This is a genomic window from Microvirga massiliensis (assembly GCF_001006805.1).
Lineage (GTDB): Bacteria > Pseudomonadota > Alphaproteobacteria > Rhizobiales > Beijerinckiaceae > Microvirga > Microvirga massiliensis.
This window is the reverse complement of record NZ_LN811352.1, coordinates 3,258-57,878: the sequence shown is the minus strand read 5'-3', so window position 1 is coordinate 57,878 and position 54,621 is coordinate 3,258. Positions and strand designations below refer to the sequence as shown.

At 63.8% G+C, this 54,621-nt stretch carries 57 protein-coding genes, 2 tRNA genes and 3 pseudogenes (1 of these 62 cut by a window edge); 24 read left to right on the top strand and 38 right to left on the bottom strand.

What is annotated here, in order from left to right:
* Positions 1-328, bottom strand: the 5' end (the start) of a protein-coding gene (locus BN1233_RS09220; protein WP_046863847.1) for an amino acid ABC transporter substrate-binding protein. 692 nt of this gene lie to the left of the window's left edge; only the first 328 of its 1,020 coding nucleotides appear in the window; it begins with the start codon at positions 326-328; its stop codon lies off the left edge, out of view.
* Between the two features lie 305 nt (positions 329-633).
* Here BN1233_RS09220 and metC point away from each other — a divergent pair, with 305 nt between their 5' ends.
* Positions 634-1,830 carry a cystathionine beta-lyase gene (gene metC / locus BN1233_RS09215; RefSeq protein ID WP_046863304.1) on the top strand — a complete coding sequence of 399 codons (1,197 nt, stop codon included), beginning with the start codon at positions 634-636 and terminating at the stop codon, positions 1,828-1,830.
* A gap of 21 nt (positions 1,831-1,851) precedes the next feature.
* On the opposite strand, the gene BN1233_RS09210 is transcribed toward metC, so the two are convergent.
* From BN1233_RS09210 to BN1233_RS09195, 4 genes are read right to left on the bottom strand one after another with little or no spacing between them, the layout of a single operon-like run.
* Entirely contained in the window at positions 1,852-2,442 is a 591-nt protein-coding gene (locus BN1233_RS09210; RefSeq protein ID WP_048707615.1) for a pyridoxamine 5'-phosphate oxidase family protein, read from the bottom strand.
* A gap of 3 nt (positions 2,443-2,445) precedes the next feature.
* Positions 2,446-2,769 (bottom strand): lipid-A-disaccharide synthase N-terminal domain-containing protein, encoded by a 324-nt coding sequence (locus tag BN1233_RS09205; RefSeq protein ID WP_197094525.1) that lies wholly within the window; start codon positions 2,767-2,769, stop codon positions 2,446-2,448.
* Positions 2,769-3,509, bottom strand: a complete 741-nt coding sequence (locus BN1233_RS09200; RefSeq protein WP_046863302.1) for a glycosyltransferase family 2 protein — start codon at positions 3,507-3,509, stop codon at positions 2,769-2,771. Before BN1233_RS09200 ends, BN1233_RS09205 begins: the two co-directional genes overlap by 1 nt.
* A 43-nt stretch (positions 3,510-3,552) precedes the next feature.
* Positions 3,553-5,268 (bottom strand): ArnT family glycosyltransferase, encoded by a 1,716-nt coding sequence (locus BN1233_RS09195; protein ID WP_046863301.1) that lies wholly within the window; start codon positions 5,266-5,268, stop codon positions 3,553-3,555.
* Between the two features lie 889 nt (positions 5,269-6,157).
* On the opposite strand from BN1233_RS09195, the gene BN1233_RS09185 reads away from it, so the two are divergent.
* Both BN1233_RS09185 and BN1233_RS09180 read left to right on the top strand, forming a co-directional pair.
* Entirely contained in the window at positions 6,158-8,506 is a 2,349-nt protein-coding gene (locus BN1233_RS09185; RefSeq protein WP_046863299.1) for a sensor histidine kinase, read from the top strand.
* Positions 8,503-10,089 carry an ABC transporter substrate-binding protein gene (locus BN1233_RS09180; RefSeq protein WP_046863298.1) on the top strand — a complete coding sequence of 529 codons (1,587 nt, stop codon included), beginning with the start codon at positions 8,503-8,505 and terminating at the stop codon, positions 10,087-10,089. The genes BN1233_RS09185 and BN1233_RS09180 overlap by 4 nt, the downstream gene beginning before the upstream one ends.
* A gap of 446 nt (positions 10,090-10,535) precedes the next feature.
* On the opposite strand, the gene BN1233_RS09170 is transcribed toward BN1233_RS09180, so the two are convergent.
* The 3 genes from BN1233_RS09170 to BN1233_RS09160 all read right to left on the bottom strand — a co-directional run bounded on the left by BN1233_RS09170 (position 10,536) and on the right by BN1233_RS09160 (position 13,488).
* Complete coding sequence (locus BN1233_RS09170) at positions 10,536-11,252, bottom strand: response regulator (RefSeq protein WP_046863296.1); 717 nt, start codon at positions 11,250-11,252, stop codon at positions 10,536-10,538.
* Entirely contained in the window at positions 11,252-12,985 is a 1,734-nt protein-coding gene (locus BN1233_RS09165; RefSeq protein WP_046863295.1) for a sensor histidine kinase, read from the bottom strand. Before BN1233_RS09165 ends, BN1233_RS09170 begins: the two co-directional genes overlap by 1 nt.
* A gap of 101 nt (positions 12,986-13,086) precedes the next feature.
* Positions 13,087-13,488 carry a hypothetical protein gene (locus BN1233_RS09160; protein WP_046863294.1) on the bottom strand — a complete coding sequence of 134 codons (402 nt, stop codon included), beginning with the start codon at positions 13,486-13,488 and terminating at the stop codon, positions 13,087-13,089.
* A 531-nt stretch (positions 13,489-14,019) separates the two neighbouring features.
* Here BN1233_RS09160 and BN1233_RS09155 point away from each other — a divergent pair.
* Positions 14,020-15,078 carry an NAD-dependent epimerase/dehydratase family protein gene (locus tag BN1233_RS09155; protein ID WP_046863293.1) on the top strand — a complete coding sequence of 353 codons (1,059 nt, stop codon included), beginning with the start codon at positions 14,020-14,022 and terminating at the stop codon, positions 15,076-15,078.
* Between the two features lie 82 nt (positions 15,079-15,160).
* A complete protein-coding gene (locus BN1233_RS09150) occupies positions 15,161-15,490 on the top strand; it encodes a hypothetical protein (RefSeq protein WP_046863292.1) in 330 nt (109 codons plus the stop codon).
* Between the two features lie 146 nt (positions 15,491-15,636).
* Here the strand turns inward: BN1233_RS09150 and BN1233_RS09145 are convergent, their stop codons facing one another.
* The 4 genes from BN1233_RS09145 to BN1233_RS09140 form a co-directional block, all read right to left on the bottom strand.
* Positions 15,637-16,614 (bottom strand): tyrosine-type recombinase/integrase, encoded by a 978-nt coding sequence (locus BN1233_RS09145; RefSeq protein ID WP_425311702.1) that lies wholly within the window; start codon positions 16,612-16,614, stop codon positions 15,637-15,639.
* Positions 16,615-16,667: 53 nt separating this feature from the next.
* Positions 16,668-17,000, bottom strand: a complete 333-nt coding sequence (locus BN1233_RS51000; protein ID WP_425311710.1) for a helix-turn-helix domain-containing protein — start codon at positions 16,998-17,000, stop codon at positions 16,668-16,670.
* A 94-nt stretch (positions 17,001-17,094) separates the two neighbouring features.
* Complete coding sequence (locus BN1233_RS46735) at positions 17,095-17,262, bottom strand: hypothetical protein (protein WP_154678258.1); 168 nt, start codon at positions 17,260-17,262, stop codon at positions 17,095-17,097.
* Between the two features lie 1,268 nt (positions 17,263-18,530).
* Positions 18,531-19,100: a recombinase family protein gene (locus tag BN1233_RS09140; RefSeq protein WP_046863290.1), complete on the bottom strand. Its 570-nt coding sequence runs from the start codon at positions 19,098-19,100 to the stop codon at positions 18,531-18,533.
* A 250-nt stretch (positions 19,101-19,350) separates the two neighbouring features.
* Between BN1233_RS09140 and BN1233_RS09135 the strand changes: the two genes are divergently transcribed.
* A complete protein-coding gene (locus BN1233_RS09135) occupies positions 19,351-19,620 on the top strand; it encodes a DUF6894 family protein (RefSeq protein ID WP_046863289.1) in 270 nt (89 codons plus the stop codon).
* A gap of 122 nt (positions 19,621-19,742) precedes the next feature.
* On the opposite strand, the gene BN1233_RS09130 is transcribed toward BN1233_RS09135, so the two are convergent.
* From BN1233_RS09130 to BN1233_RS50995, 3 genes are all read right to left on the bottom strand, one after another.
* A complete protein-coding gene (locus BN1233_RS09130) occupies positions 19,743-19,997 on the bottom strand; it encodes a hypothetical protein (RefSeq protein WP_046863288.1) in 255 nt (84 codons plus the stop codon).
* 17 nt (positions 19,998-20,014) lie between these two features.
* Positions 20,015-20,203: a hypothetical protein gene (locus BN1233_RS09125; protein ID WP_046863287.1), complete on the bottom strand. Its 189-nt coding sequence runs from the start codon at positions 20,201-20,203 to the stop codon at positions 20,015-20,017.
* A gap of 243 nt (positions 20,204-20,446) precedes the next feature.
* Complete coding sequence (locus BN1233_RS50995; protein ID WP_425311709.1) at positions 20,447-20,914, bottom strand: hypothetical protein; 468 nt, start codon at positions 20,912-20,914, stop codon at positions 20,447-20,449.
* Here BN1233_RS50995 and BN1233_RS50495 point away from each other — a divergent pair.
* Positions 20,903-21,034 carry a hypothetical protein gene (locus tag BN1233_RS50495; RefSeq protein ID WP_280139386.1) on the top strand — a complete coding sequence of 44 codons (132 nt, stop codon included), beginning with the start codon at positions 20,903-20,905 and terminating at the stop codon, positions 21,032-21,034. The genes BN1233_RS50995 and BN1233_RS50495 overlap by 12 nt on opposite strands.
* Positions 21,035-21,589: 555 nt before the next feature.
* On the top strand, positions 21,590-21,934 hold the full coding sequence (locus BN1233_RS09110; RefSeq protein WP_046863285.1) for a hypothetical protein: 345 nt from the start codon (positions 21,590-21,592) through the stop codon (positions 21,932-21,934).
* Positions 21,935-22,009: 75 nt separating this feature from the next.
* On the opposite strand, the gene BN1233_RS09105 is transcribed toward BN1233_RS09110, so the two are convergent.
* Complete coding sequence (locus BN1233_RS09105) at positions 22,010-22,207, bottom strand: hypothetical protein (protein ID WP_046863284.1); 198 nt, start codon at positions 22,205-22,207, stop codon at positions 22,010-22,012.
* Positions 22,204-22,500, bottom strand: a complete 297-nt coding sequence (locus tag BN1233_RS09100) for a hypothetical protein (protein WP_046863283.1) — start codon at positions 22,498-22,500, stop codon at positions 22,204-22,206. Before BN1233_RS09100 ends, BN1233_RS09105 begins: the two co-directional genes overlap by 4 nt.
* Before the next feature lie 78 nt (positions 22,501-22,578).
* Between BN1233_RS09100 and BN1233_RS09095 the strand changes: the two genes are divergently transcribed.
* Positions 22,579-22,812, top strand: a complete 234-nt coding sequence (locus tag BN1233_RS09095) for a helix-turn-helix transcriptional regulator (protein WP_046863282.1) — start codon at positions 22,579-22,581, stop codon at positions 22,810-22,812.
* Positions 22,809-23,018 carry a hypothetical protein gene (locus BN1233_RS09090; protein ID WP_046863281.1) on the top strand — a complete coding sequence of 70 codons (210 nt, stop codon included), beginning with the start codon at positions 22,809-22,811 and terminating at the stop codon, positions 23,016-23,018. Before BN1233_RS09095 ends, BN1233_RS09090 begins: the two co-directional genes overlap by 4 nt.
* A 28-nt stretch (positions 23,019-23,046) precedes the next feature.
* On the opposite strand, the gene BN1233_RS09085 is transcribed toward BN1233_RS09090, so the two are convergent.
* The 12 genes from BN1233_RS09085 to BN1233_RS09025 all read right to left on the bottom strand — a co-directional run bounded on the left by BN1233_RS09085 (position 23,047) and on the right by BN1233_RS09025 (position 31,407).
* A complete protein-coding gene (locus tag BN1233_RS09085; protein ID WP_046863280.1) occupies positions 23,047-23,271 on the bottom strand; it encodes a hypothetical protein in 225 nt (74 codons plus the stop codon).
* 123 nt (positions 23,272-23,394) lie between these two features.
* Complete coding sequence (locus BN1233_RS09080; protein ID WP_046863279.1) at positions 23,395-24,087, bottom strand: hypothetical protein; 693 nt, start codon at positions 24,085-24,087, stop codon at positions 23,395-23,397.
* A gap of 69 nt (positions 24,088-24,156) precedes the next feature.
* Complete coding sequence (locus BN1233_RS09075) at positions 24,157-26,472, bottom strand: phage tail tape measure protein (RefSeq protein WP_046863278.1); 2,316 nt, start codon at positions 26,470-26,472, stop codon at positions 24,157-24,159.
* Entirely contained in the window at positions 26,469-26,807 is a 339-nt protein-coding gene (locus BN1233_RS09070; protein ID WP_046863277.1) for a hypothetical protein, read from the bottom strand. Before BN1233_RS09070 ends, BN1233_RS09075 begins: the two co-directional genes overlap by 4 nt.
* A gap of 68 nt (positions 26,808-26,875) precedes the next feature.
* Entirely contained in the window at positions 26,876-27,295 is a 420-nt protein-coding gene (locus BN1233_RS09065; RefSeq protein WP_147707100.1) for a hypothetical protein, read from the bottom strand.
* Between the two features lie 1,028 nt (positions 27,296-28,323).
* Positions 28,324-28,527: a helix-turn-helix transcriptional regulator gene (locus tag BN1233_RS09055; protein ID WP_046863274.1), complete on the bottom strand. Its 204-nt coding sequence runs from the start codon at positions 28,525-28,527 to the stop codon at positions 28,324-28,326.
* A 355-nt stretch (positions 28,528-28,882) separates the two neighbouring features.
* Positions 28,883-28,959 (bottom strand) — tRNA-Arg (locus BN1233_RS09050).
* Positions 28,960-28,974: 15 nt separating this feature from the next.
* On the bottom strand, positions 28,975-29,280 hold the full coding sequence (locus BN1233_RS09045; protein ID WP_046863273.1) for an ETC complex I subunit: 306 nt from the start codon (positions 29,278-29,280) through the stop codon (positions 28,975-28,977).
* A gap of 31 nt (positions 29,281-29,311) precedes the next feature.
* Positions 29,312-29,388: transfer RNA gene (locus BN1233_RS09040), tRNA-Pro, on the bottom strand.
* A gap of 70 nt (positions 29,389-29,458) precedes the next feature.
* Complete coding sequence (locus tag BN1233_RS09035; RefSeq protein ID WP_425311708.1) at positions 29,459-29,887, bottom strand: DUF192 domain-containing protein; 429 nt, start codon at positions 29,885-29,887, stop codon at positions 29,459-29,461.
* A 32-nt stretch (positions 29,888-29,919) separates the two neighbouring features.
* Positions 29,920-30,525, bottom strand: coding sequence for a cold-shock protein (locus tag BN1233_RS09030; protein WP_046863272.1), 606 nt, complete (start codon positions 30,523-30,525; stop codon positions 29,920-29,922).
* A 90-nt stretch (positions 30,526-30,615) separates the two neighbouring features.
* Positions 30,616-31,407, bottom strand: coding sequence for an SIR2 family NAD-dependent protein deacylase (locus BN1233_RS09025; RefSeq protein ID WP_046863843.1), 792 nt, complete (start codon positions 31,405-31,407; stop codon positions 30,616-30,618).
* Between the two features lie 77 nt (positions 31,408-31,484).
* Between BN1233_RS09025 and BN1233_RS09020 the strand changes: the two genes are divergently transcribed.
* Positions 31,485-32,474: an acetyltransferase domain-containing protein gene (locus BN1233_RS09020; protein WP_046863271.1), complete on the top strand. Its 990-nt coding sequence runs from the start codon at positions 31,485-31,487 to the stop codon at positions 32,472-32,474.
* 48 nt (positions 32,475-32,522) lie between these two features.
* Here the strand turns inward: BN1233_RS09020 and speB are convergent, their stop codons facing one another.
* The 3 genes from speB to BN1233_RS09005 form a co-directional block, all read right to left on the bottom strand.
* Entirely contained in the window at positions 32,523-33,482 is a 960-nt protein-coding gene (speB, locus tag BN1233_RS09015; RefSeq protein WP_147707183.1) for an agmatinase, read from the bottom strand.
* Between the two features lie 90 nt (positions 33,483-33,572).
* Positions 33,573-34,772 carry an ornithine--oxo-acid transaminase gene (rocD, locus tag BN1233_RS09010; RefSeq protein WP_046863269.1) on the bottom strand — a complete coding sequence of 400 codons (1,200 nt, stop codon included), beginning with the start codon at positions 34,770-34,772 and terminating at the stop codon, positions 33,573-33,575.
* A 156-nt stretch (positions 34,773-34,928) separates the two neighbouring features.
* Positions 34,929-35,468 carry an Lrp/AsnC family transcriptional regulator gene (locus BN1233_RS09005; RefSeq protein ID WP_046863268.1) on the bottom strand — a complete coding sequence of 180 codons (540 nt, stop codon included), beginning with the start codon at positions 35,466-35,468 and terminating at the stop codon, positions 34,929-34,931.
* A gap of 99 nt (positions 35,469-35,567) precedes the next feature.
* Here BN1233_RS09005 and BN1233_RS09000 point away from each other — a divergent pair, with 99 nt between their 5' ends.
* The 3 genes from BN1233_RS09000 to aat all read left to right on the top strand — a co-directional run bounded on the left by BN1233_RS09000 (position 35,568) and on the right by aat (position 38,027).
* Positions 35,568-36,608, top strand: a complete 1,041-nt coding sequence (locus tag BN1233_RS09000) for a cysteine synthase A (RefSeq protein WP_046863267.1) — start codon at positions 35,568-35,570, stop codon at positions 36,606-36,608.
* Positions 36,609-36,693: 85 nt separating this feature from the next.
* The gene (locus BN1233_RS08995) at positions 36,694-37,344 is read left to right on the top strand and encodes a 2-dehydro-3-deoxy-6-phosphogalactonate aldolase (protein ID WP_046863266.1); all 651 of its coding nucleotides are present in this window, start codon (positions 36,694-36,696) and stop codon (positions 37,342-37,344) included.
* A 17-nt stretch (positions 37,345-37,361) separates the two neighbouring features.
* Positions 37,362-38,027 carry a leucyl/phenylalanyl-tRNA--protein transferase gene (gene aat / locus BN1233_RS08990; RefSeq protein WP_046863265.1) on the top strand — a complete coding sequence of 222 codons (666 nt, stop codon included), beginning with the start codon at positions 37,362-37,364 and terminating at the stop codon, positions 38,025-38,027.
* A gap of 40 nt (positions 38,028-38,067) precedes the next feature.
* Here the strand turns inward: aat and BN1233_RS08985 are convergent, their stop codons facing one another.
* Positions 38,068-38,628 carry a DUF2155 domain-containing protein gene (locus BN1233_RS08985; protein WP_082145324.1) on the bottom strand — a complete coding sequence of 187 codons (561 nt, stop codon included), beginning with the start codon at positions 38,626-38,628 and terminating at the stop codon, positions 38,068-38,070.
* Positions 38,629-38,716: 88 nt separating this feature from the next.
* Positions 38,717-39,127, bottom strand: a complete 411-nt coding sequence (locus BN1233_RS08980) for an NADH:ubiquinone oxidoreductase subunit NDUFA12 (RefSeq protein ID WP_046863264.1) — start codon at positions 39,125-39,127, stop codon at positions 38,717-38,719.
* A gap of 689 nt (positions 39,128-39,816) precedes the next feature.
* Here BN1233_RS08980 and BN1233_RS08975 point away from each other — a divergent pair.
* Entirely contained in the window at positions 39,817-43,512 is a 3,696-nt protein-coding gene (locus BN1233_RS08975; RefSeq protein ID WP_046863263.1) for a vitamin B12-dependent ribonucleotide reductase, read from the top strand.
* A 291-nt stretch (positions 43,513-43,803) separates the two neighbouring features.
* Here the strand turns inward: BN1233_RS08975 and BN1233_RS46730 are convergent, their stop codons facing one another.
* From BN1233_RS46730 to BN1233_RS08965, 3 genes are all read right to left on the bottom strand, one after another.
* Positions 43,804-43,953: a type IV toxin-antitoxin system AbiEi family antitoxin domain-containing protein gene (locus BN1233_RS46730; protein WP_147707098.1), complete on the bottom strand. Its 150-nt coding sequence runs from the start codon at positions 43,951-43,953 to the stop codon at positions 43,804-43,806.
* A gap of 123 nt (positions 43,954-44,076) precedes the next feature.
* Positions 44,077-44,673: a TMEM175 family protein gene (locus BN1233_RS08970; protein ID WP_046863262.1), complete on the bottom strand. Its 597-nt coding sequence runs from the start codon at positions 44,671-44,673 to the stop codon at positions 44,077-44,079.
* Positions 44,674-45,017: 344 nt separating this feature from the next.
* A complete protein-coding gene (locus tag BN1233_RS08965) occupies positions 45,018-45,911 on the bottom strand; it encodes a LysR family transcriptional regulator (protein WP_046863261.1) in 894 nt (297 codons plus the stop codon).
* Between the two features lie 145 nt (positions 45,912-46,056).
* Between BN1233_RS08965 and BN1233_RS08960 the strand changes: the two genes are divergently transcribed.
* Together BN1233_RS08960 and BN1233_RS08955 are read left to right on the top strand one after the other, a co-directional pair.
* Positions 46,057-47,148 carry an alpha/beta hydrolase gene (locus tag BN1233_RS08960; RefSeq protein ID WP_046863260.1) on the top strand — a complete coding sequence of 364 codons (1,092 nt, stop codon included), beginning with the start codon at positions 46,057-46,059 and terminating at the stop codon, positions 47,146-47,148.
* A gap of 242 nt (positions 47,149-47,390) precedes the next feature.
* Positions 47,391-48,956 (top strand): cation:proton antiporter, encoded by a 1,566-nt coding sequence (locus BN1233_RS08955; protein ID WP_046863259.1) that lies wholly within the window; start codon positions 47,391-47,393, stop codon positions 48,954-48,956.
* A gap of 19 nt (positions 48,957-48,975) precedes the next feature.
* On the opposite strand, the pseudogene BN1233_RS44540 reads toward BN1233_RS08955, so the two are convergent.
* Positions 48,976-49,155 (bottom strand): annotated as a pseudogene (locus tag BN1233_RS44540) (helix-turn-helix domain-containing protein); the annotation flags it as partial.
* Positions 49,156-49,352: 197 nt separating this feature from the next.
* Between BN1233_RS44540 and BN1233_RS46725 the strand changes: the two are divergent.
* From BN1233_RS46725 to BN1233_RS08925, 7 genes and pseudogenes are all read left to right on the top strand, one after another.
* Positions 49,353-49,466, top strand: a pseudogene (locus BN1233_RS46725) (aldo/keto reductase); the annotation flags it as partial.
* Between the two features lie 56 nt (positions 49,467-49,522).
* Positions 49,523-50,356: an SDR family oxidoreductase gene (locus BN1233_RS08950; protein ID WP_046863258.1), complete on the top strand. Its 834-nt coding sequence runs from the start codon at positions 49,523-49,525 to the stop codon at positions 50,354-50,356.
* 82 nt (positions 50,357-50,438) lie between these two features.
* Positions 50,439-51,908, top strand: coding sequence for an aldo/keto reductase (locus BN1233_RS08945; RefSeq protein WP_063776614.1), 1,470 nt, complete (start codon positions 50,439-50,441; stop codon positions 51,906-51,908).
* 29 nt (positions 51,909-51,937) lie between these two features.
* A pseudogene (locus BN1233_RS49560) lies at positions 51,938-52,534 on the top strand (NAD(P)H-binding protein).
* A 98-nt stretch (positions 52,535-52,632) separates the two neighbouring features.
* A complete protein-coding gene (locus BN1233_RS08935; RefSeq protein ID WP_046863257.1) occupies positions 52,633-53,460 on the top strand; it encodes an SDR family oxidoreductase in 828 nt (275 codons plus the stop codon).
* Between the two features lie 166 nt (positions 53,461-53,626).
* Positions 53,627-54,025 (top strand): (R)-mandelonitrile lyase, encoded by a 399-nt coding sequence (locus BN1233_RS08930; protein WP_046863256.1) that lies wholly within the window; start codon positions 53,627-53,629, stop codon positions 54,023-54,025.
* 32 nt (positions 54,026-54,057) lie between these two features.
* A partial coding sequence (locus BN1233_RS08925; RefSeq protein WP_046863255.1) for an aldo/keto reductase occupies positions 54,058-54,621 on the top strand: 564 nt, incomplete at its 3' end.

Here is a 54,621-nt window from a genome sequence, read left to right as displayed (position 1 = left end):
GTGACATTGTTGCGGTCGAGTTGCGAGCCAGGACATCCACCTCGCCGGACTGAAGGGCGGTGAACCGGTCCTTCGCGGAGAGGGGAATGAAACGGACCTTCGTTGGATCGTCGAAGATCGCGGCTGCGATGGCCCGGCAGAACTCGACATCGAGTCCGGTCCAGTTGCCCTGGGCATCCGGTACGCCGAAGCCGGCTAGACCGGGATTAGAGCCACACTGGAGGAAGCCCCTCTGCTTCACGCCTTCAAGCGTCGCCTGGGCCGAGGCGCTCGTCGCCACGAGGGCCGTTGCGAGGCCGAAGGCAATCGATGCGAAAGCCTTTTTCATGTTCTTCTGGTCTCCCACTCTTTCCGTTCTTCCGGCAGAGGCCCGGGGTTAGATCCAGTACTCCTGCCAAGCCTGTCCCTACCCTTCCGGCACGGGCGGCAAGAACCCATCACATGCGATGATCGACGACTGGTCAAGTCGTGATCAATGGCCTGACACGACAATCCGGGAGCCGCGCTGCCTGGCTGTTATTCCGTCTCCGTCCGCCGGCGCACTCTATGAATCCTCACGCAAGCCTATCCGTCCGCCGGGGTTGACGGCGCCCGCAGCCGCAATCCAGAACCGGTCGCGAAAGGCTTCTGGAAATGACAAAAACTCCCTCGGACCGATCGAAACTCGGCGCTCGTACCCGCTTGGTCCATGCCGGCCGCGATCCCAACGAGCAGCACGGCTTCGTGAACACCCCGATCTACCGGGGCTCGACGGTGCTCTATGGGACGTATGACGACCTCGTTAACCGGCGCAACCGATACACTTACGGGACGAAGGGCACGCCAACCACGGAGGCCCTGGAACTGGCCTGGACGGAGATCTCGGGCGCGGCCGGCAGTGTTCTCGCTCCGTCCGGGCTTGCCGCGGTGACCCTGGCGCTCACCACCTGCCTGAAGGCTGGAGACCACCTGTTGATGACCGATTCAGTCTACGGACCGACGCGCATCTTCTGCGATACGGTGCTGCAGCGCTTCGGAGTCGAAACGACGTATTACGATCCGACCGTCGGAGCCGATATCGAGGCGCTGGTGCGGTCGAATACGACTGCGATCTTTACCGAAGCGCCCGGCTCGCAGTCATTCGAGGTGCAGGATGTTCCGGCGATTGCCAACGTTGCTCATCGGCACGGTGCGGCAGTCCTGATGGACAATACTTGGGCAACACCCCTCTTCTTCTCTCCTCATGACCATGGGGTCGATCTCGCGATCGAGGCCGGCACAAAATATCTTAGCGGAGGGTCGGACCTCCTCCTGGGCATGGTTTCGGCAAACGGGCGCTGGTTCAAGCCGCTGCGCCGGACATTCGACGCGATCGCGATGTGTGCCGGCCCCGAAGATGTCTTTCTTGCGCTCAGAGGGCTCCGGACCATGGAGCTGCGCCTCCGGGAGCACGAGCGTAACGGGCTGGAAATGGCGCGCTGGCTCGCGACGCGTTCAGAGGTTTCCCGGGTCCTTCATCCGGCGCTCGAGAACCATCCGGGTCATGCGATCTGGCAGCGCGACTTCAAGGGCTCGTCGGGCCTCTTCTCGGTGATTCTCGAGCCGTTCTCGACGAAGGCCGTCGCAGCCATGCTGGACGGACTCGAACTATTCGGAATGGGATATTCTTGGGGAGGGTTCGAAAGTCTCGTCGTGCCGTTCGACTGCTCCAGCATCCGGACCGCCACGTGCTGGAACCCGGAAGGCCCGGCCTTGCGGTTCCATATCGGTCTTGAAGACGTTGAGGATCTGAAGAGGGATCTCGAAGCCGGATTTTCTCGACTCAGATCTGCGGATTCGGCTCCGCTCTGAAGCGGTGATATCGCCTCTCCTTCAGGGCACCAGCCATGTGGCCTCGACGCGCGCGCCCTCCCAACGGAACCGGGCGCGTCGATGTCCCTCGCGCGCGAGGTGAAGGAACTCGAGGCTCTCTATCCTCACGAGAATCGCGCAGAACTCGCCTCTACCGCCTTCCTCTCCGGTGGCCATAAGCGCGTAATCGCCCCCGGTCCGGATGATCTCGCCAGGTGGAGGCACAGACCCGTAGTTTGCGCGGTTCGACGGTGGGGACCCGCTCCAGGCTTCCTCGGCGACGGCGTCGTCGATGTGAAGCATCGTGGTCCCCTCGACCCGAAGCTGCACTCCGGCATGCGGATCGTATCCGAGAAGCGCGATCCGCGAGTCCGCGCTCAGTTCGGCGCATTTGTCCGTCCGCCGGTCACAATGAAAGCGCAGTGTCCTCGTGAGGGAATCGACCCCTCGGAGGACCACGGTCCGGTTGCGCGGGCGTCCGTCCAGGCCGATGGTCGCTGCCGACATGGTATGAAAGCCTTCCCGCCGATCGGCAGTACCGCGGGCCAGCAGCCGCCAGGCCGAGACGAGAACTTCGTCGATATCATCCTGCGGCAGCATCCCTCCCGACATGCCTTAACCTTCCGGGGCAGTCCGCTCGCGATAGATGAGCATCAGATTGCGGAGATAAATGAAGGTGCCGGCGGCCTGCCCGAGAATGAAAACCGGGTCTGCGCGATAGAGAGCATAGGCCAGGAGCACGAGCCCCCCTGCAAGCGAGAAATACCAGAAGGCGACCGGCATGACGCTCCGGCCGGCCCTCTCACTTGCGACCCACTGGACGATGAACCGGGCGCTGAACAGCAGCTGGCCGGCAAGACCGACCAGAACCACGAAGTCGAGGTTCGTGACGAATACCGTATGGAGGTATCCGCCAATCTGGTGGACGAGATCCGCAATCACGAAGACAAACCCTTTACCTGCGGCACCCGCCGTCGCCGGCGAATGAGCCACCACACGCCGGCGAGATCGAGGATCCCTACCCAGAGGCGGTCGAACATCCCATAGTTCGATCGGCCGGCGTGTCGCGGCCGATCTACCACATCGACGTGGACGACCGCATAGCCTTCGCGCTTCATGAGAGCCGGCATGAACCGATGCAGCGCATCGAAATACGGAAGCGCGAGATAGGCGTCGCGGCGGAACACTTTCAGGCCGCAACCGGTGTCGCGCGTGCCATCCCTCAGAATGCGCGCGCGAACTCCGTTCGCGACCCGGCTCTGCATCGTCTTGAACGCACCGTCCTTGCGCGCGACCCGCTGGCCGGCCGCAAGCCCCGCCTCCGGCCCTGCGGCCTCCAGAGCCGCAAACAGCGTCGGAATGAATGCAGGATCATTCTGGCCGTCGCCGTCGAGGGTTGCGACCACTGTTCCGGTGGCGGCTCTGACCCCGGTGCGGACCGCCGCGCTCTGCCCACAGCTCAACGCGTGCCGCAGGACGCGAAGCCATGGTCGCGACTGGCGGGCTTCGGCAAGGACGGCACCGGTATCATCGGTCGAGCCGTCATCTACGTAGACGACCTCGTAGGACCCGACCTCGCCGCAGGCGGCCTCGATCTCTTCGAGGAGCGGAAGGATATTCGGCGCCTCGTTCCGAACCGGAACGACGATGGTGAGGCGGGGGGATGTGGTCGAATCCATCGGGAATATCGTTCAAGGCCAGGGGCCGTCCCTTGTGCCCGCCTCACGGGCTTGTCGCGTAGGCGCCGATGTCGAGGCGGCGCCCGCCATTGATATTGAATCCGGCCACGCGGGTCACGAGCTGCGGCACCAAACCGATCGAGGCGGAGGCCGCACGGAACTCCGGCTCGAAGCGCCGCTCGACGAACACGAGGCGGCAGCTCCCGTTCCTCAGGAATTCGGCGGCCTGTCCACCGGTCTCAAGGAGATCCAGGTCCGTTCCGACCAGAAAGATGAGGCTGGGCTCGCGATAGCCGACCGATGCGATCCCCTCAGGCTCGCACGGCATTCCCTGCGTTACTTCCGCAAGCCGGGGCGACAGCTTCAGGGACCGCAAATCCCGCTGTGCGAAGCTGAACACGCCCACCATGACCAGGAACGCGGACACTGTCGCGATGATCAGCGTGTGCTCGGCCTGTCCACGCCGGAACGCGAACCATGCGACCGATGCGACGAGAACTGCCCCTCCGAGCAGGGGCAGCGCCAGATAGGGGAGCTGCCCATCGAGCTCCCGCCCCGCGAAGGAGAGCCCTGCCAGAAGCGCCGCCGGGATCGCTGGTATGACCAGGGCAGCCCATCGTGCGCCACGCCGGTCAGGAGCAATGCCGCCTGCCAGGAGGCTCACCGATGTCAGAATGGCGACCGCCGGCAGGAGAGGCAGGATGTAGTGGGGCAGCTTCGTGGGTACGATCTCGAAGAGGATCCAGGCCGGTATGACCCAAGCGAGCGCGAAGGCGATTCGATCGTCCCGGCGCTGTGCCCAGATGAACGGCCCGGCGATGGCTACGAGCACGGAGGTCGGCCAGAAGGTTCCGAAGAAGGTGGTGAGGTAATATCCGGGCGGTGCCCAATGATAGGTCTGGGCGGTGCCGACTTTGCCGAGCAGGTCATGGCCGACGGACGCGGCGAAGAATGCGCCGCCGCTCCGCGCGGCGATCGCCAGGAACCAGGGCGCGACGACGAAGAGCGTGAAGATCACGCCGAGTCCTGGCCTGAGCCCGAGAAGCCAGCCGGCCCATCGCTCGCGGATGGAGAGGATAGCCGCAGTGAGGCCCGCGAACAGGAGAATCAACGGGCCTTTGACGAGGATCCCGAGCGCCATGCCGCCCCAGAAGATCCCGAGGGTTCCTATACCTAATCGACCTGCACCACGGGAAAGATAGGCTCGCGCCATTCCACCCAGGACCGCAACGCTGCAGGCTGCCAGAACCGCATCGGTCTTCGCGAGTCGCGCCTCGACTCCGAGCAAGATCGAAGAGGCCATCATCAGGGCGGCAAGGAAGGCACCGTGCCGGGTCGTGAACGCGAGGGCGGCCCAGTAGGTGAGGAGCACGGTCGCGACAGCACCCAGAAGGGATGGCAGCCGGTAGAGCGCGATCGTCGTACGGGCGGATGGGGCACCTAAAGCTTCCCCTGCCCTGACGGCAGTCGCCTGCAACCAGTAGATCCCGACCGGCTTCTTGTGGCGTGCCTCGTCCTGGAAGCGGATATCGACGAAATCGCCGGTCTCGAGCATCTGCTTCGTGGCCTGCGCGTAGCGGGGCTCATCCCGATCCATGGGCTGAAGAGATGCGAAGCCCGGCAGGAAGAATGCGAGCGCAACGATGATGAGGATGCCGCAGTTCCGCAGATGACTGCGCGCCAGGAACGCGCCTGCCCGACTGGCCAGAGCGTCAGGCACGCGAGCCAGCGCGATACGCTCGGCGGCGAGGCTGGTCATCGGGCTCTCCGGAAGCAGCGGAGGCCTGGGATTCGGAAGGCCTCTCGGGCCGCAGGGGGCCCTGCAGCGCGGCTCATGTCGACCAAAGAGGCCCCGAAGTCAAATTCCGGAAGCGATTGCGTGGTGCGGTTCGCCGCCGCGCTCCGTCAGATGGCGCTGAGGAGCACCAGCAGCGCGGCGATCAGGAAATTCGTGCTGGGAAACCCTGTGGTGACCAGTGCCAGAGAGGGCGGCTGCCCGGTTTGTCCAAGCCTGCCCCGTCGTCACGATAGTCTCCCCAGGCTGCCCGGATCGGTCTCCGGTCAATGGAACTGAATGAGCCAGCCGATCAGTGTCAGCGGAGCGACCGCGCCGAGAAAAAAGCAGAGAGCTTGTGTGGTCATTTGCCTGTCTCCGGAACGGAGATGTCCTACGAGCCTGCGCTTTCGAGGGAATGTCGCGTCGTATTTCGGGGACGAAACATTTGCCCGCTCCGACCAGGGGGGACGAAACAGCCGGGAAACCGATGCCTCATAGGCTGAGGAGAGTGAAAGCCGCCTGGAGGACCGCTCATGCCCATCGACATGCGTCCGCCGTGGATCGATGCGGCCACGGTATCGGGCCCGGCCGGACGATCTGGAGAGCGTGGCTACGAGAGCCGCCGCCAGGAAATTCAGAACCTCCTCGATGCGATCGCAGGACGAAACGAGACGCCAGGCTCGGAGAGCGAGATATCCGGACGCCGGCCGGCCACTCGTTCCGCCTGCGCTCATCCAGCTAAGGTGTGCTCTTGGACGAAGTGACCATCCGGCGCCTTGAGCCCGACGCCGGGATCGTTTCTCATGCATCCCGGCCGCACCCGGATTGCCTGGTCCCCGGTCAAGTCGTGCTCAGGCGGCGCGGAGCGCGTATGCGCATCAGAAGCAGAGTTGCGCTTGTCGGCGGGATTCCGATCACCATTGCGGCAGCGATCGCCGTCATTGCCTGGCTGCTCCTGAGCGCCGCAGAGCGGACCCGGGACGGGGTCGTGCTCGCGGGCACGGTCTACCGCGACCTGCTCGGCCTCATGGTGGAGCGCGACGACTACATCCGCGCGCGCGCCTCCGAGCGCTCGATCCATTTGTCCCAGTTCAGCGAGCTCGCCGCGAAGGGGGCGGCCAATCTCGATTCCCTTGCCCGCCTCGCCCGGGAACCGTCCCATCGCACGGTCGTCACAGAAACCCGAGAGGTGCTCCAGACCTACAGCGACCGCATGTGGGACCTGATCCGGATTACGATTCGGAACGACCGCCTGATCGCGGATATGAATGCCCGGGCCGCCTCGCTCGTAGAACTTTCCGACCGCGCCCGCGAGCGCCAGCATGCCTCCAATACGGATATCGTCGCGTCCCTGACCGCGAGTGACCGGAAACTGCGTCTCGCCCGAGATATCGTGGACCGGGCACAGGAACTGCGGGCCGCACTGGCCGCCGTGGCGCAGAAGAGGCAGGGGGAGGCTACTGACTCCCCGTCCGAAATCGTGGCGCCTGTGGTGCAGCACTCGTTCATGATGGCGCGGGTCCGGAATGCCGCCGCGGACCTCGAGCAGATCCTTCGTGACGACTCACGCACGGCTTCGGCGAATGAGCTCGTGGACCTCCTGCAGCGGCAGATGGAGGACAGGAGCAGCGGAACGGACCCGGTCGAGGACAGTCGCGCCCGTCTGGAGCGGCAGCGTTTCGCCGACTGGGTGGAACGCCTCATCAAGGTGAATTCGACGGAACAGCGCTCGCTCCATGACGAAACGGCCCAATTGCTGACCTACTCCGTGAATGCCGCGGAGACCGAGCAGGTTACACAGAACATCGCGATCGCGAGCCTGAAACTCCAGCGCAAGACTGCGGATGCCCTTGCTGCGCGAGACGCCGATGCGGCGGAACAGATCCTGCAGGGAAGCGCAAGCATCTCCGAGACGGTCGCATCACTTCCCATCTCGCCCTTGATCCAATCCGAGATGACCGACGCCATCGCCCAGTGGCGTGAGGGCCTCGCGACGACTGCCGTCGGCCTGCGTGGCCAGAACTCCACGATCGCCGACATGGATGCGATGGCGCAGCGGATGGTGACCGCGGCCAGTACCGTCAATGACATGTTCACTGGCGACGCGAACCGCATCGGGCAGGTCGTGAGGACGATTCTCCTCCTCGGGGCAGCGACCGGCCTCTTGCTCGGGACAGGCACGGCCTTCATCGTGGCCCGCTCGATTACCGGGCCGCTCAAGAGCCTTCGGGACCGGATGATCTCACTTGCATCGAATCCCGCCGCCTCCTTCATCCCGGAGGCAACACGAGAAGATGAGCTCGGCGCCATGGCGCGAGCTGCGAACCTCTTCGTGCGCGAGATCACCCGGCGCGAGGAGGCGCTCCGTCAAGCGAAGGAGCAAGCCGACGAGACGCTGCAGCGCCTCAAGGAGACACAGGCCGACCTGATCCAGGCGGAAAAGCTGGCCTCACTCGGGCAGCTCGTCGCCGGAGTGGCGCACGAGATCAATACGCCCCTGGGCGTTGCATTGACGACATCCACTGCGCTTCAACGCGAGGCGACCCGCCTTCAGGAAAGCGCTTCCGCGGGCAAGCTGACGCGCTCCGAGTTCAATGGCGGCCTGGAGCGGCTCGCGGAGGGCTCGCGGCTGCTTCTGGCGAACCTGACGCGTGCGATCGACCTGGTTTACAGTTTCAAACAAGTCGCCGCCGATCAGGCGAGCGGCGAGCGCCGCCGATTCGAGTTGAAGTCCTGGCTGGAGGAGCTTCTGACGAGCATCGGCCCCGTGCTCCGCAAGACCGGCCATTTCGTGGAGGTCGCCTGCCCTTCCGGGATTGAGCTCGACAGCTTCCCGGGCAGCCTCGGACAGGTCCTCACGAATCTCATTATGAACTCGATCGTGCACGCCTACGCCCCCGAGCAGGCCGGCCATCTTTCGATCGCAGTCTCGCTCCCGAGGCGTGACATGGTCCGTCTGGTTTTCGGCGACGATGGACGGGGAATCCCACCGGAGAACCTGTCGCGGATCTTCGATCCGTTCTTCACGACCGGCCGTGAACGAGGCGGCACGGGTCTTGGCCTCCATATCGTCTACAATCTCGTAACTGTCGGATTACAGGGCTCGATCGACGTCGAGAGCACCGCAGGCCAAGGCACATCCTTCACGATCGACCTCCCGCTCGTTGCACCCGAGCGCTCCGGTCAGGCTCCCGTGCCGCACGAGATTCCCGTCACATGATCCGCAAGCTCATCCTGGCCGCCATTTTCGGCCTTTGCGTCTTTCCCGCCACCGGCAAGACGCTGGTCTTCTGCTCGGAGGGGAATCCCGAAGCTCTCAATCCACAGATCGTGTCGACCACGACGGGAATGAACGCGGCCCGGCCGATGTTCAACAATCTCGTCGAGTTCCCAGCGGGCTCGACCAATATCGTCCCGGCTCTGGCCGAGAGCTGGACGATATCGCCGGACGGCCTCGAATATGTGTTCCGGTTGCGGAGAGGCGTGCGCTTTCACTCGAATAGCCTATTCAGGCCCACCCGCGAGCTGAACAGCGAGGATGTGCTCTTCTCGCTGAAGCGGCAGTGGAAGAGCGATCACCCGTACCATCATGTCTCCGGCGCACGGTACAACTACTTCCAGGATCTCGGAATGCCGGATCTCCTGAGCAGCGTCGATGCTCCGGACCCGTACACGGTCCGCATCCGTCTCTCGCGGCCGGATGCGGTCTTCCTGGCCGATCTCGCGATGCCCTTCAATGTGATCCATTCCGCAGAATATGCGGATGTCCTGCTCAAGGCAGGCATTCCCGAGAAGCTCGACGAGAACCCGATTGGCACCGGGCCCTTCAGCTTCGTGGACTTCACGCGCGAAGTATCCATCCGGTATCGAGCCTTCCCGGCCTACTGGGGCCCATCGCAAGCTGTCGACACTCTCGTCTTTTCGATCACGCCGAACCCGGCCGTACGCCTCACCAAGCTGCGATCGGGCGAGTGTCACGTCATGGCGTTTCCGAATCCGTCGGATGTATCGAAGATTGCCTCTGATCCCGACCTGCAGTTGCTGCAACAGGAAGGCCTCAATGTCGGCTATCTTGCGCTCAATGCGCTCAAGAAGCCGTTCGACGATCCGCGCGTCCGGCGCGCGATCAACATGGCGATCGACAAACAGGCCATTGTCCAGGCGGTTTACCAAGGCGCCGGCGTTCCGGCGAAGAATCCGATTCCTCCTACCCTATGGTCCTATAACGCCGAGATCGTGGACTATCCCTATGACGTCGACGCCGCACAGATGCTGCTCGCAGAGGCAGGCCATGCGGACGGGTTCGAGACCGATCTCTGGTTCATGCCCGTCAGTCGCCCCTACAACCCGAATGCCAAGCGTGTAGCTGAGATGATTCAGGCCGACCTTTCTAAGGTCGGCATCCGGTTGCATCTGCAAACACTCGAGTGGAGCCAGTATGTGGCAACGCTCCAGGCAGGCGAACCATCCATGGCACTGTTCGGCTGGACGGGCGACAACGGGGACCCCGACAACTTCCTGGACACCCTGCTGGGTTGTACGGCGGCGCGGCCCGGCGGCAACAACATCGCTAAATGGTGTGATCCGGAATACGACCGGCTCGTCAAAAAGGCGAAAGAGACGACCGCCAGGGCGGAGCGCGAACGCCTCTACCGGCAGGCACAGGAGATCTTCCATCGCGAGGCGCCGTGGGTTCCGATCGCGCACTCGGTTGTCTTCATGGCTGCTAGAAAGGAAGTCCGGAATTTCCGGATCGATCCCCTCGGGCGCCATATTTTCGATCAGGTCGATTTCGCACCGTGATCGGCATTCTTATCCGGCCGCCTGCGCGGATTCAGGCCGGCGAACTCGCGGGCGTGCGGCCGTCTGCTTTTTCCTGACGAGTCGAGGAGCCGAGGATTCCACCGAGTCTGTCTGGACCGGTCGACCATCGGCGAGGCAGTCTCGGAGGAATGCCATGCCCTCCGGATCGTCTCGAAGGGCGTCGGCGCGCAGATGCGGCATGGGATTTTTCCTCTCCTGCCTGCGAACATGCCTTGGCGTGCAACACAGTTTCACAGCCGGTCGGCCCAAATTGCAGTGCGCTGGAGCACGCAAGCTGGCCGGAGATCGCGCCGCGAGCGCGAAGGATGCGTCACCCACGCGGACTGTCGAAGGCTTACATCCGTGATGTTGCTGCAGTTTTTCGCGGCTCACCGGTGGAAGCCGTCGACTGTTTCGCGCGTGCGCAGAAGGAGGAAATCGTCGCGTCAGTCGCCATCCGGCCGGAACACGTAACCCAGGCCACGGACCGTCTTGATGTAGCGGGGGTGACCCGGGTCGGGCTCGATCTTCTTGCGAATGCGGTTGATCCGGACGTCGATTGATCGGTCGAAAGCATCCGGATCGCGGGCGTCCGCCAAGTCGAGCAGACGATCGCGTGAGAGCACGCGCTTCGGATTATCCGAGAACGCCCGCAGGAGCGCGTATTCGGATTTCGTGAGCACCTGCTCTCCGCCGTTCTCGTCGCGCAGCCGATGCGTGTCGACGTCGAACCACTTGGTTCCGATCCGGACACGGGTCGTTACAGGTTCCGCCGGTGCCTGGGCCTGGGCTGCGGCGCCCCGGCGCAAGACCGAGCGGATCCGCGCGACGAGTTCCCGCAACTCGCAGGGCTTGGGGATATAGTCGTCCGCTCCGAGTTCGAGGCCGACCACGCGGTCGATCAGGCTGGCCGTCGCAGTGAGCATGATGATGGGAACAGGAGCGCGGGCCTTCAGATCGCGAACGATCGAGAGGCCGTCCTCTTCAGGCATATTTAGATCGAGAACGATCAAATCGGGCTGGCGGTCGACCATGGACTTGCGCAGCGAGGCTCCGCCGTCGCAAAGCGTCACTTCAAAGCCGTGCATCTTCAGGTAGTCGCCCACCATGTCTCGCGCGGCAGGCTCGTCGTCCACGACCACGATATGCGGTCCACCGTTCATCACCCCTCCCCCTGATTGGCGGGCAGACGCAGCGAGAAGACCGAGCCCAGACCAGGCCCGTTGCTCACTGCGGTCGCTCGCCCGCCGTGCAATTCCGCTATTCTTTTCACGATCGAAAGTCCGAGCCCTGTCGAACTCTCTCCTCCGGTCGGCTTTGCGGAGAGCCGCTGGAAGCGGCCAAAGACACGCCCGATGTCCTCCGGGCAGAGGCCCGGGCCCTGATCAATGACGCTACAGACCACCTCTTCCTGGTCGAGATCGACTCGGACGATGATCGCAGCACCGAGGGGGCTGTATTTCACGGCATTGCCGACGAGGTTGTCGATGGCCTCACGAAGGCGTTCCTGATCTCCCTCCAGGACGATGTCGCTGTCCGATTCGAGGTGGATAGTCTGCCCCTTCCGCTCCGCCAGGGGAGTGTTGGCGGACACGACCTCCGCCGCCAGAGCGGCCAAGTCGAGAGGCTCCCGCCGAATGGTGATATCGATGGCGTCGTTCATCGCATCGACGATCAATTCGTCGACCATGCCGGTGAGTTTTCGCGTGGTGGAACGGATATGCGCCAGCTGCTCACGCAGCGAAACCACGGAAACTGGAGCTTCATCCAGCAGATCGGAAAGAATTTCCGCTCGCCCGAGAATCACGCCCAGCGGATTCTTGAGGTCGTGCGCAACCTTGCCGAGGACTTCGTCCTTGAAAGCGTTGGCGCGGCGAAGCATGGCGCGTTGCGCTCCGAGCCTCTCGTTCGCTGCCGTGAGTTCGGCGGTCCGTTCGATGACGCGCTCTTCCAGACGGGCATTGGCATCCTGCAAAGCCTCGTGGAGGAGCACGTTGTCGAAGGCGACTGGAAGCCGGCTGGCAAACAGCTCTACGAGCTTGCGTTCGACCTCGGTGAGCTCCCGGCCGATATCGAGGCTGAGCGCGGCATCGACGCCGGCAACGGTTCCGATCCGGATGCCGAGCGGTATCGAATTGAGCTCGTGAGACATCCCGTCAAGGAGACTCAGAAGCCGCGCCCGTACGGGCTCGGGAACCGATGACAGCGCCAGCCCTTCCGAGCCGCTATAGCAACCGGTTGCCGCCAGCACGGTCGTATCCTCGCCTTTCCTGAGAACGAGGATGCCGTCAGCCGATCTGGCGCCGAGGATCTCGCCCAGCTGTTCGAGCGTGCTTTGGGACAGGAGCGGAGCAGAGGTGCGGCCGAACAGGTCCGCGGCAGCGCCGATGATGCGTTCGAGACCCCGGCGCGTATCCGTGAGGTTGCGGAGTTGCTGGTAGCTGCGCAGCGCAGCCGTAAGCGTGGTGAAGAGCTTGTCCGCCGTGAGCTCGGTCTTAGCCTTGTAGTCGTTGATATCGTAGTCGAGGACGATGCGCCGTTCCGGTGCCTGCCCGGGCTGGCCGGTCCGCAGGACGATTCTGACCGTTTCGTTCCGCAGTTCCTTTCGGATGTAATCGACCAACTCGAGCCCGGCGTTATCGGATTCCATCACCACGTCGAGGAGAACCACGGCGATGTCGGGCTCTTCGCGAAAGAGCGCGCGGCCCTCCCGGGCCGAGAAGGCCGACACGAACCGAAGCGGCCGCCCATTTAGAGTGTAGTCGTAAAGGGCGAACCGCGTCCCTTCATGGACGGCGGCGTTATCGTCGATGATGGCGATGGTCCAGGGCGCAGCGTCCCGCGAGAACGCCTCCGCCGGCACATCCTCGATCAGATGAAGGAGGTCGTCTGCCATCGCCGCCACTTCACTCCCTCTGAGGCGCTGCCTGCCCCCCTTTGATCATTGATTATGCGGGGTGGACGGCCGCGGGTAAACCGGGCTCCGGCATCGGCGGCTTATTCCGCCGGAATGAGCCGGCTGCTGGGTTGGTCCGCCACCGCGATGCGCACCAAATTGAGCAGGAAGACGACCACGGCGGCCAGCCAGATGAACGAGCCCGCAATGGCGACCACGGGCGTGGTCTCCGCAATCGAAAGCCCGATGCCGACTGGCAACACGAACGCGCCGACCGCGGCGAGCGCAAAATGGGCGTGCGCGAGAGGAGAATCCTGCAGCGCAGGGTAGACGCGATAGCAAATGCCGAACAGGGCAAGGCATACCCACCCGAGCAGGTTCAGGTGGGCATGAACGGGAGCGAACTGGAAGTCGTGCACGATCCCCATCCAGATGCCCATGAAGACACCGACGAGGAGCGACACGGCTGCAAGGATGAGGAACGGCAGATCGTAGCGGCGCATCAGAGAAGGCTCCTGAGGAAACGGATGCTTGCCTCTAAAGAACCTTTGTTGCGTCGCTATTTCTTCGTTCGTTTCGTAACCGGAGGGTAGCGGGAAGCGATACCCATCAGTAGCGCAACGGCTAAGACTACCCCTTCGGCGATCTCGCATCTGCGGCTCGGGAACCGTCAGCCAAGCTTGGCGTTATCGTGAGACCCGCCGGGTGGCCGCCCGCTGCCGCTCAGGCGGGCGCCTTGGAACTATCGCCTCCCCACCCGCCTCATCGGACCAATTCCTGATGCCGAGCGCCACCCGTATTCTCGATGTGGTCCCATAAGCGGCGGTTCTGTTCCCCTGCTTCGCCGTCTCCGGTGCAGCCAAGCATGATTCCTGCTGCGAGGCTGACTCGTGTCGCCTCATCGGGCGAGCAGATGCGGTCGGGAACTGCCGTGCGCCGGCTCTCATCCCCGGAACGGTCCCATGTTCCCAGTGCGAATCACTCACTGTTAGTCTCGTCCTGTCCCTCTCTCACATCCTCTCGGAGCATCTCTGATGAAGATCCTGATTACCGGAAATATGGGCTATATCGGGCCGGTGGTCGTCCGCCACCTGCGCGCACGCTACCCGGACTCGCATCTCGTCGGCTACGACGCGGGATACTTTGCGCACTGCCTTACGACCCCCGACGGGCTGCCCGAGCGGCTGCTGACCGAGCAGGTGTTCGGGGACATCCGGTTCATAGCGGACAAGGTCTTCGAGGATGTCGACGCAGTCGTTCATCTTGCTGCGGTCTCGAATGATCCGATGGGGACGCGGTTCGAAGAGCCGACTGATGCCATCAACTTTCGGGCGAGCGTCCGCGTCGCCGAGCAGGCGCGGGATGCGGGTGTGCGGAACTTCGTCTTCGCCTCGAGCTGCAGCATCTACGGATTCGCCGAAGGCGGCCCGCGCCGGGAGACCGACGCCCTGAACCCGCTCACGGCCTATGCGAGATCCAAGATTGCGACCGAGGAGGCCTTACGCCAAGTGGATCTTGGCGGGATGAGCGTAACTTGCCTGCGCTTTGCGACCGCCTGCGGGATGTCCGACCGTCTCCGGCTGGACCTCGTCCTCAACGATTTCGTCGCCGGAGCCATCGCAACCGGAGAAATCTCGGTCCTGAGCGACGGGACTCCCTGGCGTCCGCTCATCGACGTCACCGACATGGCCCGCGCCATCGACTGGGCGATTCGTCGTGATCCCGGTAACGGAGGAGCCTTTCTCGCGGTCAATGCCGGCTCCAATAGCTGGAACTATCAGGTGAGCGAACTCGCCCAAGCCGTTGCGGACGCGATTCCCGGAACACGCGTGTCGATCAACAAGGATGCGCCGCCGGACAAGAGATCCTACCGGGTGGATTTCGGGCTGTTCCGGTCCCTGGCTCCGGACCACCAGCCTCAAATGACACTGGTCGAGAGCGTCGGCCGCATCCGCGACGGCCTCATGGCCATCGGGTTTGCGGATCCTGACTATCGAAAGTCCGATCGCATTCGGCTTCAGGTCCTCGATCGGCACATGAGCGCAGGCCGCCTCTCGACCGATCTGCGCTGGCAGGAGCAGCTTGCCGCTTGATGGCGGTACCTGCGTCGGTGGAGCGCATGCCATGAGGGGGCGTCACCCCCTATCCCGGGCGCGGACCGACAGAGGATCAGCCATGCAGCGCCTTGCAGCGGCCGCCTTGCTCCTGTTGCTGGTCGCTTCCGGGGCATGGGCGGAGCAGCCCGATAACTCGCCTCTCAGAGTGCGGGTTCGGGCTCCTGAGATCGATCCCGGGCAGGAGGCCCGGGCACGTCAGGAACGTCTCCTGCGGCGAATGCAGGAAAGCGAGTACCGGTTCCGCTCGATCTGCCTCTATTGCGGTGGCCGCGACCGGTGGGCGGGAACGGCGCCATTCGATCCGGCCGCTGCTTTGGCTCCGAGCCGGCCACCGTCGGCACAGAGCGACACGGTGAGCGCGGGTGACGGCGAGATTTCGAGCAATTGATCTTGCGTCTGCCCTCCGGACCACCATTGCGTATCTGCAGGCGTGAATCGGGTGGCGACCCCGGCAGGGTTCGAACCTGCGACCTACCGCTTAGAAGACCGTTGTAGGCAGCGCCGTTTCGCATGTTGCTGCCAATACTTAGTGGATCAAGAGGCCTGCGCTTCGGGATTATTTCGGGACTTCTTGCGGCTCTCGTGCTCGGCCCTCCGCTGGATCTCGTCATCGCGCCGAGCCTTCATTGCCTCTGCCACGTCGTCTTTTAGAGCGTGCGCGTAGCGCTGCGTCACGGTCAGGGACGAGTGGTTGAGGAGATCCTGCACCGCTCTGATGTTCTTCGACGCGCGAAGCGTCCGGGTTGCGCCCGTATGTCGCAGGTCATGGAGGCGGAAGTTCTCGACGCCCGCCTTTGCCAAGTCGCGCCGGAACCGGGTTCCCAAGCCCCAATACGTGATCGGGTATCGGTTCCCTTTCACATATTTCCGTCCGGTCTTCCCGCATGTCCGCGTGCGTTGGGCGACGAAGGTGAAGACGTGAGTAGGGTCGTGGTCGCGCAGCGGCCAAAGGATCTCCGTGATCTCCGGCGTGATCGGGATCTCGTGCGGCTTATCGCCTTTGCCGACGACCCGGATCACGCCACCGGCCCAATCAACCTGCCGCCATGTAAGGCTCACGATCTCGCGTCTGCGTAGCGCGGTCGCGAGAGCGAACAGGCGCGCGGGCCGATAGTCCTCGCGCTCGCTCTTCTCGATCCTCGCCTCCTCCTCGAAATCAAGCTCGCGCACCCGGTCTCTTTCCGGGAGCATATGCTCCCGCCAATCCGGCTCATCGGGAAGTGGGATTTTCCACGCCTTGCGGGCACGGGTGAGGATGCGCTTGAGGAGCTGCGTGACCGAGCGGTTGACCTGTGCGTTGGTCACGAGACCGTGTTTCGGCTCTCCCCACCGATGTTCGGCCCGGCGGCGTGTAACGAGTTCCGCGAGCAGCGCGTCGTCGATTTCGGAGAGCATTGTGCTCTTGCCGATCCACGAGACGAGGCGAGTGAGGTTCGTCCAAATCTCTTTCGAGCTGCCCGCGTGCTCTCCCCGCTGCTCCCAATACTTGAGGGCGGCAGCGTCGAAGGTCATGTCGCGGACCCGACCACGCGCACCGATCCCGCCTTGTGCAGCCGCAAGCGCTTTTACACGCTCCTTCTCGGCCCGCTCGACGGCCTCTGCCGCTCGTTTTTCTGTCTTTCCAGTAGATCCGTGAAACCGTTGGCGTCTGACCTGAAAGTCATAGTGCCAAAACGGCGAGTTCTTGGGCTTGTAGACTGACACTCGATCCTCCTCTGTGCATCGAAGAATTTTTGAAGATCGTCCGGATGAATGCGTCGCCGCGACCTCATCTGCCCGTTACCGACCGCAATCGACGGTAGGCGTCCCGCGTTAATGTGCCCGGTAACCGTCTTGACGGACATGCCGAGGATCTCCGCGGTTTCGGGAATGGTGAGCAGCCTTGACGGCTTCTGCATGAGCGTGCCTCGCGTTTTGGTCGGCACGGCATTCATCACGCGGAACATCGGCGGGATATCTTTTCCGCCACCCCTGTCCACAGGTCTAGAGCGGCTAGTCGAGGTAGACTGTAAACTCGCCGGTCTCGAAGGTGGTGAAGCCTTCAGGCATGCTTTCCTCGACCGACGCTAGTTCTTGACGCAGGGCTTGCAACGCGAATAGCGTGCCCGCGCCGATCCGAGATGACAGCCGGCCGAACAAGGCCGGTTCAAGTCCCTCCATAGGTGAAGCGTCCGAGTGACACGGCAACCTCGTTGCTGCGTTATGCATGACGTGTTGACGTATGGGGAGGCTGTAACTCGGGCGTGTTGCGTTTATGCGGTTCGAAGAAAGGACCGTGGGGCGACTTGTAGATTTTGGGTTGGGAACTGCGAGGTATTCGCAGAGCGGGGAAATTTGCCCCTTCAAAAGTGAGGTAACTGGATCAACCAGTTGTTGAAAGTATGTATACCTCTAACGCAGCAAGGCTGAATGAACCTGAGGCGACTACATTCACGCGTCTCGCCGACCATCCAAGAGAGCCTTGGGGGCACTTCGGCGACGATCGCATTCTCGTCCATTCGACCCTTGACCGGTTGAGGGGGCTCGTCTTCTCAAAGCGCGCTAGGCAGGCGTGGGCACTTCAATATCAAGAGGCTAAACACAGGTTCAATCGAGAGGCATCCCGCAACGTCGTTCAGAACTGCATCTCAGAGGATGTCTATGAAGATATTCTCTATCGAGTAATGCAGGCAGAGGACGACCCTGTAATCGTGCATCCGCATCCAAGTTTTGCTGATCCGGATCATGATGGATACGAGGTCCAGAGGCGCGGGCCAACTAATGCTCTACCTTTTGACTTCGCCGACTACTTAGCGGCCCGTTTGGGGCTTGAAGTTGATACGGAAATAGTGCAAGCAGGCCGGGTCGGCCGCACGGACATGTCGCGTGAACAGCGGTTTATCTGGCAGCCGATTTTCACCGGCAGGGTGCGAAGGGGCACTCCTTATATTCTATGCGACGATGTATGCACGATCGGCGGGACACTAGCTGCCCTTCGAAGTTACATTGTTCGAAACGGTGGAACGATACTCGCGGTCACGACGTTGGCTCACGGCAAAGGTGTTCACCAAACGTTTGCGATTGCGCCTCAGACTGCTACTGTGCTTCAATCTGCGTATGGGCCTGGGCTTAACGGCTTGTGGAGGGGGATGATCGGCCATGACACTTACTGCCTCACTGACGCGGAAGGTCGTGTCTTGGTTCGATGGAGCGCAGAGGGCGCGACAGACAGATCCGGGTCCACGCCTTTACAACGCCTCCGAGATCGCCTCACTCAAGCAGCAACTTCGTGAGCATCACGAAGGCGGTAAGGAAGCTTGGGCAAAGCGGGGCGTGAAAATTGACCCGCGTTTAGCTCAGCGGAAGAAGGCCTGTGCTTAGAGGCCTTTAGGACACCCGAGCCGCCCGAAAGGGCGGCTTTTTTGTTTTTGTGGGCTGCCGAGGAGCTTCTACCTTAACGGGATCTCGGTCCGCTCGTTAAGGGCGCGATGCACACTCATTCGGCTGATGCCAAGAGTTTTGGCGATTGCGCTCGGCCCCTGCCCGGCGGCGTGCAACTCGCGGACCTTCTCGACCGGGACGGAAGGCTTCCGTCCCTTCCCGGCGTAGACACCGGCCTCTTTCGCTTTCGCGATACCTTCGAGTTGGCGCTCACGCCGGAGATTGGTCTCGAACTCAGCGAATACGCCGAGCATGTCGAGGAAGGCCTTGCCCGCCGCAGTGCTCGTGTCGATCGGCTGCTCGGTCGCCTTGAGGGTTGCGCCTTTCTCCTTGAGCGTCCGCACGATGTCCTGAAGATCGGCGATCGAGCGGGCTAGGCGATCGATCCGCGTGACGACGAGTGCGTCTCCTTTACCGATGAAATCGAGAAGAATGGCGAGTTCGGTCCTCCCCTTCGTAGTCGTGCCGCTGGCTTTCTCATCGCGGATGACGGTGCATCCGGCGGCCTTGAGGGCCTCGCGTTGGATAGTGAGGTCTTGGTCGATGGTCGACACTCTGGCGTAGCCGTAGAGGGCCATGTTCGAGGCTCCGATGTAACAAAACGGTCTAGAGGTTCATTTGATAGTGTAACAAAATTCCCAAAGCAACCGTTTTGTTACGTCTCTTTCTGTAACATTCTGATGTAGCGCAGCGGTATACCGTTTTGTGACAGAGCGGGTGCGCTGCGCGGCTTCGCGGACCCCTACCCGGTCATCTCTCAGCCGATGCGCAGCGAACAAAACCCCCGAGTTGAGGCATTGACTGCCACTACGCTCGGCAGGGATCGCGATGCCTCGCTTTTATTTCGACGTCGGGGAGGGCGAGCGGTTCACTCCCGATGAAGACGGGTTGGAGTTCGACGATCTGGGCGTCGCCGAATACGAGGCCGCCTGCACGGCCGCCGAGATCGGACGCGACCGGTTGCCGAAGGGCGAAGCGCGGGATGTCACGATGGAGGTGAGGAACGAGCATCACCAGCGGGTGCTAACCATCAGGGTTTCAATGGAGGTCCACCGGGTGAACCCGCCGCCGGAGCCATCGCGCAGAGGCCGCGCGTAAGGCCGGCATCGCGCTCGACGATCTCCTTGCAGTAAGGCGCTAAGGGGCTGCGCCTCTCATGCAGCCCGGTCGAGAACCCGCTGCACGTGCACCACGCTCGCGCCGCTGCTCAGGCAAGATGGTTACATGTCGGGAAGCTCCGCGTTCTCGGCGTGCCACTGGCGCCATTGCATGAGAACGGGGGCCGGGACGTATGGCGCATTCGGCGGCTCGTGAATGACCAAGCCCTTCCGGACGAGGTTGGAGAGGTAACCGATATCGATAGGGCTATCGGTGTCGTTCACAGCGATGCGCTCGAAGAGTGCGATCTCGGTGAAACTGCACTCGGCAGCGGCCGCAGGGTGCCTAGTCTTGGGCTGGTTTCCTTGGGGTGCCATATCGGAGCGTCAAACCCTCAGATCTCGGGCAAAGGCACCTCGGACACGAGCACGGCTTGGGCGCTGCTCTCGATCACCACGACGCGCCCGAGGTCCGGGTGCCAGCCCTCAACCGCATAGAGCTGCCAATCGATCCGATCCTCGGCGACGTCTAGGTCCGCGATGATGGCGCCGGCAAGGTCGAGGGTGATCGTGGTGTGGTGCATGCCGGTAAAATCGCTCGGCCGCAGCTTGGTTCAACTCCCCGCTATCCCGACGAGAACGGGGTCCAATTCGGAGTGTGATCCGAGTGCCGAAGCGGACCTTCCCGAAACACGGGAGCCCCCCCTAGCTTCTGGTGTTGAAATACCACTTTAGTGGTATAGCTTTGAGCCGGTAGTCCGAACAGAAGCGCAGAACACGCGGAGATGTCTGAGGTGCCCCGTAAGGCCGCTAGGCGCGACCCCGGATCACGATCGACCATGCTGTCGGTTGTCCTGTGGTTGGCGATCCTTGCCGTAGGGGCTTCCGTCGTCCTCTCCGGCCTGTCGATTATGGGAATTTCTCCGACTTTCCTCGGGCTCGGGCCTCCGCCTCATGGCGGTTAGAGCGGGCAGTTCAGTTTGAGCATGCCTATCCGGCACCGGGGACGACGGCCGCCAGTTGCGATCTGGCATCGGAATGTGCTGCCATGTGTCGCCGCGCAGCGCTTGCCGGGCGGCCGAGACGCTCAATCCGAAGCGCCGCGAGAACTCTGACGGGTGCATCCGAAGGGCCCGAGCGATCGCAACCTCGCTCTCCGTAACCTTCGCCCGAGCGGCCCGTGATCCGACCGCAGAGCGGCCTCTCTCGACGCAGTCCCGCACATTCTGTGCCTGCGTGCCAACGTAGGTATGGACCGGGTTGCAGCATGCCGGAGTGTCGCAGTGATGCAGCACGTTGAGGCCGTCCGGTATCGGCCCTCGGAAATACTCGGAGGCGAAGCGATGCGCGCCGATGGAACGCTCTCCGTTCCAGAACAGGCCGTAGCCGTGGTGATCGACGCCTCCGACCCATAGCCAACAGCCGGAGTTCGGCTCGGGGATGAATAGCTCCTCGAAGCGCTCCCACGCTGGCCTCTTCACCACGACGCGAGGCGCCCTCGCCTGCGCCGAGCATGATTTCGAGCAATACCGGACGCGCCTCCATTTGCTCGCCGGGCGCTTACCGCGCTCAAATGGGCAAGCGCAGTGCTCACACGTCTTCTTCGTGTCGCTCATCGTCGTTCCCCCTCGATGGGTTCGGGTCGGGTGCCGTGATCGGCGGAATGGGCGGTCGGGCGGGGCCGCGGGCTCGCGGCTTCGACGCAGATCGGCGTGCAGAAGCGAGCGCGGCCGAAGGCGGTGAGGGTTGGGTATGCGGCGCGCGTGAATGTGCAGCCGCAGTGCGCGCAGATCTTGCGGCTCATGGTCGTTTGCGATGTTCGAGAGGCAGCCGGGCGATTGGCTCGCAGGCCAAAAGAAAAGCCGCCCCGAGGGCGGCCTATCGGTGTTTGTGGACGCCGCAGGACGGCGAATTGATCACAGCCAAGCTTTGCGCAAGGGTTGTCGGCCTACAGCAAAAGGGGGCTGAAAGTGCTGAAAACTCTAGCGGTATCCGCAACGCTCGTCGTTGCTGCAAACACGATCACCGCGAAGGCGGATGATCTTAACGTTACGTTGAGGGGGAGCAATCGAGGCATCGTTATCAACAATCCCAATGCTTTCGATCTCGGCGAATGCACCGTCTATGTGAACTCGAAGTTCAAGTTGGGGAGCAACTTTCGGATCCCGAGAGGCAGCTCGGCCGAGGTTTGGTATTCCGAGCTGATGACGAGGAATGACGTGCGCTTCGATCCCTCCCTCGATCGCCTTCAGCGGGTCTTTGTCAATTGCCGCAAACCATCGACGATGGATGCGAGCTTCTCCCCGTCGTCGTAGAACGGGCATGCGCTCAACCAATGAGAAAGGCCGCCTATGAGGCGGCCTTGTTGCATCTCGTCGGAGCAATCAGGCTTACTGCGTATCCTCGCCGGTCAGCCTCCGGAGCTGAGCCTCGGCTTTGCGAAGCTCCTCTTCGGCCTCGTGTTGATCTGCCCGCGCGATGGCCGCGCGGATGCGATCCTTGCCGTCGCCACCGCTCCACGATTGCATCGGCCCGCCGAAACGCTCGGCGATCTCCTCCGGTGTCGGTTGTCGTTTCTCGTCGTTCATTGCCGCCTCTCGTGAAGAGGCAGGATCGGCCCGATCTCGCGAGCCCGCAAGAACGCCTTCAAGGCGGTCTTCCCGCCGACGGTGGCGCCGAGCCACGCGACGAGAAACTCGACGGCCGCGGGCGATGCATCAGCACCGTTGATGTAGAGCCCGTCAGCCACGAGACCGGCTCGAACGCCATGCGAGAGAGCCGCATCGAACCACACGGCCGGATCTGCCGGGAGCAGGGGCGCGAGCTGTGTGCCGAGAGTAGCGGTGTCGAGGAAATCGGGTGCATGTAGGTGGAGGGACATTGCGCCTTGATCCAAACTTGATATTTTGCATATCAAGTTAGCCCGGCCCGAAGTCAATACAAAAAGTATCAGGTTGCGATGATCTCCGTCCGCCAGCTCAAAGCCGCCCGCGCCCTTCTCGATTGGTCGCAGCAAGATCTCGCCGATGCGTCAGGCGTCTCGAAGCCAACGATCGCACGGCTTGAGACAGCCGACGGCGATCTCGGAGGCTATGCAGACACGCGCGACAAGCTCACGGCCGCCCTTGAGCGCGCCGGGATCGTCTTCCTCGCCGAGGGCGGCCCCGGCGTGCAGCTCAAGCGTGCGGCATGACCGAAGCCGAGGCCTTCCAAGCCTATCGGGACGCTTTCGGAGAGCCGCCGCCGTTGATCCCCGGCCCGGCGACTACGGAGGCGCGTGTTGCTCTCTGGTGTGAGGCGATCGAGCGAGGATCTCCGCTCACCATGGAGGATCTGCTCCGCGATAGTCCGGAATTGCTCGCACGGTGGCGCGAGGATCCGCGGAGCGTGATGTTCTGATCGGCCCTCACGTGCGCGTGCGCGAGGCTCAGTGCGCTCTCGATCGATCGCGCGTCCCGATCTCGTCAGCGAAGCACGCGCAGTATCGATCAACTGCCTGCGCGTGTTCGCGCGGGATCTCGAACGCGATCCAAGCTTCGGTTGATTGCGGTGACTGAACGGCAATCACGAGATCGCCTTCGAGACGGCCGAGGAAGACGGTTCCGGCCGTATCGTTGTGCGCAACCTCGCGGATGATGGTGACTTTCGGCATTAGGCACTCCGATTGACAGAAACGGGCCACAGACGGACGCGATGCGCTCGCGGCTAAGATGCAGCCGCGAGCCCGAGAATGGCCGCTAGTGGCCGCGAAATCGGCCCTAGCGTGCGTGTTGAATTAGGCCGCGCCCGCTTCGGCTTTCATGCGCTCGTATGCTGCGCGATTGGCGCGAAAGAGTTCGCCCTGTTGGGTGAGGTTCCACGTCTCGCGCTTGAACGGATTGGGGCCATTGAAGGTGCCAGAATTGCGCGAGCTGCCGACGCTGCCGGGATCGACTTCGGCTTCGATCATGAGGCGACGCGCAAGCTCGGGATTGTCGCGAATGATGCGCCCCTGCGCTGTGAGATTGCGATGAGCGGCAAGCCAAGGATTTGGACCGCTGTAGCTGGTCGGCTGCGACTTGTTCGGTTCGTCGTCGATGAAGCAGCGCGGCCGCGCCTGTTTCATCTCCGCGACGAAGCCCTCGATCGTCAGCCATTCGCCGCGTGAGCCGATGCGGCGGATGCCTTTGTCGTCGATGATCTCGACCTCGATCTCATCGCCTTCGTCGTTCAGTTGGGCTGCGGCCGTCAGTTTGGCGAGGAAATAATCCTTCCATGCCGGATCGATCCGCGCGGCGTCGAGGGCGGCGGAAGCCTTCTCAGCGACGAGCATCTTCTCGACGTGTGCGCGCCACTTCTCGACCTTGCCGAGAGACAAGCCGTCGACCGGCTCGACGTCGAGAACGAAGCCGTCGCCAGTGGCGTGGTAAAGATCGCGGTGCTTCGCGTCGACCTCGTGAAGGGCTTCGATTTTGGCTCGGAGTGCCATTGCGCTTCTCCTGCGCTCCCGGTCTCGGCGAGCGCTGTTCGGGTTGCTGTGATGGGTGGTGGGTGACGGCTATTCGGGATCCTGCAGGAGCGCGCCTTGACGGTAGCCCTTGCCTTGTGCCGGTCCCGACTGCGCTGATGCGATGGCCTTGTTCGCCTGCGCGGCGAGCGGGCCGATGCGCGCGAGCTTCGCGATCAGCGCGTCGACCTTCGCGTCGGCCGCGTCGATTGAGGTCGTGTCGATGACCGGGGCGGCGCTGACGTTGAGCGCCGTCGTGATCGTCGAGCCCGCCGCTTCTGCCTTCTGTGTCGCCGCATCGATTTCCGATGTGTCGACGGTCGGCCGCGGTGGCGGCAGAGGGACGCCGGGCGGCGGCGTGTTCGTGCCATGCTTCCCGAAGCCGAATGTCGCCAATCCGGACGCGAGCGGCTGCGCGCGTTCGAGCGATGCCTCGGCCCTGTTCATGCCGAGGCTTTCGACGTGCCGTCGGACGACGATCTCGCCGGCCAGCTTCGTGACGGTCTCAAGCTCGCGCCGGAGAGCGTCGATCGTGTCGATCGGGACGCGCGCGGTTTCGGCCTTGCCGATGCGGGTCTGAAGGTCGGCCGCCCTCGCGATGATGCGATCCTCTCCGGCGATCTTCTCGGCCCGAGCTGCTTCGCGACCTTTGCGGGCCGCATCGTCCGGCGTCTTGCCGATCCATTCGTCGAGCGCCTCGTTCCAGACTTTGCCGGACAGGAAGGGGAGGTTCTTCTCGGCCCATGCCTCGGCTTCGGGAGCGGGAGTCGGGATCTCGGCGATCTCGCCCGGTTTGCGACCGTCGCGCTCGTCGAGGTAGGCATTGGCCCGGCTGAGGATCCGCTGGAACTTGGTCTCACCCTTTTCGATCGCATCGACGGCGTCATTGATGCTCTCCGCGACGCTGCCGGCCGCGACCTTCAACGGTTCGCCGATCCGCGTAGCGAGCGTGTCGATAGAGGCTTGCGCCCGCTGCAATCGGTTGAAATCCTTCTCAAGCTGCTTCCCGAACTGCGCGTCGACGCTGCCGATGTAGTTCGCCCTGTTCCCCATTGTCTTGAGGAGCGAGTTGAGCCGCGGCAACTGGTTCAAGAGCTTCGAGATGTCGTCCTGATACTCCTTGCCGAAGATGTTCGTGAGGATCTCGGCCCGCTTCATGGGGTCGGAGACCTTCGCGATCTTCTGAAGGAAGCCGAGCGTTGCTTCGAGCGGCTTCGCGATGAACTCCCGCCGCATCTTGTTCGACGAGACGCCGAGCTGTTCGAGCCCCTTGCTGGCCTTGTCGGAGAACTCTTCCCCGAGCCGCATGACGTTCATCAGCGCCTCGAAGCCGGTCGCGGCGACGTCGGTCCGGACGCCGACCTCCTTGAGGGCCGCGCCGAAGGCGAGCGTTTGCTCGGCCGAGATGCCGGCGAGCTTGCCGGAGGCGCCGGACCTGCGCAGGAACTCCAGAAGGTCGCTCTCGCGCGAGGCCGAAATATCGGCCGCGGTGTTGATCGCGTCACCGATCTCCTCGATGCGCCCTTGGTGGGCGCCGTAGATGTTTCCGAGTTCGGCGAGTGCCTGCCCGGTCTCTTCCGCGTTCGTGCCCCATGCGACGGTGGCCTTGGCGCCGTATTCCGTGAACCGGAGAAGCTCCTGCGCGGGGCGGCCGGCGAAGCCCGCCTGTGCGAGCATCGTGCCGAGTTCCTCCTTGGTCTTGCCGGTGGCGCGGCTCAGATCGAGGAGCTTCTGTGCATACTCAGCCGACTTCTCGGCATTCGCGTCGGTCGCCTTCTCGACCTCCGTCATCACCTTCTCGAAGGAGAGAGCGCTCTCGGTCGCCTTGTAGGCGCCCGCCGCGACCGCGATACCGCCTGCAGCAGCGCCGAAGCCGGTCATCCCGAAGCGGCCCGTGATCGCTCCGCCCATGCCCGCCGCGAATTGCCCGTAGGGCGTCGCCGAGCCGCCGGAGCCGCCTCCGGATCTACGATGCGGGAGATGGCCACCAGCGGCCGCTGGAGGGACGACAACCGGCACAACACCGCCGGAAGATCCGCGACCTCCCGTCAGAGCATAGCGCCGCACGGTGCGCGCCGTGCGCTCCGCCGCCCGGCCCTCGGCGACGATCGCCCGAGCGCTCTCGCGCCGGACCCGCGCCTGCCGGGCGATTGCGATGGTCGAGGCATTGACCGCCTTCGCCTCCTGCTTGGTCGCGACTGCGACGCCTTTGACGGCGCGCTCTGCCTTCCGGCCCTCGGTCGAGAGGCCGATATGCGCCTTCTTCGACCTCCTCCCGAAGGCATCGACCTCCTTCGAGGCGTTCTTGAGCGGCCGCGTGAGCTTGTCGATGAGTTGCAGGACGAGGGAGACGTTAAGGCTGCTCATCGACCTGCCTCATCGGTGACGGTGCGTGCGATCTGGACGTCGACCTGCCGGGGCGGCGCGTCGAGATCGAGAGTGCTCCTCGCGAGGAAGGCGACGACGATCGGATCATCGCTCGCGGCGAGCTTGCGACGAATTGTGAGACGGCACAGGGCCTTGCCACGTTGAAAGGCCTCCTGCGCGTCTGGATGCTCGGCGAGAAAGCGAGCGAGGTCGCCCTCGCGCACGCCGAAGTGAGCCTCGGCTTCGCGAACCGTCGCGTTGACGCTCCCGAGTTCGACGAGCTGATCGACGGTCCAAGCGTCGAGAACGAGTTTCGGGTTCTGTTGGCGGGGCATTGGTGCTCCTGAAATGCGAAAGGCCGCCCGATGCGGCGGCCTGCGTGGTGGTGGACTTCGGTGGGTGATTAGGCGACCGGGTCGTCGGTCTCGCGCGCCGTGATCCGGTCGCCGCATGCCTCTACGATCAAGGCCTCAAGCTCCTCGTCCGAGAGGTTCATGAGATCGTCGCGGGTGTGCTTGACGTTGAGGTTGACGGTCGCGGGGCTCGGGCGGTCGTCGAGCTTCAAGATCGCCTTCGCGAGGAAGATCATCGCATGCGGCGACTTCGAGCTGAAAAGGCGGGCCCGCAAGGACACGCGGCCGGCGGCATTGCCCTTCTCGATCGCGGTGCGGACTGCCTCGTGCTCTTGCACGAAGCGGCTGAACGTCTTGACGCTAACGGAAAGGCTCGCCGCCATGTCTTCGTGCGTCGCCAACACGCGGCTGAGCGCTTCGATCTTGCCGAGCGTAGCCTCGTCGGTCCGGAGCTTCTTTGGCCGGGCCATGGGTTTCTCCTGCTTTTCTGCTTAGGGACGCGCCGGTCGAAATCCTCCTCGGATGGGCGTCGGTGCGGTCCTGCGAATGAAAAAGCCCGGCTCGATGGCCGGGCTCGTGAGCGGGTGGGATTGGTGCCGGTCTCGGCGGGCTCGCCGAGGCGCTACGGTGGCCGAGGGCGGCCTTCGAGGAGCTTGGCCGTAGGTGAGTAGCCGAGATCGGTTCCCGGCGGTCCGCGGTCACCGGGCGCGATGCGTCCCGCCATGCGGCGATTGCCTCGGCCGTGAGATTGGTGGTCACGCCGGAGCGCTTGCCAAGGATCGGGTAGGTTCCGCGGTAACGGGTCAGACCGCGACCCCATGCGGCTTGGGGCGTGGACTGCTTGCAGAGGTAGTTGATCGCGCTTCGCACCTTGCCGTGCTCGGTGATCCGCATTTGCCGATCGGCTGGAACGACGTCGATCTCGTAAGGCTCGGGGTGCCAGGTATTGAGGGCGGCCTCGAACTTAGCCCGATGCCGGGCCGGAACGTGCAGCAGCACATGTAGGTGCTCTCCCGTGCCGTCCGAGTTGACCTCTCTCGACCACACGAAGGTCGGCCGGAAACCGTTTTGCCGGGCGAAGACGCCGAGCCTGTTCCGGAACGCTCGATACGCCGTGACGTGATCCGCCGGGCCCATGATGCCGTCCGGATCGAACGGGCGATACGTCACGAAAGCATTGAGCGGTGTCCCAATCCGAGCGGCGTGATGCCATGCCTCGCTTAGCGCTTTCACCTCCTCGACACCGAGGCCGGAGGTGCTCTTCTGAACGAACAAGGGAGGCTCCGTCTTGAACTGAAAGAAGCCGCGCACGCACGCGCGGGTGCGCGCACGCGAGGGAGCATGAAAAAGCCCAAGCCAACGAGTGACTTGGGCGTTCATTCTCATGCGCACTGCGCCCGCAGACAGATTGAAGAAAAGCCCAATTGCTAAAGTCGGTTAGGCCGCGTTCCTCATGTTGCGGGCGAGGCAATTACACCTTGAAGGCGCTCCGACGCCTTCACGCGACCTCTTTCGATCGCTTCGAGGGGTCGACGGTGCGGGCGGCAAGCCACGCTTCGATGGCCGCTCGCGAATAGACGAACTTCCGAGGTCCGAGCTGCATCACCGGGGGCGCGTCGGGGCTCTCGCGTAGCCATTTCCGTGAGACGCGGAGGACTTTCGAGGCTTCGGCAGAGGTTAGGATTTCGGGGACTTGGCTCATGGGCCTCTCCAACAGCGAAAAGCCCGCCGGGCGGGTGCCGGGCGGGCGGTGGTGGATCTGATTGTAGGCGATGACGGATGGGCGGAATGTTGGGCTGCTATCTGCCCGCGCACGCACCTATCCGATCGTAAGCGGAACCGTGTGCACTTTGTGCGGCCTGCGCAAGGCCTCCGACCGAGAGGGCCTGTGGAGAACGATCCAAGAACATCCTTCGGGACTTTTTCGGGACTTTCCGCGGCCCTTCGGGATTTTTGTGTCCGTTCCGTTCTCCAATTTCCGGCGAGCAAGTCGCCTCCGCTCGGTGAGCGGAGACCGGATAATTGTTGCTCCTCAATTGCTTACAGCGCATGAGGGATGGCGACCCCGGCAGGGTTCGAACCTGCGACCTACCGCTTAGAAGGCGGTTGCTCTATCCAGCTGAGCTACGGGGCCTGACGTCGATCCCGCTCAATGCGTCCACGGATCGACGCGATTGAACTTGAAATTGTCCGCGTAGGACATCGTCCGCCGCTTCATCTCGTGCGGCTCCTCAACGCGATAGGCGATCCCCTCTCGCTCCGCATAGGCGATCGCCTCCTCCTTCGTATCGAACCACAACCTGAGCTGCTGCCGGGTATCCCTGGAACTGGTCCATCCCATGAGGGGCTCGATCTCCCGGGGGGAGTCCTGCTCGAAGACGAGGAGCCATTGCTTCGTCCGGGCGAGGCCGGACTGGGTTGCCGATTTGGCGGGCTTGTAGATCCGTGCAGGCATCTTTCGACGTCTCGACAGCTTGGCCGGGCCATGGTCGGGGCGGCCGGATTTGAACCAGCGACCCTCTGCTCCCAAAGCAGATGCGCTACCAGACTGCGCTACGCCCCGACGGCCGGCATGGTCGAACTAAGGCTTCCCGAGACCGGGCGCAAGTCCGATGGAAGCCGGCTCGCTGGGTTCAGTGCTTGAACAGCGGGTGTTCGGCCCGGTCTCCGGGTCGGATTCCGTGAAGGGCGGCCGACCCGGCATTGAGCTCGAGTACAGACAGGACCGGCTCTCCCGAGGAGATCGTGCGGGTCGAGAGAGGTTCCGTATTGGCCGCAATACGCGCGATCGTCCCGTCTGGCCTGATGAAGAGCATGTCGAGGGGAATGTAGGTGTTCTTCATCCACATCGAGACGGGCTCCACCCGTTCGAAGTCGAAGAGCATCCCGTGATCCGCAGGCATGGACTTGCGATACATCAGGCCCTGTGACCGCTGATCAGGGGTGCGCGCGACCTCGACCTGGAAGATATGCCGGTCACCAGCCTTCGTCGCGATCGTGAGACCCTCGAGCTGCTGCGCCGCTGCCGCACTCGCCCAGGCGATCGCAGCCAGCCATGTGATCGCGAGGCACCGGATCGGCTGAGGAAGGCTGGTCAATGGGACTGCGGGAGCGCAGTATCGGCGAGGCGGACTTCCGCAGCCATCAGTCCCTTGGAACCGTCACCATAACGGACGAAGACCTGCTCTCCCGGCTTGAGCTCGGCAATTCCGTAGCGCCGCAGCGTCTCCATATGCACGAAGATGTCCGGAGTCCCCTCGCCCCGGGTCAGAAAGCCAAAGCCCCGGAGCCGGTTGAACCATTTCACGATGGCCGGCTCGAGACCGCTCGTCGGCACGACGTGGACATGAGTCCGCGGGAGAGGCAGTTCGGACGGATGAAGCGCCGTCGACTCGTCGAGAGAGACGATCCGGATCGCCTGAAGCCCGCGCTGGCGCTGCACGGCCTCGACGACGATGCGGGCGCCCTCGTTAGCGCTCTGGTAACCGTCGCGCCTCAAGCATGTAACATGGAGGAGGACGTCGGACAGCCCGTTATCGGGAACGATGAAGCCGAACCCCTTGGCGACGTCGAACCACTTGATTCGACCGCTGACCTGGATGAACTCGACGGCATCTTCCGGGTGGGCCTGGGGCGCGGCGCGCTCGAATGAGGGAACGGATGCTGCGCTAAAGGGACTGCTACGGTAATCGTCAGACATGAACTAAACCCGTTCGAATCACGCCGCCTGATTCTTGCGACGAGGATAACACCGTCGTGAGTCTGTGAAAGTCCGAAACTGCCGTTACGGCTATTCAATCGAACTTTTAGGCATCGGCCCCCTGCGCTCCAAAATGAAGGACAGCACATCGCCGATCTCGCCGTGGATGACGAGGTCAGCGATCGAGTCGAGTTCGGTTGGCTCGCGGTTGAGGATCACCAGACGTACTCCCCTGTGCTTCGCGAGAGCCGGGAACGCGGCGGCAGGATACACGACCAGGGACGAGCCGACAGCAAGAAAGAGATCACAAGCTTCCGTCCGTTCCCGGGCACGCCTCATCGCCGACTCCGGCAAGGCTTGGCCGAAGGAGATCGTGCCCGATTTCACGATCCCGCCACAGGCGGCGCACCTCGGCGCGGCACCAGTTTCCTCGAATAGCATCCGAACCCGCGCCAGATCGTGACGCAACTCACACGACAGGCATATCGCGTAGGTCCCGTTCCCATGTAGCTCGATGACCTTTTCGGGTTTGACTCCCGAGGCTTGGTGGAGTCCGTCGATGTTCTGGGTGATGATCGCGGACATTCGCCCGCCAGCAACGAGTGTGGAGAGCGCCGCGTGCCCGCGGTTCGGCTTTGCGCCGCGATACAGATCATCCAGGGCGAACTTCCGGCGCCACGCTTCCCGCCGGGCCTCCTCGCTGCGAAGAAAGAGATCGAACGGGATCGGCGTGCCGCGCTTCCAGGGACTGTCCGGAGAACGGAAGTCGGGAATCCCGCTCTCAGTCGAAATTCCGGCCCCCGTGAACCCGACGACGGATCGGCTCATCCCGAGAAACTCTTCGAGCTGCGCGATGCCGTTGCTCCCGGAATAGCGAATCATCCAATTCGTGCCTCCGCCCGTGCTCGCCGTAATACGCGAGGCGTGATAACCCGGCATCCGGACCAGATACTGCGCCCGTGAATCAGATTTCTCCCATTCCGCCAGCCCGAACCGCTCTGCGGTGGCAGGGTCTGGATGTGGCTCGGGGCATCGCCCTCGCCGCCATGATCGTGTATCACGGGGCGTGGGATCTCAGCTTCCTCAATCTGATCACGACCGAGGTCGTCAGCGATCCTGCTTGGCGCTGGTTTGCGCGGACGATCGCCGGCAGCTTCCTGTTCCTGTCGGGCATAGCCCTCGTGCTCGCCCATCGTAATGGTTTTCGGCGCAGGGCATTCTTCGTGCGGTTGGCCAAGATTGCAGCCGCCGCCCTCGCGGTCACCGTCGCAACCTTCATCATTTTTCCCGACAGCTACATCTTTTTCGGTATTCTGCACGCCATCGCGGCCTCGAGCGTGATCGCTTTGCCCTTCCTCCGGGCACCATTCTGGATCACCGCCCTCGTCGCAGCGTTGGTTCTGGTCATGCCGTGGTTTCTCACCAGCCCGGCCTTCGACCAGCCCTGGCTCGACTGGCTGGGCCTCGGGCAAACAGTGCCGCGCACGAACGATTACATCCCGATCTTCCCATGGACCGGGCTCGTGCTCGCGGGCGTCGCCGCAGCACGTTCACCGTTGATGAAGCCGCATCTGGTGCGTCTGTCCCAGACGGACGATTCCAATGTGATCACGCGCGCTCTCGCGGTCGCGGGGCGGTGGAGCCTTATCGTCTATCTCGTGCACCAGCCGATTCTGTTCGGAGCCTTCTCCGCTCTGCTCGCTGTGACGGGGCCGAATCCTCAGGCGGAGGCACGTCCCTTCCTCCGCGAGTGCCAGGCCGGATGCCTGAGCAGCAACGACAATGAGGCCATGTGCAGACGGACCTGCCACTGCATGGTCGGTCTGATGCGGCGCGAGGGGCTCTGGACGGATGCCCTCGCGGGTCGCCTGGGGGCCGAGGATCAAACGAGAGTTTCGGGAATGGCCCAGCAGTGCCTCGCGACCCCACCCACCGAGCCGTCACCCTGAACCAGGGCCCTGCAGCAGAGCCGAGTCTGCCCGGAATGTAGGGTCCGGTCAGGTGTCGCGAGCGCAGCTCTTATGCCCGTTTTGGTCGGCATGCGCCTCGGCAAGAAGACACAGCAGCTCGAACCCGATCGACGCGCCGACCAGCCCTGTGGTCCCACTCGGGTCGAGCGGCGGCGAAACCTCCACGAGATCCGCTCCGATGAGGTCGAGATGGCGGAAACCACGGACGAGTTGCAGCGCCTCGCGGCTCGTGAACCCGCCGATCTCCGGGGTTCCGGTCCCAGGAGCGAAAGCAGGATCGATCGAATCGATATCGAAGGTGAAATAGGTCGGTCCGGTGCCGACCACCCGCCGGGCTTCGGCAATCGTTTCCGGGATTCCGATCCGGACCACCTCCTCCATATCGATGATCCGAATACCCTGCGCGAGCGCCCAGTCGCGCTCGTCGCGGCTGTACATCGTTCCGCGGATCCCGATCTGGACCGTGCGCCTCGGGTCGAGCACGCCATCCTCGATTGCCCGACGGAACGGAGTGCCGTGCGTGAGGGTCTGCCCACCGAAATAGACATCGCCGGTGTCGCTGTGGGCATCGATATGAATCATGCCGACCGGGCGCCTGGCTCCGAGGACACGCAGGATCGGATACGAGACGATATGATCTCCGCCGACGCAAAGCGGGACGACGCCGCCGCTCACGAGGTGCGCCACGAACGCTTCGATGCGTCGGAGCGTGTCCGACACATCGACCGGATTGATGGGCACATCACCGATGTCGGCACAGGCGCAGAGGTCGTACGGCGCGACGAGCGTTCCGGAATTGACGAGGCGCATGAGTGACGATGCCTCGCGGACCTGGCGTGGCCCCAGGCGGGTACCGGGTCGATTCGTGGTCGCACCATCGAACGGAATGCCGAGGAGAGCGATGTCGACCTGGCCGGGAGCCTCGGTCGGGCCGAGGTGCGGCAGGCGCATGAAGGTCGAAATCCCAGCAAATCGTGGCACCACCATCCCCGAGAGAGGTTGGAAGGCTGCGAGCCTGCGCTCGCGATCGCTCGTTTCAGCCCTGGCCGTGACGGAATCCTGCACTCTGCCCTCGCCTTAGTTCACCGCGCGGGAAAGCACCCGCTCCACGCGCTCGAGGCCCCAGTCCAGCTCTTCCCGCGTGATCGTCAGCGGAGGCGCGAATCTGAGCACCGTCTCGTGCGTGTCCTTCGTCAGAACACCCTCGCGGGCGAGCACCTCGCAAAGGGAACGTGCGGATGCGACATCCGGATCGATTTCGACGCCAGCCCAAAGGCCCCGCCCCCTGACATCGACGACGATGTTGCTGCGCAGCTCGGAGAGCCGGCCCAGGAGATAGGCACCCAATTCCGCGCTGCGCTCGACGAGATGCTCGTCCTCGATGATCGCGAGCGACTCGAGCCCGATCCTCGCCGCGAGGGCATTTCCGCCGAAGGTCGATCCATGGGACCCGGGATCGAACACGCTCATCAACTCGCGTGTCCCCACGAGGGCCGAGACCGGATAGACCCCGCCCCCGAGTGCCTTCCCGAGGATGAGTCCGTCGGGTCGGATATTTTCATGCTCGAAGGCGAACCAGCGCCCGGTCCGCCCCAGGCCCGATTGCACCTCGTCGAGGATAAGGAGCACGCCGCGCTCGTTGCAGATCGCCCTCACCTCCTCGAAGTAGCCCGGCGACGGAACGATGATTCCGCCCTCTCCCTGGATAGGCTCGAGCAGCACCGCGCAGGTATTCGGCGTGATGGCCTTGCCGATCGCGGCTGCATCTCCGAACGGCACGAGATCGAATCCCCCGTCGAAGGGGCCGAAGCCGTCCCGGTAGGATGCCTCCGAGGAGAAGCCGATGATCGTGGTCGTGCGGCCGTGGAAGTTGCCTTCGGCTGCGATGATGCGGGCCTGCCCGTCGGGAATACCGCGGCGGCGGCACCCGAAGCGCCGGGCTGCTTTGATGGCCGTCTCGACCGCCTCCGCACCCGTGTTCATCGGCAGTGCCATGTCGAGCCCGGTGAGTTCGACGAGCCGGGTCAGGAATGGGCCGAGCACGTCGCTGTAGTAGGCCCTGCTGGTGACGGCAAGCCGCTCCGCCTGCTCTCGCATAGCCTTCAGGATGCGTGGATGCCCGTGTCCGACGCTCACGGCGGAATAGGCGCTCATCATGTCGAGATAGCGCCGGCCGCTGGTATCCATGAGCCAGACGCCATTCGCTTCCGCGAGGACCACGGGAAGAGGCGCATAGTTGGAAGCCGAAACGGCACGCTCGGAAGAGATGAAATCCATGATGCCCTCCGACCAGATCCTACAGCGAACCAGGAAGCGAAGGGTGCTGAACTGCGCCGATGATGCAGCCGTTTCGGCTCTGACGGTCGTCAATTGCAGCCGATTGGAGTGCCCTCGACTGCAGTGGTTTTTGCAACCGGAAAAGACAGCCGTACTTTACTCCAACGCCTCCAGGCTGTCCGGAAGCGTTGGCCCCTCATAGGCCTTGAGCGTCTTCAGCACGAACGTGGTGTGGATTCGTGCGATCCCGTTCGCCGGGTCGCTGAGCAGCGCATCCGTGAAGACTTCATAATCCAGGAGGGTCGGAGCGGCGATGCGGGCGATATAGTCGTATTCCCCCGTCACGACCTGCAGTTCCTGGACGGCGGCCTCTGTGCACAGCAATCGCTCGAGGTGACGACGGGTGGAAGCCGATGGATCCCGGAGCGCGATCTCCGCGAGGGCAACGAGTTCGACGCCGAATGCGGCCGGATCAATCTGGACCGTGTATCCCGTGATGACACCGGCCCGTTCGAGACGCCTCACCCGGTCGAGGCACGGCCGCGCCGAAAGCCCCACCCGTTCCGAAAGCGCCTGGTACGTCATTCGGCCGTTCTCGCGTAATGCCTTGAGGATCGCGAGATCGATTCGATCGAGACGGATCGGGAGCTTCCGCCCCTCGGTCGCGCGCGGAATACGTTGTTCGTTGCCGTTCATGGGCATGTATCTCGGAACGGCAGACCAGCACTGCGTGCCGTCGCCTTGCGGAATTGCTCCCGCTCGACCAACTTCATCACCCCGCGCGGAGCGCTGTCCATGAATGTACACCCGGATCTTCTCGCCACGATCGGACATACTCCTCTGATCAAGCTGCGCCGTGCCTCCGAGATGACCGGGTGCAACATCCTGGGCAAGGCCGAATTCATGAATCCCGGGCAGTCCGTGAAGGACCGCGCCGCGCTTTTCATCATTCAGGACGCGATGGCCCGCGGCGCCTTGCGGCCGGGCGGCACCATCGTGGAGGGCACGGCCGGCAACACCGGCATTGGCTTGGCCCTCGTCGGGAATGCCCTTGGGCTTAAGACCGTGATCGTAATTCCCGAGACGCAGAGCATCGAGAAGAAGGACATGCTTCGCCTCGCGGGCGCCGAGCTCGTTGAAGTGCCGGCCGTCCCCTATGCGAACCCGAACAACTACGTGAAGGTCTCCGGCCGCCTGGCGGAGCGCCTTGCGAGCGAGAACCCGAACGGCGCGATCTGGGCCAATCAGTTCGACAACACAGCCAACCGCGATGCACATATTCAGACCACGGGCCCGGAGATCTGGGAGGATACGGAGGGACGTGTGGACGGCTTCACCTGTGCTGTCGGCACCGGCGGCACCCTCGCGGGCGTCGGCATAGCACTCAAGGAGCGGCGGCCGGAGGTCACGATCGCTCTTTCGGACCCGATGGGAGCCGCGCTCTACAGCTACTACACGAGCGGCGAATTGCGCGCGACCGGGTCCTCGATCACCGAGGGAATTGGCCAAGGCCGCATCACAAAGAACCTCGAGGGCGCCCCCGTAGATCTGGCGTTCCAGATCCCTGACGAAGAGGCGATCCCGATCGTCTTCGATCTCCTTGAGCACGAGGGCCTGTGCCTCGGCGGTTCGTCGGGAATCAACGTGGCTGGCGCGATCCGGCTGGCCGGGGAATTGGGACCCGGCCACACCATTGTAACGGTCCTCTGCGATTACGGCACCCGCTACCAGTCCAAGCTCTTCAATCCCGATTTTCTGCGCTCGAAGAATCTTCCTGTGCCGCAGTGGCTGGAGCCCAGGCCTTCCATCGACCCCGGCCTCGTGCCGGTTTCGTGACCCTCCCCTGTTCCCGTCACAAGCTTGGCTCGTGATGGGCAATTGATCGCGGCCCATCTCGACTTTCCACCGCGTTGTCGGTTCGATGACCCAATCTCTCCATTCCTACCTTTCAGAACTCCCTTTGATCGCGATCCTTCGCGGGTTGCGCCCGCAGGTCGCGGTCGAGGTTGGGGAAGCGCTCGTCGCGGCCGGATTCCGGGTCATCGAGGTGCCGCTGAACTCACCCGAGCCCCTCAGGAGCATCGAGGCGCTCGCGAAGCGGCTGCCCCCGGAGATCCTGGTCGGCGCCGGCACGGTGCTGGATCCGGAGAAGGTCGCCGCCATTCGCGATGCCGGAGGGCGCCTGATCGTCATGCCCCACTCAGATGGCGAGGTGATCCGCAAGGCAAAGGAACTCAATCTCATCTGTACGCCCGGAGTGGCGACCCCGACCGAGGCCTTTGCAGCTTTGCGCAACGGTGCCGACGGATTGAAAATGTTCCCTGCGGAGAACCTGGCCCCGGCCGTCACAAAGGCGTGGCGGGCCGTTCTCGCACCCGACACGTTGCTGATCCCCGTCGGGGGGATCACCCCGGAGTCGATGAGGCCCTATATCGAGGCGGGGGCCGACGGATTTGGTCTCGGATCTGCCTTGTTCGCGCCAGACCGCGCCGTTGATGATATAAAGCGAAGGGCACGAGACTTTGCCGAAGCCTGGCTCTCGACGGCAGGTGCCGCCAAGCGCGCCGGTTGATGGAGCTTGAAGAGAGGATGCACGGCGGCTCCATCGAGATCACCCCCGAGATCCTGCTGCGCGCCTACGCAGCCGGGATCTTCCCGATGGCCGAGGATGCTGACGATCCCACCCTCTTCTGGGTCGAACCCCGCGAACGCGGCATCATTCCCCTCACCAGCTTCCATATCAGCCGGCGGCTCGCCAAGACGGTGCGGTCGGACCGCTTCAGCGTATTGGTGGACAGAGATTTCGATGCCGTCATCGCAGGCTGTGCCGAACCGGCCGAAGATCGCGAGCGGACGTGGATCAGCCATCGCATCCGCGCCCTGTATGGCGCCCTGTTCGATCAGGGTCACTGCCACACCGTGGAGGTCTATGAGGAGGGCCGGCTCGTCGGCGGGCTTTACGGAGTGCGGCTCGGAGGCGCGTTCTTCGGGGAGAGCATGTTCCACCGGGTCAGTGATGCCTCGAAGGTCGCGCTCGTCCACCTCGTCGCGCGGCTTCGGCTCGGAGGCTTCAGCCTGCTGGACACGCAATTCGTGACTGCCCACCTCGCTCAGTTCGGCGCCATCGAAGTTCCCCGGCGGGAATACAAGCGCGTGCTCCAGGCAGCCTTGGAGCGGTATGGGGAATGGTACGTCTGGCCGGTCGACCAGACCGTTTCCGGCACAGATGCCCTCTCGGTCATTGAACAGGCGTGAGTCCGGACGAATCCGCTCCGCCTGGATCGATGATCTCGCTCTACTGGGGGCCGCTCGGAAAGAAGCGCCTTTCCGCCGGCGGCTGTGCCGGTGCAGCGCGCCTCTCGGGCTCCATGATGATATCGCGCCGCTCGACCTGCCGGCGCGGGCGCTCGAGGGCAGCGGGCTGTGATTCCTCGGGAGCCTCCTTGGGCTCCGCGATCACCTCCGTGCCGCCTTTACACTCGATGAGCCAGATGTCGTAGACGGGGTGCTCCAACCCGTGGAGGCCCGGACTCGAGGCGAACATCCACCCGCTGAAGACGGGGCGATACTTGTTCTCGAGCGTGATCTCGTCGACCTCGACGAACGCCGTCGTGTTCGGCGTCTCCGTCGGTGGCCGCGAGTAGCACACGCGCGGCGTCATCTGGAGCGCCCCGAACTGGACCGTTTCGTCCACGGCGACCTCGAAAGAGACGGTTCGCCCGGTAATCTTGTCGAGTCCCGAGAATACCGCTGTCGGGTTCTTAATGCGATCCGCGCTGGCAACGCCGGGAGACAGCGCGAGAACCGCGGCTACGACCACACCGGTGGAGATTGTCCACGCTCTGGAAACCGACATCGACCCGTTCCGTCTGCCCCGGAGGGACCCGGGAGCCAGGGGTTACCACGCCAACGGTGTCGTAAAAAGGGCGAGTCCCGAGGTGGCCCTACTCACCGGGCGTCCACGGCACATAGTCGCCGGTCGCGGCCGGTCGCTCGCCGGTCGCGAGCTGGGACCCCCGCGGTCGGTAAGCATGGGGAGTCCCGGTCATGTTCGGCACGTAGGGCTTCTCCCACTCGCGCGGCGTATAGGTCTCCTCGCTCGGCGGAATGTCGCTGTTGTGCGACAGCCAGGCGCGCCAGCCCGGAGGCACCCGCGAGGCATCGATCAGACCATTATAGATGACCCAGCGCCGCTCCGCGCCGACGGACGGATCGATGACGTGCCCCTTGGCCCGATAGTAACGGTTCCCGAACTCGTCCTCGCCGACGAACTGGCCGAAGCGCCAAGTATAGAAGCGGGTGCCGAGGGTCTGGCCGTTCCACCAGGTGAAGAACTGGGTGAGAAACTCTTTCATGAATCCTGTCGGGCCTTCGGAAACGCGGCGGACTATGGCGTTGCCTCCCCGTGAAGTCCAGGGATGCAACGCCACATCGAGGTCCTTTCCCGGTTTTCCGGCGTCCCAGCGCCCGGACGGAAATCCACAACTCATTCTGTCCCACGGTCCGATTCGCGGCTCCGGCCCTCGCCGCCCACGAATTCATCAGCGAGACTTCGGCGCTTCCTCTGCTCCGGACTAGGAGCCTTGCAGCCCCGGAGCAGGTCCGTGCAGCCCCGATGGCGGGCGCCGGTGGGTAAGTCGAAAATATTTTCGGTGTGAATCTGGAAGGCCGTATCGAGACTTAACGGTTCAGTCACCATAATCCACAGATTTAAGACCTCGATTACTACATATAGGGTGGAACCGTCTTGGCCGGCACTAGTTCTTGACGGCAGAGGCGCGACACGACTAGCTTCCCGGGGTGCCGATTTGAGGACGACGGGCCGCCCAGAAGGGGCGGCGGACTCCCCGGAAACCAGCTCGAGGTGCAATGCGCGCAACGGCGCATCGCCTTGTGTTGGTTGCGCGGAGCGCCGGAACCCGAACGGCCTGTGTGCGGTGCGCGAACGGCGCCGTTGGGGCGTAAAACAAATTGGTTGGGGCAGTAGGCCGCGCGTGTTCGCGGCGAGGCGGAGCGTTGCGCCCGCGGATTGGGGAAGCGAGTCATGAAGATCGAGCGGCGTTACACGAAGACCGGTCAATCGCCCTACGCGGCCATCGCCTTCCGATCGACGACGAGCGAGATCCGAAACCCGGACGGCTCGATCGTCTTCCGACTCGAGGGCATCGAGGTCCCGGAGAGCTGGAGTCAGGTCGCGGCGGACGTCCTCGCCCAGAAGTATTTCCGCAAGGCCGGCGTTCCGGCACGTCTTCGCAAGGTCGAGGAGAACGACGTTCCATCCTGGCTGTGGCGGTCGGTTGCCGATGAGGTGGCCCTTGCCGACCTGCCGGAGGACGAGCGCCTCGTCTCGGAGATCTCCTCCAAGCAGGTTTTCGATCGTCTTGCGGGCTGCTGGACCTATTGGGGCTGGAAAGGCGGATATTTCACCGCGGAGGAGTATGCGGCCGCTTTCTTCGACGAGCTGCGCTTCATGCTGGCGAGCCAGATGGTCGCCCCGAACTCCCCGCAATGGTTCAACACGGGGCTGCATTGGGCCTATGGCATCGATGGCCCGAGCCAGGGCCACTTCTATGTCGACCACAAGACCGGCCGCGTCACGCGGTCGAAGACCGCCTACGAGCACCCGCAGCCGCACGCCTGCTTCATCCAGTCCGTCCAGGACGACCTCGTCAACGAGGGCGGCATCATGGATCTCTGGGTGCGCGAGGCGCGCCTCTTCAAATACGGCTCGGGAACCGGCTCCAACTTCTCGCGACTCCGCGGCGAGGGAGAGAAGCTGTCGGGCGGCGGGCGCTCCTCGGGCCTGATGTCCTTCCTGAAGATCGGTGACCGGGCGGCCGGCGCCATCAAATCCGGTGGCACGACGCGGCGCGCGGCCAAGATGGTGGTCGTCGACATCGATCACCCCGACATCGAGGATTACATCGACTGGAAGGTGAAGGAGGAGCAGAAGGTCGCCGCCCTCGTGGCTGGCTCCAAGCTCGCCAACCGGCACCTGAAAGCCATCATGCGGGCCTGCGTGAACTGCGAGGCCGAGGGCGACGCCTGCTTCGATCCGGAGAAGAACCCCGCGCTCAAGCGCGAGATCAAGCTCGCCCGCCGGGCGATGATCCCCGACAACTACATCAAGCGCGTCATCCAGTTCGCACGGCAGGGCTACACGGATATCGAGTTCCCGATCTACGACACGGATTGGGACAGCGAGGCCTATCTCACCGTCTCGGGGCAGAACTCGAACAACTCCGTATCGATCACGGACGAGTTCCTGCGCGCCGTGGAAGCCGATGCCGATTGGGCTCTCCTCTTCCGCAGCGGGAAGGTGAAGAAGACCGTCAAGGCGCGCGATCTGTGGGAGCGGATCGGGCATGCGGCCTGGGCTTCCGCCGATCCCGGCCTGCACTTCAACACCACCATGAACGACTGGCACACCTGCCCCGCAGGCGGCCGGATCCGGGCCTCGAACCCGTGCTCGGAATACATGTTCCTCGACGACACGGCCTGCAATCTGGCCTCCGCTAACCTGCTCGCCTTCTACGATCGCGAGATGCGCCAGTTCGACGTCGATTCCTTCGAGCATGTCTGCCGTCTTTGGACGCTGGTGCTCGAGATCTCGGTGATGATGGCGCAGTTCCCGTCGCGCGAAATCGCGGAACTCTCCTACGAATACCGCACCCTCGGCCTGGGATACGCGAATATCGGCGGCCTGCTCATGACCATGGGCCTGCCCTACGATTCGGATGCCGGCCGGGCGCTCTGCGGCGTCCTGACCGCGATCATGACCGGCACCGCCTACGCGACCTCCGCGGAAATGGCCGGAGAGCTCGGGCCGTTCCCGGCCTACAAGGCCAACGCGAAGCACATGCTGCGCGTCATCCGCAACCATCGCCGGGCAGCCCATGGCGTGCACGAGGGCTACGAGGGACTCAGCACCCTCCCCGTCCCGCTCGACCACGCCTCGTGTCCGGATGCGAATCTCGTCGCCCATGCCCGCGCGGCCTGGGACCGTGCGCTCGATCTCGGCGAGAAGAACGGCTACCGCAATGCGCAATCGACCGTGATCGCGCCGACGGGCACGATCGGCCTCGTGATGGATTGCGACACCACTGGGATCGAGCCAGATTTCGCGCTCGTGAAGTTCAAGAAGCTCGCGGGCGGCGGCTACTTCAAGATCATCAACGGCGCCGTGCCGGATGCACTGCGGGCGCTCGGCTATCGCGAATCGGAGATCGCGGAGATCGAGGCCTATGCGGTCGGCCACGGCTCGATGAAGCAGGCCCCCGGCGTGAACCCCGGCTCACTCCGCGCGCGCGGCTTCACGGACGAGAAGATCGAAGCGATCGAGAAGGGCCTGAAGAGCGCCTTCGATATCAAGTTCGTCTTCAACAAATGGACGCTCGGCGAGGATTTCCTGACGGAAATTCTGAAGGTGCCGGAGGAGAAGCTCAACGATCCGGGCTTCGATCTTCTCTCCTATCTCGGCTTCTCGAAGACCGAAATCGAGGCCGCGAACATCCATGTCTGCGGAGCGATGACGCTCGAGGGTGCGCCGTTCCTGAAGCCGGAGCACTACCCGGTCTTCGATTGCGCCAATCCGTGCGGACGCATCGGCAAGCGCTATCTCTCGGTCGAGAGCCACATCCGGATGATGGCGGCGGCGCAGCCCTTCATCTCGGGCGCGATCTCCAAGACCATCAACATGCCGAACGACGCGACGGTCGAGGATTGCAAGAGCGCCTACATGCTCTCCTGGCACCTCGGGCTGAAAGCCAATGCGCTCTATCGCGATGGTTCGAAGCTCTCACAGCCGCTGAACGCCGCTCTCATCGCCGATGACGACGATGATGCCGACGAAGCGCACGAGGCCCTGCTCGCGCAGCCTGCGGTCGCAAAGACCGCCCAGGTGGCGGAGAAGATCGTCGAGCGCGTAATCGAGCGTGTCGAGCGCGTCCGGGATCGCGAGAAGATGCCGGATCGCCGCAAGGGTTACACCCAGAAGGCCATCGTCGGCGGACACAAAGTGTATCTGCGCACCGGCGAATACGACGACGGCCGGCTCGGCGAGATCTTCATCGACATGCACAAGGAAGGCGCCGCCTTCCGCGCGATGATGAACAACTTCGCGATCGCGATTTCGCTCGGCCTGCAATATGGCGTGCCGCTCGAGGAATACGTGGAGGCCTTCACCTTCACGCGTTTCGAGCCGGCAGGCTTCGTGCAGGGCAACGAGCGCATCAAGAATGCGACCTCGATCATCGACTACGTGTTCCGCGAGCTCGCCGTGTCCTATCTCGGCCGAAACGATCTCGCGCATGTCGACCCTTCGGAAACCGGCCCGACGACGATCGGCAAGGGCGAGGATCAGTCGAAAGCTCCGAGCGCAGCGCCGGCGACGCCCTACATCTCGAAGGGTTTCGTGCGCGGCAACTCCGATCGCTTCATGCTGATCCCGGGCGGGGCCCGAAATGCTCCGGCGCGCAGCCAAGGTGCGACTGCCTTGAAGGACGATGCCGTCGAAGCGGCGGAGACAGCCTATGGAAGCACCGAGATGAGCAAGCTCGGCTTCCTGGCGTCGGCGCCTGCGGATGTTGCGGCGACACCGACAGTCGCCGACCGCCGTGCAGAAGCGAAGATGAAGGGTTATGTCGGCGAGGCCTGCCCCGAATGCGCGAACTTCACGCTGGTGCGGAATGGGACCTGCCTGAAGTGCGATACGTGCGGGGGGACGACCGGGTGCAGTTGAGTACTCTTCGTACTTCCGGGCCTTGGCGGTAACCCGCAGGTGGAAGCCGTCGACGCGCATTTCCTCGATGCCGACCTCCAGGTTGCGGGACTGGCGCGTGCCGCGCGAGCGGATCATGAGACCCGCTGTGCGGGGCTTGATCCGCCTGCCCGTCGGGACGAGGACGTGGATGGCCCACGGGATGTCATCGGTCAGGCCGTGGATCGTGCCCGCCGTGAGTCCCCGGAGCACGCCGCCGCTGATCTTGCAGGTGATCGCGTGGTCCAGCGAGCCGTGGGAATCCTTTCCGCGTTACACGGAGAGGTTCCGGGCGACGCGGACGATCTCCCCGCGCCTGACCAATTCGGCGACGTCACGGGTGCCGATCCCGGCCGCCCGCATCTCATCATGGGTCAGGAGGGCATCCCGGGCGAACTCCTGGGCCAGGGCGACAGGCAGCATTCCACGTTCCTCGTTGCGTGGCGCCAGACTGCCCGGTCGGCGTTAAGGAAGGCTCAGTTCTCCACTGCGCCCGGAAGCGGAAATTCGATCAAGCTCAGCTTGGCTCCAGGAGCGGTCATTCCCTCAGCTCGTCGCGATTGCCCACCGGCGGACGAGCGGCGCGGCAAAGTTGAGGAAGTATGCGTACATGGCGCGATCGGGGGCGAAGACACCGATCGCCATGGAGAGCAAGGCGGAAGTGATCAGCAGGCTGAACTCGGCGCGTCCGCTTGCGACCAGCCGGTGGCCGGCGTCCCTCTCGATCACGAACGTGGTCGCTATCGCAGTCAAGGCCAGGAGGATCAAGTTGCCGCCGTAGATCCAGATCGCGGGAACGAGCTCGTAGCGGCCGGCGACGATCATTGAAAAGGGCAGCAAGGTGACGAAGAACAGGTGCAAGAGCACTGTCCAGGCGTAAGCGCCGCTGGCCGTCTCCGGCTCCTCCTTCGTGTGCGCCCGTTCGAGCCAGAAAAGGGCGAGCACGAGAAAAGTAACAATGTACGCGATGAACGTGTCGGCGAGCCGGGCGAGAGCTGCGAGCAACTCGCCACTGGTCGTCGGATTGAAGCCTTCTGGCAGGTCGAGATTGACGACCAGGAGCGTCATCGCAAAGGCAAAGACGCCGTCGGTGATCGCATCCAGCCTGCCTTTTGCAATGAACTCGTCGGGCTCCTTCATCATTTCTGCTCCGTTGTATTCGCCGGCTCTTTGACGAACGCCGCCGCATGACGGACATGATGAAGCCTCCGCGGCCTGGGCCGGCGGGGCTCTTGCTCATGGCCCCCGTGAGGTCATGACACACCGATGATCCGTGGCTGGAATCTTCAAACGGCCGATTCCTCTTGATCAGGCAGTTTGTCCGCCCTGGGTCAAACCTTCACATCCCGGCTGCTCGACGAACATCGGCTCTTGCGCGCCGGAGCGGACCAAGCGCTTACGTCTCAGAGGTGCCAGCAGCAGTCCTTTCGACCCGCGCCGTCGGCGTATGGACTCTCTGCGCCCTTTCGATGACGGATGCGGGTGCTTCACCCCCGGAAGCGCAGCGCATCGACCAGGAGAGCGAAGGCCGGCGCGGGTTGCCGACGGCTCGGGTAGTAGAGGTGATAGCCCGAAAACGGCGGGCACCAGTCGGCGAGCACCCGGATGAGACGACCGTCGGCAAGGTGCGTGTGCACGTGATCCTCGAGCAGGAATGCCAATCCGAGCCCGGCCAGCGCCGCTTCGAGGGCCAGAGCAGAGACGTTGAACACGAGTTGCCCTTCCACCCGCACCTTCAGCTCGCGCCCGGCCTTCCCGAACTCCCACGCATAGAGGCCGCCGAGCGTCGGCAGGCGCAGGTTGATGCAGTCATGGCCGACGAGGTCCTGCGGCTTCTTCGGCTTCGGACGTTTCGCGAAGTAGGAGGGCGTCCCGACCACCGCCATGCGCATGTCCGGCCCGATGCGCACGGCGATCATGTCCTTCTCGACCTGCTCGCCAAGGCGGATGCCGGCGTCGTACCGCTCGGCGACGATGTCGGTCAGGCCATAGTCGATGACGACCTCAACCTTGATGTCGGGGTAGTCCGGCAGCAGCCGCTCCAAGGCAGGCCAGAGCACCGCCCGGGCGGCATGCTCGCCTGTGGTGATGCGGATGGTGCCGGCGGGCTTCTCGCGGAACTCGCTCAAGCCGGCCAGCTCCGCGCCGATGCTGTCGAACGCCGGGCCGAGGGTGCGGAGCAGGCGCTCGCCCGCCTCGGTCGGCACGACGCTGCGGGTGGTGCGGGCCAGCAGCCGCACTCCCAGCCGCTCCTCGAGCCGGCGCAGCGTGTAGCTGAGCGCCGACTGCGAGGTGCCGAGCTTCGCCGCCGCCCGGGTGAAGCTCCGCTCTTCCGCTACGGCGAGGAACGCCGCCAGATCGCCCAGCTCGTCGCGCTGCATTTATGAATCCCGGATATAAGCCCATTCGGATTTTGCCATCTAATCGCCTGCGGCCGCGCCCGCTAGATCACCATCTGTCGACCTCACCGGCCGTCACGGCCGCGGCAAGGGAGACGGATCCATATGCATTGACGGGAAGGACTGGATGATACCGAAGCACTGGAGACTGTCAGCCGCACTCCTTCTGGTCTCGGCCGGCATGGTTGCGCCGGCGGGGACAATGGCCCAGCAAACGAGCAGGCCCGAGCCGCTGGTCATCCAGGAGCAAGGGAGCTTTGCCGTCGGCGGGACGGTGGTCACCGCGCCCGGCATCTTCGATCCCGAGAGGCCGAGGGATCCCGCAGGGCAGACCTACCGCGGTGATCACGCCTACGCCTTCTATCAGGTCCCGGTGAATGCGCGCAGGCTCCCGCTCGTCATGTGGCACGGCGCTGGACAGTTCTCCAAGACGTGGGAAACCACGCCGGATGGACGCGAGGGATACCAGAACATCTTCCTGCGTCGCGGCTTCGGCGTCTACGTGATCGACCAACCACGCCGGGGCGATGCTGGACGCAGCACTCTACCAGCCACCATCACGCCGACGCCTGACGAACAAGGATGGTTCAACATCTTCCGTGTCGGCATTTGGCCGAACTATTTCCCGGGCGTGCAGTTCTCCCGTGACCCAGAGACCCTGAACCAGTACTTCCGCCAGATGACACCCAACACGGGCCCCTTCGATGTTGAGGTGACCTCCGACGCCGTTGCGGCGCTCTTTGACAAGATCGGGCCCGGGATTCTCGTCACCCATTCACAAAGTGGCGGTCCGGGCTGGCGCACGGCAACGAAGAGCCAGAATGTCCACGCCATCGTCGCCTATGAGCCGGGCAGCAACTTCATCTTCCCGGACGGCGAGGTGCCTCCCCCGATGCCGAGCTCCGGCGGCCCGCTGGAGGCGGTTGGCGTGCCTCTGTCGGAGTTCATGCAACTCACGAAGATCCCGATCGTCATCTACTACGGAGACAACATTCCGGAGCAACCGATGGCGAATCCGGGCCAAGACCAATGGCGCGTCCGTCTCGCCATGGCGAGACTGTGGAGGGATGCCGTGAACCGCCATGGCGGCGACGTCACCGTCGTGCATTTGCCGGAACTGGGAATCCGAGGCAACACGCACTTTCCATTCTCGGACCTGAACAATCGTGACGTTGCAGACCTGATGTCGAAGTTTCTCGACGAGAAAAACTTGGACTGATCCGCCTCCGGGTCCTGGATCGCGCAAAGCCGGATTCTCTGGTTTGGAATCAGGCTGGACGTGCAGACGGACTGACCAAGCAGGTGAGTGTGTCGAGTCCTGCATGTGCTCGGCTTGAATGTGACACTCACACCAGGAGCACGAATGGATCGGGCCGATTGGATGGAGGTCGGCTGCTTGGAAGCCCGGCACGGCCGGACTTTCGGATCGATCACACGCGTTCTCGAGAGGCTTACGCCCTGATGCACGTGTTCGAGACCATTCTGGCGCTCCTGCTGGGCGCGACGATCCTGTCGCTGTTCGCCCGGCGGATGAACATCCCCTACCCGACGCTGCTTGCCCTGGGCGGCGCGCTGATCGCCTTCATCCCGGGAGCGCCTCGTCTCGATCTGCCCCCTGACCTGATCCTGGCCCTGTTCGTGGCCCCCGTGCTGCTGGACGCCGCCTACGACGCCTCATTGCGGGACCTACGGCGCAATTGGGCCGCCGTCCTGTCGCTCGTCCTGGTGGCCGTCGCGCTCACGACCGTGACGGTGGCTTTCACCGCCCGTCAGCTTCTGCCCGACCTGCCCTGGGCGGCGGCCTTCGCGCTCGGCGCTTTGCTCGCGCCGCCCGATGCCGTCGCGGCCCTGGCGGTGATGCGCCAGGTGGATCCGCCGCACCGCATCCGGGTGGTGCTGGAGGGGGAGAGCCTGCTGAACGACGCCTCGGCGCTCCTCATCTACAGGCTGGCCGTCGGCGCCGTGGCGGCCGGCAGCTTCAGCGTGACCGGCGCAATGCCGACCTTCGCGCTCGTGGTCCTCGGTAGCATCGTGGTCGGCTGGCTCCTCGCCCGGCCGGTCGGCCTGCTGATAGGGCGCCTCCAGGATGCGCCCAGCTCGGTCATCTTTCAGTTCATCATAACCTTTGGTGTCTGGCTCGCGGCCGAGCGCCTCGGCCTCTCCGGCGTCGTCACCATCGTGGTCTTCGGGCTTTCCGTGGCGCGTCGAAGCGTCTCCCCGATGCCCGCCCACCTGAGGGTGCCGTCCTTCGCGATCTGGGAGACCGTGACCGTGGTGCTGAACGTCCTGGCGTTCACGCTGATCGGGCTTCAGTTGCGTCCCATCCTCGACGCGCTTTCCGGTCCGGAGCGCCTGCGCTTCGTCGGCATGGCCCTCATCATCCTGGCCGTCGTCATCGCGGTCCGCATCGCCTGGGTCATGACGTACCACGCCGGGCTGGTTCTGACGACCCGGCTCCTTGGTGGCGACCCAGCCGACTCTCCGACGTCTGCGCCAACGACGTCTGCGCCAAGCGCGAAGGCCGGCTTCGTGGTGGGATGGTCCGGGATGCGCGGCATCGTCACCCTTGCCGCCGCACTGGCCCTTCCGGCGGGTTTCCCCCATCGCGACTTCATCCAATTCACCGCCTTTGTCGTGGTGCTGGGCACCTTGGTGATCCAAGGCCTGACGCTCCGTCCTCTTCTCAGGCTCCTTCGCCTGCCTCGGGACTTGACGATCCAGACGGAGCTCAGTCTCGCGCGACAAGCCGCGCTGAAAGCGGCGATGAAGGAGCTTGCAGATGACGACACGCCGGCCGCGGCGCGGCTCCGACTGGAATACGCAGAGGCCCTGGGCGAAGCTCGACGCGGCGGAGACCCTCGGGACAGCGCGGACAATGTGTTGCGGCGGCGCCTCGTGACTGCATCGCGGGTCGCCATCGATGATCTCCGAACCTCCGGCACCATCGGGGATGACGCGTTCCGCCGTGCCGAGGAGGAGCTTGACTGGCTGGAGTTGAGTGCCAGGCCCGCAACCACTCGCAATTGAACGGGCGTTTGCCAGCTTGCGTGGGCGCGACGCTGAGGGTGGTGCGCGTCAACAGGCGAACCCCAAGCCGCTCCTCGAGGCGGGGCACCGAATGACTGAGCGACACTGGGAGATCCCGAGCCGCGTGGCGGCGCGTGAAACTGCGTTCCTCCGCCGTGGCCCGGAACGTCACTGGGTCGCCAAGCTCGTCGCGCCGCATTCATGAACCGCAGATATAGGTTCATGCGGGTTGCAATATCTAATCGCCTGCGGTCGCAGCAGCTAAATCAGATCCTGTCGACACCATCGGCTGTCTCGGTGCGGCCTGAAGCCCCGATCGATGGAGAAAAGCGGCAGTAACGAACAACACCAGGCCCGGTCAGTGAGCGTCTCGATTCCACCTTGAGAGAAGAGACCATGCAGAAGCGCAAACTTGGAGACGGCCTGGAGGTGTCGGCGATCGGCCTCGGCTGCATGGGTCTGAGCTTCGGCCTCGGGCCTGCCACCGATCGCGGTGAGGCGATCAAGATAGCATTCACCAAGGCGGCGGCTCGTGTTCCCGCCCGGATCGACGAAGGAAGATTGTGATGGCCAGGGATGTGGTCGTGGTGATCGGAGCCGGCGGTATCGGGCTTGCGATTGCGCGCCGGCAAGGCTTTGGCAGGACGCTGTTGCTTGCCGACTTCAATGACAGGACGTTGCAGTCCGCAGCGGAGGAGCTGCGTGATGCCAGCTATTCGGTCGAGACCCATTTCGTTGATGTGTCTTCTCGCGAGTCGGTCAAGTCGCTGGTCGAAGCCGCCGCATCGCTGGGCAATGTGGTCCAAGTCGTCAACACAGCAGGCCTTTCTCCGAACATGGCGCCGGTCGACCGTTTGCTGGAGGTCGATCTGTACGGTTCAGCCGTCGTGTTCGAGGAATTCGAGAGCGTCATCGCACCCGGCGGCGCAGGCCTCGTCATCTCCAGCATGGCGGGTCACATGATGCCGGCACTCCCCCCGGAACAGGATCACGCCCTGGCTTACACGCCGGCCGACGAGCTTCTCGATCTGCCGTTCCTGAAGGGTGATGCGATCCCCAACACGCTCGTCGCCTATATGATTGCGAAGCGTGCCAACACCCTTCGGGTGCAGGCGGCCGCAATGAGCTGGGGCGCCCGCGGCGCGCGAGTCAATTCGATCAGCCCCGGTATCATCGTCACGCCGCTAGCCCGGCACGAGCTGGAGTCGGAGATCGGCGACATCTACCGCGCCATGGTCGAAGCATCGGCGGTCAAGCGGATGGCCCCGCCCGACGAGATCGCGGTCGCGGCGTCCTTTCTGCTCGGTCCGGACGCCGGCTTCATCACCGGCAGCGACCTCCTGATCGATGGCGGCGTGATCGCCGCCATGCGTGCCGGCAGGTTGCCCACACCGGGCTAAAGTACGGCGGCCTGCGCGTTCACCCCAATCCTGATCGCTTCAATATCGCGGCCTTTGTACCGCCGATATCAAAGGAGTTCCTATGCAGATCCGTCACCTCGGCTCCCTTGCCGTTTCCGAAATCGGCTACGGCACGATGAGCTTCGCCTCCACTTACGGTGAGGCACCCGACCACGCCGAAGCCATCCGTGTCATTCGCGGCGCCTACGAGCGCGGCGTCACCTTCTTCGACACGGCCGAAGCCTATGGACCGTTCACCAATGAGGAACTGGTCGGCGAGGCGCTCGCGCCGGTCCGCGATCAGGTGGTGATCGCCACCAAGTTCGGTTGGAACATCAATCCCAACACGGGCGAACGGGGTCCTGGTCTCAACAGCCGACCTGACCATATCAAGCGGGCGGTGGACGGCATGCTGCGGCGCCTGAAGGTCGAGACCATCGACCTGCTCTACCAGCACCGCGTCGACCCCGACGTGCCGATTGAGGACGTGGCCGATACGGTCAAGAATCTCATCACGGCAGGCAAGGTGAAGCATTTCGGCCTGTCGGAGGCAGGTGCAGCCACCATCCGCCGCGCACATGCCGTTCAGCCCGTCACCGCGATCCAGAGCGAATACTCGTTGTGGACGCGCGACCCGGAACCGGAGATCCTGCCGCTCTGCGGGGAACTGGGTATCGGCTTCGTGCCGTGGAGCCCTTTGGGTGCGGGGTTCCTGACCGGCAGGATCGATGCGACCACGGCGTTCGAGGAGACCGACTTCCGCACCGGATCGCCGCGCTTCACAAAAGAGGCACGTGCGGCAAACCTCGCCCTCGTCGATCTTCTGAAGACCATTGCCGACGCCAAGCAGGCAACACCTGCCCAGATCGCCTTGGCCTGGCTGCTGGCCCAAAAAACCTGGATCGTGCCGATCCCCGGCACGCGCCGTCTGGAGCGCGTTGAGGAAAACCTCGGGGCCGCCACCGTCGTGCTGACGGCAGGCGATCTCGGCGAGATCGAGGCTGCGGCCGCAAAGATCACCGTGCAGGGCGCCCGATTGCCGGAGGCAATGACGATCCGCCGCGCCCATACGGTCCAGCCCGTCGCCGCCATCCAGAACGAGTATTCGCTTTGGGCCCGCGATCCGGAGGCGGAGGTGCTGCCGATCTGTGAGGAACTCGGGATCGGCTTCGTCCCGTGGAGCCCGCTCGGCCAGGGCTTCCTGACCGGAAAGGTCGACCCCAAGGCAGGATTCGACAAGTCCGACGTCCGGTCCTGGTTTCCGCGCTTCACCCCGGAGGCCATGCTGGCCAACCAGGCGCTGGTCGACCTGTTGAAGCGCATCGCCGATGCCAAGGGCGCGACACCTGCGCAGATCGCACTCGCGTGGCTGCTCGCGCAGAAGCCGTGGATCGTGCCGATCCCGGGCACGCGCAAGCTGACCCGGCTGGAGGAGAACATGGCCTCGGCCGACATCGAGCTGACCGACGCCGACCTGCGCGAGATCGAGGCGGCCGCGTCGAAGATCGAGATCAAGGGCGCCCGTGGCACGGGCCATGAGGTGTACGGCTGAGCGAGCCGCACAGCGATCAGGAAGCAATCATGACCAAGGTACTGATCCTCGGCGCACACGGGCAGATCGCCCGTGTGGCCACCGACCTGTTCCTGAAGGAAACCGCCGCACACCTGATGCTCTACCTGCGCAATGCCAGGCGGCTCAGGAATATCGGTCATGAAGACCGTGTGCGCGTGGTGGAGGGCGATGTTCTCGACGTGAAAACGTTGGAGGCCGCCATGACCGGGCAGGACGTCGTCTACGCAAATCTCGCAGGCCAGATGGAACAGCAAGCCCGCTGCATCGTGCAGGCGATGGAGACGACCGGCGTCACGCGCCTGATCTTCATCAGCTCGATGGGGATTTAGGACGAGGTTCCCGGCGAGCGTCACGGCAGCATCCTGGACCCGTACCGCAAGTCGGCCAGCGTCATTGAAGCATCTGACCTCGACTACACGATCCTGCGGCCCGCCTGGCTGAACGACCGTGACGAGATCGCCTACGGCATCACCCGCAAGGGCGAACTCTTCGCGAACCCGCAGGCTTACGTCTCGCGCAAGAGCGTGGCCGATCTGATCGTGAAGCTTGCGACCACACCAGGGCTCGAGAGCCGCCAGAGCCTGGGCGTGCACAAGGCTGCCTGAGCATCGGGACAGGTGCTGTCGATCCGAACGAATCTGACCCTCGGCGGGTCGAAGAACCGCGAGGGTCACAAGCATCAGGTTGTAGGAGAAGGATTGTCATGACGAACGTGATCGTTGTCATTGGAGCCGGATCGATCGGCCAGGCCATCGCGCGGCGGGTGAGTGCAGGCAAGCATGTCCTGCTGACTGATCTGCGCCAGGAAAATGCCGACGCGGCGGCCAAAGCACTGAGCGAGGCCGGCTTCAACGTGAGCACGGCTACAGTCGACGTGTCCTCGCGCCCCTCAGTTCATGCGCTCGTTGAGACGGCCACGGCCCTCGGCGAGGTCTCCGGCGTCATCCATGCCGCCGGCGTGTCCCCGACCCAGGCCTCGCCGGAAACGATCCTCAAGGTCGATCTCTACGGCACCGCGCTCGTGCTGGAGGAATTCGGCAACGTCATCACCCGCGGGGGCGCTGGCGTCGTGATCGCCTCGCAATCCGGGCACCGCCTGCCGCCGCTCTCGGTCGAGCAGAACGCGGCGCTCGCGACAACCCCGGTCGAGGACCTGCTCAAGCTGCCGATGCTTCACCCCGATCAGGTGAAGGATTCCCTTCACGCCTACCAAATCTCGAAGCGGGGGAACTCGTTGCGGGTGATGGCCGAGGCCGTGCGTTGGGGCAAGCGCGGTGCGCGGGTCAACACGATCAGCCCCGGGATCATCATCACGCCGCTCGCGAAGGATGAACTGGAGGGTCCGCGCGGCCCCGGCTACCGCCGCATGATCGAATTGTCCGCAGCCGGGCGAGCCGGCACCCCGGACGAGGTGGGAACCGTCGGCGCACTCCTCATGGGCCCTGATGGTGCATTCATCACCGGCAGCGACTTCCTCATGGATGGCGGCGTCACGGCAGCCTACTGGTACGGCGAACTCGCCCCCAAGTGACGAGTGTGACGGCGGTGCGAGCCATCGCATTCATGAACGCTGAATATAGGCGCATGCGGATTTCAACGGCTACTCGCTTGTGGCCTCAGGGACCAGATCATTGCCTGTCCACTCGATCGGACGTCGCGAGGCGACGTCCGATACCCATCATCGAAGGAGAAGGACGATGGAGATCAAGCGAAGCGGCTCGCAGCCGTCCGGCAAGGGGCCGGCGGACTGGTTTACCGGAACGGTCCGGGTCGATCCCTTGTTCAGCCCGCCTGACCCTGCCCGGGTTGCCGGAGCCCATGTCACCTTCGAGCCCGGTGCCCGCACGGCGTGGCACACGCACCCGCTCGGCCAGACCCTCATCGTCACGTTCGGCCTCGGGTGGGTTCAACGCGAGGGCGGCCCGGTCGAGGAGATCCGGCCCGGCGACGTGGTCTGGTTCGAGCCGGGCGAGAAGCACTGGCACGGCGCCACCGCGACCACGGCCATGAGCCACATCGCCATCCAGGAAAAGCTCAACGGCTCGCCCGTCGATTGGATGGAGCACGTCACCGACGGGCAATACCAACCTCGTTGATCACCCGAATCTCACCCAAAGGCAAACAAGCAATGCAAAAGCGTAAACTCGGCACCAGCGGCTTGGAGGTTTCGGCCATCGGCCTTGGCTGCATGGGCCTGAACTTCAGCTATGGCCACTCCCTAAGCAGGGAAGACGCCATCGCCCTCATCCGTGCGGCAGTGGAGCGTGGGGTCACCTTCTTCGATACCGCCGAGATGTATGGTCCCTTCACGAACGAAGAGATCGTCGGCGAGGCACTGGCACCCGTGCTTGACCAAGTCGTGATCGCGACCAAGTTCGGCTTCCACATCGACCCGGAAACGAACAAGCAGGCGGGTCTCAATAGCCGCCCCGAGCACATCCGGGAAGTGGCGGAAGCTTCCCTGAAGCGGCTCAAGACCGATGTCATCGATCTCTTCTACCAGCACCGTGTCGACCCGAACGTGCCGATCGAGGATGTGGCAGGAGCCGTCAGGGACCTGATCCGGGAAGGCAAGGTCAAGCATTTCGGCCTGTCGGAACCCGGCGCCCAGACCGTCCGCCGGGCGCACGCGGTGCAGCCGATTACGGCACTCCAGAACGAGTATTCGCTGTGGACGCGCGGGCCGGAGACG

Coding starts and splice junctions, on each gene's coding strand:
- metC (WP_046863304.1), top strand. CDS start 634: ATGACAAAAACTCCCTCGGACCGATCGAAACTCGGCGCTCGTACCCGC.
- BN1233_RS09210 (WP_048707615.1), bottom strand. CDS start 2,442: ATGTCGGGAGGGATGCTGCCGCAGGATGATATCGACGAAGTTCTCGTC.
- BN1233_RS09200 (WP_046863302.1), bottom strand. CDS start 3,509: ATGGATTCGACCACATCCCCCCGCCTCACCATCGTCGTTCCGGTTCGG.
- BN1233_RS09195 (WP_046863301.1), bottom strand. CDS start 5,268: ATGACCAGCCTCGCCGCCGAGCGTATCGCGCTGGCTCGCGTGCCTGAC.
- BN1233_RS09185 (WP_046863299.1), top strand. CDS start 6,158: ATGCGCATCAGAAGCAGAGTTGCGCTTGTCGGCGGGATTCCGATCACC.
- BN1233_RS09180 (WP_046863298.1), top strand. CDS start 8,503: ATGATCCGCAAGCTCATCCTGGCCGCCATTTTCGGCCTTTGCGTCTTT.
- BN1233_RS09170 (WP_046863296.1), bottom strand. CDS start 11,252: ATGAACGGTGGACCGCATATCGTGGTCGTGGACGACGAGCCTGCCGCG.
- BN1233_RS09165 (WP_046863295.1), bottom strand. CDS start 12,985: ATGGCAGACGACCTCCTTCATCTGATCGAGGATGTGCCGGCGGAGGCG.
- BN1233_RS09160 (WP_046863294.1), bottom strand. CDS start 13,488: ATGCGCCGCTACGATCTGCCGTTCCTCATCCTTGCAGCCGTGTCGCTC.
- BN1233_RS09155 (WP_046863293.1), top strand. CDS start 14,020: ATGAAGATCCTGATTACCGGAAATATGGGCTATATCGGGCCGGTGGTC.
- BN1233_RS09150 (WP_046863292.1), top strand. CDS start 15,161: ATGCAGCGCCTTGCAGCGGCCGCCTTGCTCCTGTTGCTGGTCGCTTCC.
- BN1233_RS09145 (WP_425311702.1), bottom strand. CDS start 16,614: ATGACCTTCGACGCTGCCGCCCTCAAGTATTGGGAGCAGCGGGGAGAG.
- BN1233_RS51000 (WP_425311710.1), bottom strand. CDS start 17,000: ATGCAGAAGCCGTCAAGGCTGCTCACCATTCCCGAAACCGCGGAGATC.
- BN1233_RS46735 (WP_154678258.1), bottom strand. CDS start 17,262: ATGGAGGGACTTGAACCGGCCTTGTTCGGCCGGCTGTCATCTCGGATC.
- BN1233_RS09140 (WP_046863290.1), bottom strand. CDS start 19,100: ATGGCCCTCTACGGCTACGCCAGAGTGTCGACCATCGACCAAGACCTC.
- BN1233_RS09135 (WP_046863289.1), top strand. CDS start 19,351: ATGCCTCGCTTTTATTTCGACGTCGGGGAGGGCGAGCGGTTCACTCCC.
- BN1233_RS09130 (WP_046863288.1), bottom strand. CDS start 19,997: ATGGCACCCCAAGGAAACCAGCCCAAGACTAGGCACCCTGCGGCCGCT.
- BN1233_RS09125 (WP_046863287.1), bottom strand. CDS start 20,203: ATGCACCACACCACGATCACCCTCGACCTTGCCGGCGCCATCATCGCG.
- BN1233_RS09105 (WP_046863284.1), bottom strand. CDS start 22,207: ATGAACGACGAGAAACGACAACCGACACCGGAGGAGATCGCCGAGCGT.
- BN1233_RS09100 (WP_046863283.1), bottom strand. CDS start 22,500: ATGTCCCTCCACCTACATGCACCCGATTTCCTCGACACCGCTACTCTC.
- BN1233_RS09095 (WP_046863282.1), top strand. CDS start 22,579: ATGATCTCCGTCCGCCAGCTCAAAGCCGCCCGCGCCCTTCTCGATTGG.
- BN1233_RS09090 (WP_046863281.1), top strand. CDS start 22,809: ATGACCGAAGCCGAGGCCTTCCAAGCCTATCGGGACGCTTTCGGAGAG.
- BN1233_RS09085 (WP_046863280.1), bottom strand. CDS start 23,271: ATGCCGAAAGTCACCATCATCCGCGAGGTTGCGCACAACGATACGGCC.
- BN1233_RS09080 (WP_046863279.1), bottom strand. CDS start 24,087: ATGGCACTCCGAGCCAAAATCGAAGCCCTTCACGAGGTCGACGCGAAG.
- BN1233_RS09075 (WP_046863278.1), bottom strand. CDS start 26,472: ATGAGCAGCCTTAACGTCTCCCTCGTCCTGCAACTCATCGACAAGCTC.
- BN1233_RS09070 (WP_046863277.1), bottom strand. CDS start 26,807: ATGCCCCGCCAACAGAACCCGAAACTCGTTCTCGACGCTTGGACCGTC.
- BN1233_RS09065 (WP_147707100.1), bottom strand. CDS start 27,295: ATGGCCCGGCCAAAGAAGCTCCGGACCGACGAGGCTACGCTCGGCAAG.
- BN1233_RS09055 (WP_046863274.1), bottom strand. CDS start 28,527: ATGAGCCAAGTCCCCGAAATCCTAACCTCTGCCGAAGCCTCGAAAGTC.
- BN1233_RS09045 (WP_046863273.1), bottom strand. CDS start 29,280: ATGCCTGCACGGATCTACAAGCCCGCCAAATCGGCAACCCAGTCCGGC.
- BN1233_RS09030 (WP_046863272.1), bottom strand. CDS start 30,525: ATGTCTGACGATTACCGTAGCAGTCCCTTTAGCGCAGCATCCGTTCCC.
- BN1233_RS09025 (WP_046863843.1), bottom strand. CDS start 31,407: ATGATTCGCTATTCCGGGAGCAACGGCATCGCGCAGCTCGAAGAGTTT.
- speB (WP_147707183.1), bottom strand. CDS start 33,482: ATGGTGGTGCCACGATTTGCTGGGATTTCGACCTTCATGCGCCTGCCG.
- rocD (WP_046863269.1), bottom strand. CDS start 34,772: ATGGATTTCATCTCTTCCGAGCGTGCCGTTTCGGCTTCCAACTATGCG.
- BN1233_RS09005 (WP_046863268.1), bottom strand. CDS start 35,468: ATGAACGGCAACGAACAACGTATTCCGCGCGCGACCGAGGGGCGGAAG.
- BN1233_RS09000 (WP_046863267.1), top strand. CDS start 35,568: ATGAATGTACACCCGGATCTTCTCGCCACGATCGGACATACTCCTCTG.
- BN1233_RS08995 (WP_046863266.1), top strand. CDS start 36,694: ATGACCCAATCTCTCCATTCCTACCTTTCAGAACTCCCTTTGATCGCG.
- aat (WP_046863265.1), top strand. CDS start 37,362: ATGCACGGCGGCTCCATCGAGATCACCCCCGAGATCCTGCTGCGCGCC.
- BN1233_RS08985 (WP_082145324.1), bottom strand. CDS start 38,628: ATGTCGGTTTCCAGAGCGTGGACAATCTCCACCGGTGTGGTCGTAGCC.
- BN1233_RS08980 (WP_046863264.1), bottom strand. CDS start 39,127: ATGAAAGAGTTTCTCACCCAGTTCTTCACCTGGTGGAACGGCCAGACC.
- BN1233_RS08975 (WP_046863263.1), top strand. CDS start 39,817: ATGAAGATCGAGCGGCGTTACACGAAGACCGGTCAATCGCCCTACGCG.
- BN1233_RS46730 (WP_147707098.1), bottom strand. CDS start 43,953: ATGCTGCCTGTCGCCCTGGCCCAGGAGTTCGCCCGGGATGCCCTCCTG.
- BN1233_RS08970 (WP_046863262.1), bottom strand. CDS start 44,673: ATGATGAAGGAGCCCGACGAGTTCATTGCAAAAGGCAGGCTGGATGCG.
- BN1233_RS08965 (WP_046863261.1), bottom strand. CDS start 45,911: ATGCAGCGCGACGAGCTGGGCGATCTGGCGGCGTTCCTCGCCGTAGCG.
- BN1233_RS08960 (WP_046863260.1), top strand. CDS start 46,057: ATGATACCGAAGCACTGGAGACTGTCAGCCGCACTCCTTCTGGTCTCG.
- BN1233_RS08955 (WP_046863259.1), top strand. CDS start 47,391: ATGCACGTGTTCGAGACCATTCTGGCGCTCCTGCTGGGCGCGACGATC.
- BN1233_RS08950 (WP_046863258.1), top strand. CDS start 49,523: ATGGCCAGGGATGTGGTCGTGGTGATCGGAGCCGGCGGTATCGGGCTT.
- BN1233_RS08945 (WP_063776614.1), top strand. CDS start 50,439: ATGCAGATCCGTCACCTCGGCTCCCTTGCCGTTTCCGAAATCGGCTAC.
- BN1233_RS08935 (WP_046863257.1), top strand. CDS start 52,633: ATGACGAACGTGATCGTTGTCATTGGAGCCGGATCGATCGGCCAGGCC.
- BN1233_RS08930 (WP_046863256.1), top strand. CDS start 53,627: ATGGAGATCAAGCGAAGCGGCTCGCAGCCGTCCGGCAAGGGGCCGGCG.